This window comes from Bacillales bacterium, from assembly GCA_035700025.1.
Taxonomy (GTDB): domain Bacteria; phylum Bacillota; class Bacilli; order Bacillales; family DASSOY01; genus DASSOY01.
The window spans coordinates 1-56,691 of record DASSOY010000035.1 but is presented as its reverse complement, the minus strand read 5'-3'; the positions used below and the strand labels follow the sequence as shown (position 1 = coordinate 56,691).

Genomic DNA, 56,691 nt, shown 5'->3' with positions numbered 1-56,691 from the left:
ATTCTTGAATTCATAGTTGAAGGCGGACTGATCCCGTTGGCCCGGTTTTCGCGGGGTTTCTTTATGAGTGACGGTGTCCATGAAATGAAACGACATGCCGTAGCAGCCTTCAGGAAATTCCTCGGGGATGAGGAAATTACGTTGCTTTTCGGCATTGGAAAAGTCGCTGTAGGCGGTTTCGTCGTGAGGACTAGGCATAAGCGATCACCTCCGGAAAGTTTGGCCGCATCCGCCGTTTTTAGTTTTTCCCGGAGACCTCCGTTTATATGAGCTCCCACAAAAAGCTTTTCAGCTCTTCGGCTTCCGCTTCACTAATCGCGAAGGCGCGTTCGATGTACCCGGGTTCATTCAGGTCGTCTTCGCCAATAATGGCAAACCGGCCGTTTTGAATGTTGAATACGATTTGTTTACCGTAATAATGGTCGGTTTTCAAGATTCCGATGTCAAACCGTGTTGTTTCCCCCATGAAACCGACGTAACGGGTTTGCGTTTGTTCCGATTCATCGTAAAAGAAAAATCTTTCTTCGCTCATTACGGGATACCCCCTTCTCTCCAAGCGTTCTTGTATTTAGTATAAACGCGCCGCAGAAGAAAAGAAACGGTTCGGTTGAGCATCGGCGATACTGAAGACCGAATGTGCTAATATGGGTTGTGGAGGTGGACGTTATGTATTTCGTCGATCGAGAGAAGATTGAACAAATTTTATTATATATGGAAAAATGCCTTAAGACGTTTGAAAGCGAAAAAAACTGGAGCGGTCACACGGGACGACTGGCGTTGGAGAGATTGGGCCACGTGTTGATTGAGGCGGTCATTGATGTCGGAAACCAGATGATTGACGGTTTTATTATGCGTGATCCGGGAAGCTATGCCGATATCCTCGACATATTGGCCGACGAGCGAGTGGTGTCCGCTCAAGATGCGGAACAGTTGAAAGCTTTCGTCGCCGAAAGAAACGCTGTCGTACGGACGTATGCGTCGGTTCCGCATCGGCGGCTCGCGGAGACGATTCAACAAAGCCGCGAAGCTTTGGGACGATTCCCGGAACAAGTTCGTCGCTATTTGACGGAAGAACTCGGACCGGTTTCTGCGTTTTTGCCTCGTGAACAAGGAACCGGGGAGTGAAGGAAGGCTCATGAAACGATACGACGGGTATTTGCTCGATTTGGACGGCACCATTTATCGCGGCAACGAAAGGATCGAGGAAGCAGCAGCGTTCGTGGAAGGATTGCGAAACGGCGGCATTCCTTACATGTACGTGACGAACAATTCATCGCTGTTGCCGGAGCAAGCGGCCGAGAAACTGAACCGGCTCGGCTTGCCGACGGAACCGCGGCAAGTGATGACGTCGGCGATGGCGACCGCTCGCACGTTGGCGGAAGAAAAGCGTCACGAGTCGGTATACGTGATCGGTGAAGCAGGCGTAAAAGAAGCGTTGCGGGAACACAAGTTTCGTTTAGTGAACGAAAAAGCCGATGTGGTTGTTGTCGGCATTGACCGGGAGATCACGTACGACAAACTTGCCGGAGCCTGTCTTGAGTTGCAACGCGGAGCGGATTTTTACTCGACGAATCCGGATGTCGCCTTTCCGTCCGAGCGCGGACTTGTGCCGGGCAATGGATCGTTGACCGTCCTGCTCGAAACGGCAAGCGGGAGGAAAGCGACCTACGTCGGCAAACCGGAACCGGCTATCATTGAACACGCGCTGGAAGTGATGGGAACCGACAGGACACGGACATTGATGGTCGGCGACAACTATGATACGGACATTTTGGCAGGAATGCGCGCGGGTCTCGATACGCTGCTGGTGCATACGGGCGTGACGACGAAAAAAGCCCTTGCCCGTTACGAGAAAATGCCGACGTATACGGCGGATTCGCTTGAGCAATGGATGCCTTCTCCATGATCGGTTAGGTTATTGTTCTTCCTGGGCGTGAGCCAGCCGGCTCGAAGCCGCTGCCGCAATGGCTCCGACGATATCGTCGAGGAACGTGTGACATTTGCCGCTGGTGTGGTTGTTCAATTTCTTCAAAATGCCTGGTTTTTCTTTATCAACATAACCGTAATTCGTCATGCCGATGGAACCGTATACGTTGACGATGGATAGGGCAATGATTTCGTCGACGCCGTAAAGACCTTCGTCGTTTTCGAGGATCCCAAGCAGCGGTTCGGCAATTTGTTTTTGCTCTGTAAGTCGATCGAGTTCAATTCCGGTAATGATCGCGTTTTGCACTTCACGCTTCGCGAGCACTTTCTCGACGCTTTCCCGGCACATGTCAAGGGTCAAATTCGCTATGTATTCGTCTTGAAGAAAATAAACGAGTTCCGCAATATCGTCAATGGTGACCCCGCGAGCGAACAAGCCGTTACGCGCGGATTGCTGCAGCTTCTTTTTCGGGATCGGCATGGTTCTCCTCCTTCGGGCTTCTTGTGATTGGTTATGAGCGGCGTGAGAGCGCTTTGCACGTGTAAGTAGAATATGTCCGGAAAAACACTTTTATACGAACGGTTACCGGCTTTGAAAGGAGATGGAACGATGTCATCGAAACCGTATATTTTTGTAACACGAAAAGTTCCTGACGATGCACTTCGACTGTTGAACGGCATCGGAGAGGTTGAGATGTGGCCGGAGGAAGAGAGCGTCGTTCCGCGCGAGGTACTGTTAGCGAAGGCGGCGAAGGCGGACGCGTTGATCACGATGCTGACCGACCGGATCGACGGAGAAGTATTCCGTAAAGCCGATCGTTTAAAAATTGTCGCCAATGTCGCGGTAGGCTACGACAATATCGATGTCGAAGCTGCGGCGAGTCGCGGCGTCGTCGTTACGAATACGCCGGAGGTGCTGACGGATACGACGGCCGATTTAACGTTTGCGCTGTTAATGGCGACCGCGCGGCGGTTGATCGAAGCGAACGAATCGATCAGAAAAGATGCGTGGACGACGTGGAGCCCGTACCAAATGGCTGGACGAGACGTACATCACAAAACGCTCGGCATCGTCGGCATGGGCCGAATCGGCGAAGCGGTCGCCAAGCGTGCGGCAGGCTTTGACATGGACGTCTTGTATTACAACCGAAGCCGTCGCCCGGAGGCGGAGCGCAAGCTCGGCGTTCGTTATGCACCGTTTGACGAGCTTCTGCGCTCGGCCGACTTCGTCGTCTGCCTTACACCGCTGACCGAGGAGACGAAGCATTTGTTTGCGGCAGAAGCGTTTCGAAAAATGAAAAAGACTGCGTTTTTCATTAATCCTTCCCGCGGAGCGGTTGTTGATGAACAAGCGCTGGCGGACGCGTTGCGAACAGGAGAGATCGCTGGCGCCGGGCTTGACGTATTCGAGCAAGAACCGATCAGCAGCCGGCATCCGTTGCTTGCATTTCCGAATGTGACAGCGCTGCCGCATATCGGCAGCGCCACGGTGGAGACGCGGACGGCGATGATCGAGTTGGCATTCCGCAACGTCAGGCAGGTGGTGAGGGGCAAAGCCCCGCTCACGCCGGTGCAACCGTAAACGAAAGACCGATTGACACGGCGTCAATCGGTCTTTTCTTATTTTTTCAGTTTCTGTTTGAATAAACTTTGTGCACGCTTGTTGTTTTTGCGCTCAAGGTAAGCGAGCTCCCTTTGCAGCTTCACGTAATTGTCGAACCGGCTTTGTTGCATTTCACCTTGTTCGATCGCTTGTTTTACGGCACAGCCGGGTTCGCTTTGATGGCGGCAATCGCGAAACTTGCATTGCTCAGCCAATGCTTCGATATCATGGAAGCTGTGACTCAAGCTGTCTTCCGTTTCCCAAAGCTGCAATTCCCGCATGCCCGGCGTATCAATGATCATGCCGCCTGCAGGCATGACGATCAATTCACGGTGCGTCGTTGTATGCCTGCCCCGGTCGTCGCCGGCCCGGGTTTCTTTTACTTGCTGGACTTGCATGCCGTATAGTTCGTTCACCAACGTCGATTTTCCGACGCCAGATGAGCCGAGCAGCGCGGCGGTCTCGTGATTTTTAAAATACATTTGCAACGCTTCAAGACCCAGTTGTTGTTCAGCACTGACGACGTGAATGGGAACACCAAACGCAATCGACTCCACCTCAGCCAATTTATCCTCAACATCCGAGCACAAGTCTGATTTGCTCAGCACGATGACCGGGTTTGCTCCACTTTCCCAAGCGATTGTTAAGTAACGTTCTATTCTCCGCGCGTTGAAATCGCTATTTAGCGCGTTCACTAAAAAGACCGTATCGATATTTGCAGCAATGATCTGTTCGACGGTTTCATTGCCTGCCGCTTGCCGCGAAAATTTGCTTTTGCGGGGCAACACCGCGCGAATGAGCGCTTTTCGTTCTCCGGGCAACGGCTGGGCAGCCACCCAGTCCCCGACGGCCGGGAAATCCTCACGCCCTTCGGCGCGAAACCGCATGTTTCCGGTGATGACCGCTGAAAATTCTTCGCTGCCCGTATGGATCCGGTAGCTCTCCTTGTGCTCAAGGGTGACGCGAGCCGGAAGCAGCGTATCGTCCTTTAATTCGTTGAAAGCTTTTTGAAACGATTCATTCCAACCTAATTGACGTAAATCCAAATGGATGCCTCCCGTAATTTATTTCATCACTCACGGAAAAAAGGAGACCGTGCCAAACATGCACGGTCTCCTTGGATAAATCCATATGGATCGACCGTGAGCTTTTCTCGTGACAAGCCCACGGTGAGAAATCGGTGATTGTTTTTACCGAATCCGTTCCCGAAGGGCCTTAGCGACAATGGACGGTGTGGTTGTTCCGACAGTTTCAAATGCAGTCATCCTACATCGCTCCCTTCGTTCGAAATCTTCAATAATTTTATCCTATTGTTCAACCGATTGCAACATTCGCACCGGAATTAGGAAGAAAGCACGAAATTTCATGAAACTTCATGAGCAATTTGCAGGGATTGCTTTTTTTTTATCAACGACCGATTTTGGCGGATCGGTCTTTGCTGTCTTTTGCGCTCCCAATACGTTATAATGAACCCAGCTTGGAGGCGTTTGTACAATGCTTGAAATGCTTTTTAATTTATCGAACGACCCGTTCCTTTGCATGATGACGGTCTTCGTCCTTGCGAATTTGTCGGGCATTACGGTTTGGGTCTTTTTGAATAAACAATGTCATTTGCCGATATGGATTCGCTGTCAATCGGACGCTGGCCGCGAGAACGGGTCTTCCTTCAACTCTGACCCGGAATGGATTGCCGGATTGTTGACCATTCGGATGAGTACGCACATTCGGCGCAAAGAATGTCCTCAAGACGACAAAGATGACCATTTCCGCCTCGTTATTTGTTAACTACAATACGAGGAGGAGTTTTCATTGAAAAAAGGATTGCTTGCCTTAGCGCTCGCTGTCGTTGCGGTGTTGACCGGCTGCCAACAAGCATCATCTTCACAACAGTCAGGCGGCTTTTGGCACGATTATTTCGTGCAGCCATTTACGGAATTGATTCATTTCACAGCGTCGTTGTTCGGCAACAACTATGGGGTTGCGATCATTTTAATCACCCTTGCGATCCGCTTAATTTTAGCGCCGTTTTTCCTTCGCATGAACAAAAATCAGCGGGAAATGAAAGGGAAAATGGATGCTTTGAAGCCGGAAATGCAACGCATTCAAAAAAAGCTGAAAGAAACGAAAGAGCCGGCCGAGCAAAAGAAGTTGCAACAAGAAATGATGCATCTGTACCGGGAACACGGTGTCAACCCGCTTAATATGGGGTGCTTGCCGATGCTCATCCAACTTCCGTTTCTGATGGGATTTTATTACGCGATTCGCACATCCCCGCAGATCGCCTCTCATAACTTCTTATGGTTCAGTCTCGGGGATGCCGACATTGTGATGGCTGTCATCGCTTGCGGCGTTTACCTCGTTCAATCGTTCGTTTCGATGGCGAATCTGCCTGAAGAGCAAAAGAAGATGATGCGTTTTGTCGGTTTTCTTTCCCCGGCGTTTATCTTGATGATTTCGCTCAATTATCCGGCGGCGCTGCCGTTGTATTGGTCAGTGAGCGGATTGTTTTTAATCGGCCAAACGTTGTTGGCGAATAAATTGTATCCGAGAACGGAAGGGGCTGGTTCTGCGAAACGGGCGGACAGTCAGTCATGAACACGGAAAATGACATTCATCTTCCGCAGCGTGTGGAGTCAACCGAAAGGATCTCCGCACGCTTTTTTTTGTTTGCCGTTGGCTGTCGTTCGACCGATTCTCTTCGTTTTTTATGCAATTGTTACAATGTTGCGCCGTGGCTGTTGCATGGGGAGCCCACAGTTCATCTTTGCAAGAGCAGTGATCAATTTTTATTTTCATTAAATTTACGTTTACCCCTTGTGCTTTCCTCCGTTGCTCGTTATAATGTCTCCTATATATAAACAAAAGTACGCCTTAGATAAACAAACGGGCGAAAGCCGGAATTCGCTTTAGGTTGGCATTCTCGGTTCATCAACAGACAGAGACAAGGAGTGGAGAGAGTGAAAGAGACGATATCGATTGGTCTTCTCGGTTTCGGTACGGTCGGTAGCGGAGTGGCGAAAATGTTGGCGGACAATCAAAGGGAAATCGAGCATAAAGTCGGCTGCCCGTTGAAAGTAGAAAAAGTGCTCGTGCAAGAGGTGAGAAAGTCGCGTTTGTTCGCGATTGAAGAAGAAAAATTGACGACGGACGCCGATGAAGTGATCGGTCATCCCGACATCGACATTGTCGTGGAAGTGATCGGGGGCGTTGAGAAAGCCCGTCATTACATTTTGCGGGCGTTGGAGAACGGGAAGCACGTCGTAACGGCTAACAAAGATTTAATGGCCTTGCACGGTGTCGAATTGGCCGCTAAGGCACGGGAAAATCGTTGCGATTTGTTTTTCGAGGCGAGCGTCGCGGGCGGAATTCCGATCATTCGTTCCCTTGTGGAAGGGTTGTCGTCCGACAACATCACGAAGATGATTGGGATTGTCAACGGTACGACGAATTATGTGTTGACGAAAATGTACAAATGCCGGCTGCCGTATGACGAAGTGTTGAAGGAAGCGCAGGAAAAAGGGTTTGCTGAAGCCGATCCGTCTGCGGACGTGAACGGACTGGACGCGGCGCGGAAAATGGCGATTTTGTCGACGCTCGGCTTTTCGATGAACGTCGATCTCGAAGACGTCGAAGTCGAAGGCATTTCCGCCATTTCGAATGAGGATATGGAGTACAGCAAAAAACTCGGCTATGTTATCAAACTGCTCGGCATCGCGAAACGAGAAAACGGCCGCGTCGAAGTAAGCGTTCAACCGACGTTGCTCCCCGTGAAACATCCGTTGTCGTCTGTAAACGATGAATATAACGCGGTATACGTGTATGGCGAAGCGGTTGGGGAAACGATGTTTTACGGGCCGGGTGCGGGACAGCTTCCGACGGCGACGGCGGTGGTTGCCGATGTGATTGCCGTCTCGAAGAACATGAGGCTTGGCGTGTGCGGGAATTCGTTCACTCCGTCTTATCATGAGAAAAACATCAAAAACGACGATGAAATCGAGCTGAAAACGTATTTTCGGCTTTATGTAAAAGATGAACCTGGCGTGTTCTCGAAGATCACTTCGCTTTTCGCGGGTGCGGGAATCAGCATGGAGAAAATCTTTCAAAATCCGTTGAGGGGCCGGGAGGCGGCGGAAATAGCAATCGTCACCCATAAAACAACGAAGACGGCACAAGATGCGATTTGCCAAGCACTTCATGAATCGGACGTCGTGTATGAAGTGAAAAGCAAATTGCGGGTAGAGGGGGATTGACGATGGCTTGGAAAGGGATTATTGACCGTTACAGCGAGTATTTGCCGATCACCAGCGAAACACCGAAATTGACGTTGCATGAAGGCAATACGCCGTTGATCCATTTGGAAAAATTGTCGCAGCAGTGGGATGTCGATCTCCATGTAAAATATGAAGGCGCGAACCCGACCGGGTCGTTCAAAGACCGCGGGATGGTGCTTGCCGTCGCGAAAGCGGCGGAAGAAGGAAGCGAAGCGGTGATTTGCGCGTCGACGGGAAATACGTCGGCGGCTGCAGCCGCGTATGCGGCACGTCTCGGCATGCGCTGCGTCATCGTCATTCCCGACGGAAAGATCGCGTACGGAAAGCTGGCGCAAGCCTCGATGTACGGAGCCGAAATTTACGCAGTGCGAGGGAATTTCGATGAAGCGCTGGCGATGGTCCGTTCGATCAGCGAGGCGGGCGGATTCACGTTAGTGAATTCGCTCAATCCGTACCGGATCGAAGGACAGAAGACGGCGGCGTTCGAAGTGTGTGAAGCGCTTGGCGGGGCGCCGGATGTGCTGGCGATTCCCGTAGGGAATGCGGCGAACATCAGCGCGTATTGGAAAGGCTTCAGCGAATACGACGAGCGCAGCGGCAGCGGACGGCCGCGCATGCACGGCTTTGAGGCGGAAGGCGCGGCCGCGATCGTGAGAGGCGAGCCGATCGAGCGGCCGGAGACGGTGGCGACAGCCATCCGGATCGGGAAGCCGGCGAGCTGGGCGAAGGCGGAGGCGGCGGCGAATGATTCGGGCGGCACGATAGATTTCGTGACGGACGAGGAAATTTTGGCGGCGTACCGCGAGGTGGCGCGCGCCGAAGGCGTGTTTGCGGAGCCGGCGTCGTGCGCGTCGCTGGCAGGGGTGAAGAAGCAGCTGGCGACGGGGCAAGTGGAGAAGGGGAGCCGGGTCGTGGCCGTGTTAACGGGCAACGGGCTGAAGGATCCGGATGTTGCGGTGAAGAGTGCGGCGATTGAGCCGGTGACGATCGAAGCGGAGGCCGAGGTGTTGCGCGCTTATTTGGAGAGGGGCGTGTTGAGATGACGGCGGATCGCGTTCTCTCTATATGCGTGCCGGGGAGTACATCAAATCTCGGAGCGGGCTTTGATTCGATCGGGTTGGCGGTGAACCGTTATTTGCGACTCGAAGCGGTGGAAGATGCAAATTGGCAGTTCGATCTCGCATCGCCTCAACTTGAAGGACTGCCGACCGACGAGAATAATTTGATTGCGAAAACGGTACGGCACGTGGCTGCAGAAGCTGGTGCCGCGGCGCCGGCCTGCCGCGTGCGGATGACTTGCGAATTGCCGACGGCAAGGGGGCTTGGAAGCAGCGCAGCGGCGATTGTCGCAGGTATCGAGCTCGCCGATCGGCTGTTAAATTTAGAATTGTCCCCCGAAGACCGGTTAAAGACGGCTTGTTTGCTTGAGAACCACGCGGACAATTTGGCGGCATCGCTGTTCGGCGGCCTCGTCATTACCGCGAAAGACGGCAGCGATACGTATCATTTTCAAGCAGGAACGCCGGGGATCGAAATGGTCGTGCTCGTTCCGGTGTTTCAGTTAAAAACCGTTGCCGCTAGAGAAGTTTTGCCGCAAGACCTGCCGTTTCAATCTGCCGTTGCCGGAAGCTCATTCGCCAACTTGATGGTAGCCGCGATCATGAAAAACGACTGGGCGACGGCCGGACGAATGATGGAGAAAGATTTGTTCCATCAGCCGTATCGGGAATCTCTTGTCCCCGGCCTAAAGCAGGTGGCAAAAGCAGCTCGCGGTGCTGGCGCGTATGGGGCTGCATTGAGCGGGGCGGGACCGGCGATGATCGCGTTTGTCGAGCCGGGCAAAGGGGATCAAGTGGCCAAACGAATGCGTGCAGCTTCTCCTGCGGCGGAAGTAATCGTACTTCGTCCTGATGGTAGAGGAGCGAAATCCGAATGGCGAACGAAAGTCGAAGAAAACGTGTGGTCATAAAAAAATCCCTGCCGGAAACAGGTCCGTGCAGGGATTGTCATGTAAAAGTTGGGTTAAAATACTTGTTCCAGTTCTTTAACGCCGGGAACTTCAGCAATCAATGCCCGTTCGATACCGGCTTTCAACGTGATCGTCGAACTCGGGCAGCTGCCGCAAGCACCCATGAGACGGACCTTCACTACACCATCCTCGACATCTACGAGATCTACGTCTCCACCGTCTCGCAACAAAAATGGGCGAAGCTTATCCAATACTTCCGAAACTTGCTCATACATCGGAATCGACTCCTTTATGAAAAACTTCATAAGCGTTTATCATTTTGATTTACTTAAGAATATTGTAAGATAAAAGTGAACTTCAAGCAACTATTTTTGATTATGGAGGCGGGAAAGTGAAACGTTTGGACATCGTTGTATACGGTTCGGACGCCCCGTGCCCGAGCTGTCTGCACGCCCCATCGTCACGCGAGACGAAAGAATGGATCGAAGCGGCGATCCAAAGAAACTATTCCGCTGAACAGTTGGAGCATATGCAAGTGAGATACGTCGACATTGAAAAGCCGGGAAACGAGGAAGAACAATGGTTTTGCCATAAAATTTTGGCGGAAGACTTTTTTTATCCGCTCGTCGTCGTTAACGGCGAAGTCGCGGGCGAGGGCGACCCTCGGCTTAAATCGATTTACAGGGTGATTGATCGGCTGTCCGTTTCTGCTTCCACTTGCCGATGTTGAAAAGAGGGTGTCCCGAAAGCTTCAGCTTTTGGCGATGCCCGGTTTTGGTTGCGTCGATGAAATTAACGCTCACCAGAGGTCTTTAATTTTTAAATATATTTTCCGAACTTCTACGGATTTCATCCGTGCTTTCCCCAATTTCGGCAAATAGCGTTCTCAGTCAGCGATTTACAAAAAAAGAACGCTCATTTCAATAAAATAACGACTGTCATGAGCGTTTCTGACTTTATTGGCAACGAACGGAGACTGACTCATCAAGTCGTTTCCAACAATCTTTTGAGTCACCCTCTTTTCGATTACCCGTTTTGCATTTTGTACATCCAGAGAATGCCGGACTTCAACAAGCGCGGAACGCGGCCGGTCAAAGGCGCATTGCCCATCATGCCGAAGCCTTGTTTTTTGCCGAGAGAACCGAAGACGCCTTTCATTTTAATCGGAGCCAGCTCGGGTACCGGTTCATTGTTCCATTTTTTCATAAGAATAAAGGCAATTTGGTCGGCTTGCAGTTCAGCGGCTTGTGCGCTCGGCGCGAACGGTAAACTTGCGCAATCACCGACGACAAATACGTTCGGGTATTCGGGAATTTGGAAATGATCATCCAAAACGACGCGGCCGCGTGCATCTTTTTCGATTTCCAGCTCGTCGATCAGCTGATGCGGGCGAATGCCGGCCGTCCAGACGATTTCGTCGCTCTCCAACGGTTCATCGTGATTGTAAATGACGTGAGGCTCCACTTTCGTGATGTTGGCCTCGTTGACGATCTCGATGTTGTGGTCGATAAACCATTGTTGGACGTAACGACTGATACGTCTCGGCAGTGACGACAAAATCATTTGTCCGCGGTCAAACAGCCGAATATTCAAATCCGGTCGGCTCTCATACAGTTCCGCGGCCAGTTCCACTCCGCTCAGCCCTGCTCCTACGATGGAAACCGAACCGTTGCCTTTCACGTTTCCGAGTGCATGATAAGCTTCACGAGCTTGATCGATCGTCTGAATGCTTAACGTATTGTCTTTCGCCCCCGGAATGTTGTGATAATTGTCGATGCAACCGAGTCCGATGACAAGATCGTCATACTTCAAAGACTGTCCGTCTTCTAAATAAATCGTCTCGTTTTTGAGATCAATTTTCGCGATGGCTCCTGATTTGACATTCAATTGCGGATGTTCCGGAAAAGCGATGCGAATGTGTGCATCGGAAGTCGTTCCGGCCGCTAGCGCGTAATATTCGGTCTTCAAACAGTGGTAGGGCAGGCGATCGACGAGCGTAATCGCAACGTCGTCCGGCAACCGGTCATTCAACAAACCGTGCAAGAGACGCATCCCGCCGTAGCCGCCTCCCAAAACGAGTAACTGTCTCATAGTTCTCCCTTTCTGCTCCATTCATATCGAGTCAAAAACGCTAATCCCTAGCCAAGTATAGCGGATTGAACCGCGAATGACAATCGATCCATGCAAGCATTCAACAAATGTTCAAGGAAATGTCGACGCTCGACGATTGACTATCGGAGCTTCGGTGTGTAGGATAGGAAGGTAGAGCTGTCTATCGGCAGTTCGACTTAAAGCGACGGGAAATGAAGGTGATAACATGAATCCCATCGTTGAATTTTGCATGAGCAATCTTGCGAGCGGGTCGCAAAAAGCGTTGGAACGATTGGAAAAGGACCCAAACCTGGATGTTGTTGAATATGCTTGCCTCGGCCACTGTGAATTATGCTTGGAAGGCCCTTACGCGCTTGTTAACGGAGAGTTTGTTTCGGCGGAAACGGCAGAAGCGTTGGTTGACAAGATTTATCAATATTTGGAAGAAAACCCGATGTTTTAATAAAAACGAGCACTGCCATAGCGGTGCTTTTTTTCAAAGGATTTGTGCAGCCGGCAGTCGCTCAAAGTGAAGTACGGAAAGGATCGGTACACGAAATGAAGGCTTTCCCTTTTACGAAAATGCACGGTCTCGGCAATTGCTACGTATATGTCGATGGCTTCGGCCGCGAGCTGCCGGAGTCGGTTTTTCCAGACTTTGCGCGCGAAGTTTCGGATCCGAGTACAGGGATCGGTTCGGACGGGTTAATTTTGATTTTGCCTTCAGAAACCGCAGACATCCAAATGCGGATCTTTAACAAAGACGGTTCCGAAGCGAAAAACTGCGGAAACGGCCTCCGCTGCGTAGCCAAGTATGCGTATGAAAACGACCTTGTCAACGGTAAAAGTTTCATGATCGAAACTTTAGGGGGTCTCGTTCAAGCCACCGTACATGTTTTCGGCAGCGAGGTAGACGAAGTGACTGTAAATATGGGCGTACCGAGTTGGAAGAAACAGGATTTGCCGATGAAGACGGACGCATTTGCCGAGTTGATCAACGTCCCCGTTTCGGTCGACGGCGTGACCGCCTCAATGACCGGCGTGTCGATGGGAAATCCGCACGGCGTATTTTTCGTGGACGAGATCGAGTCGGCGCCAGTGACGCAATTTGGACCGGTATTAGCGGACCGTCATCCTCTGTTTCCAGAGGGGCTGAACGTCGAGTTCGTTGAAATGCTGTCAGCGACAGAAATGAATTTCCGTGTCTGGGAAAGAGGCTCCGGAATCACGCAAGCTTGCGGAACTGGGGCATGTGCGGCAGTTGTGGCTGCCGTTTTAAATGAAAAAAGCAAGAAAGACGAGAACGTAACCGTTCACTTGCTTGGAGGAGATTTAGCCATTCAATGGCGCTCTTCCGGCGAAGTGTTCATGCGCGGTCCAGCGGTGAAAATTTGCGAAGGCACGTATTTTCGCAGCGGATCGCGCCGCTTGTGATCGGGGCAAATTCCTTCTATACTATAAGTAAATCGCGAGCAAAGGAGGATTTCGCGTGATTACGCTTACGGAAGCAGCTGGAGAACAAATTAAAGACATGATGAAAGCCGAAGGGAGCACCGCAAAGTTTTTGCGTTTCGGCGTGAAAGGCGGCGGGTGCAGCGGTTTGTCCTACGGATTGAGTTTTGATGACGAGATCCGCGGCGACGATACGGAACTTGACATACAAGGGTTAAAAATTTTAATTGACGCGGACAGCCGGCCGCTCGTGCAGGGCACGAAAATCGATTACAAACAAAACATGATGGGCGGCGGTTTCGTCATCGACAATCCGAACGCGCTGCTCACATGCGGCTGCGGATCTTCGTTCAAAACAGCGACAAACGAAGGCACGCCGGAAAAATGTTAGCTTCACCTTTTCGCCTGCGGGCGGAAGGATGCTTTTTTTGTCCAAATTCCGCTTGAATGCAGCGACACCGGGAACACTTCCAATAAAAGAAAGTGAGTTGAATTTCTTTGACCTTGGTCGATGGGAGATAATCCAAATTCGACAAAACGGTTCCAGCATTTAAGCACTCCGTTATGGAGTGCTTTTTACTGTTGCGGTAACCGTGAAAGCATTCGTAAATGGGTTTGGAAGTCATGATAGAGGCAACGCGGGCGAACCATCATCATTTTCCATCCGTGCTTGTGTAAGTAACGCCTTTTTTCGGCCATCCGAACTTTCCCAAGCGCACCCGCCGTTTCTTCTTTACAATGGATCGCTATTTTTTTCTCAGGCAAACAAACATCGAGAACAAACGGCCCGAGCGCTTTCTTTGCATGCACTTGAAACCCGAGTTGCTTTAACGAATCATACAGCCATCTTTCCATCGGAGTCAACCATTCTTCACGTTCCCCATCCGCTTTCGGAAACGGGATCACGTTGGATATGCCTCGTTCCCCGAAGCGTATGCTGAGGATCGTCAAGACGCTGCACCTGATCCATTCCATTGCTGTAAAGACTGCGATTTTCATTGGCCTCACCGATCATAGTATGGCCAGAAGTTAGAACTTCATATTCGTGCTGTGCTGCGGTTGCACGCGCGCTTTCGGGTCGATGTATGATTTCGCATTGTTGACGGCGGTTGGTCCTTCTCCAAACCCGGTGGCGATCAACTTGATCTTTCCGTCGTACGTGACGATGTCGCCGGCGCCGTAAATGCCTTTAATATTCGTTTCCATTCTCGTGTTCACAGCAATCGAATTTTTCTCGATTTCCAATCCCCAGTCTTTGATCGGTCCGAGGGATGAGACGAAACCGTAATTGACGATCACCGAATCGACGTCGATTTGTTTTTCGTCTTCGCCTTTCGCTTCCTGAAGAACGACGGAACGTATGCGTTCGCCGTCGTCGACGAATTTCACCGGGACGTAAGGAGTAATGATTTCCACTTTCGATTTCATTAAGTTCTCCACGCTTTGTTCGTGTGCACGGAACGTGTCACGGCGATGGACGAGCGACACGTGTTTGGCGATCGGTTCCAACATTAACGACCAATCGACAGCCGAATCACCGCCGCCGCAAACAAGAACGTTTTCACCGGCGAATTGTTTCATGTCGGTGACAAAATAATGAAGGTTCTTGCCCTCGAAACGTTCTGCGTTTTCAATGCGGAGCCGTCTCGGTTCGAACGCGCCGACCCCAGCGGTGATAATCACCGTCTTAGAGTAATGCGTGTCTTTATCCGTCGTTAATTTGAAATAACGTTCATCGAGTTTCTCAATGGATTCCACTTTTTCGCCGAGAACTTCGGTCGGTTGAAAAAATCGGGCTTGTTGGACGAGATTGTCGATGAGCTGTTGACCGCTGATTTTCGGAAAACCGGCGACGTCCAAAATATCTTTCTCAGGATAAAGGGCAGACAATTGACCGCCGAGCTGGGGCAACGCTTCAATGATCTTCACTTTCATTTTGCGTAAACCGCCGTAAAAAGCGGTGAACAAGCCGGTCGGTCCGCCTCCGATGATCGTAATGTCGTATAAATTTTCGTTGGTCAAAATGAGCCCCCCTGTATTCAATGATCGGTTATGTTGCAAACATGCTTGTTTCAAGCCTTTATCATTATATCGTAACCTTGGTCCAATTATAAAGGTTTCCGGTTGAAATAAGAGGAAAAAAGGAATATCATGAATAAGGGCGGCGATTCATCTTGCTTTGATTTGGTGAATCGCGGAAACGTGCGCGTCATACTTAGTGAAATATGTCACAAAGTCTGGATGAGAATTGGCCTTTGTCAATTTTTCCTCATATATTTACATCATTATAAAAGTGCAGGTGATTCGTTTTGCAAAAGCCGAAAATCGTAATCTTAGGTGCCGGGTACGGCGGCATGATCACGGCATCGCAGTTGACGAAGAAATTGGGGGTAAACGACGCCCACATTACGCTCGTTAACAAACACAACTATCATTATCAGACCACTTGGCTGCATGAAGCTGCCGCAGGAACGCTCCATCAAGATCGTGTCCGCATGCTCATCAGCGACGTGCTCGACATGAACCGGGTCAATTTAGTCGTCGACACGGTTGTCGAAATTAAGCCGGACGAAAACCGCGTCGTATTGGAAAAAGACGAGCTTGAATACGACTATCTAGTTGTTTCGTTAGGTTTTGAAACGGCGACATTCGGGATCACTGGTCTCGAGGAAAATGCCTTTTCGATCACAAGCATTGATTCCTCGCGGAGAATTCGTGATCACATTGAGTATCAATTTGCGAGGTACCATGACGAAGACGAACGGAAAGACGAGCTTCTCACGATCGTCGTCGGAGGTGCAGGTTTCACCGGTATCGAGTTTGTCGGCGAATTGACGGCTCGCATTCCAGAGCTTTGCCAAGAGTACGACATTCCCCGCGAGAAAGTTCGTTTGATTAACATTGAGGCGGCTCCGACCGCCTTGCCTGGGTTTGACAAAGAACTCGTCGAATATGGGATGAACTTGCTGGAAAGCAGGGGCGTCGAATTCAAAATCGACACGATGATCAAAGAAGTTACCGAAAACAGCGTAATTGTCGGATCCGGCGAAGAAATCAAAGCCGGAACAGTCGTTTGGACCGGCGGCGTTAAAGCGAATGCGATCGTTGAAAATTCGGGATTCGAAACGAATCGCAGCAAAGTACCGGTACGCGACGACATGCGCGCACCGGGTTATGACAACGTCTTTGTGATTGGCGATTGTGCGCTGGTTATGAATCCGGAGAACGACCGGCCGTACCCGCCGACCGCACAAATTGCTATTCAAGAAGCTTATACTGTCGCGAACAACTTGAAAGCGTTGCTTAAAGGCGGTTCATTGAAGGCGTTCAAGTATGACAACAAAGGCACCGTCGCGTCACTCGGCGGACGTGAGGCGATCGGCATCGTATTCGGCGATCATAAGTTGTACGGATCGACGGCTTCCGCGATGAAGAAAATCATTGACAATCGGTACTTGTTGTTGCTCGGAGGTCCGGGACTCGTCTTGAAAAAAGGGAAATTGAATCTTTTGGGATAACCACTCATTCAACACCCGTTCTTTATAAGAACGGGTGTTATTTATGGCCGGAAATTTTCACTATCCGTATAAAAAAATAAGAAAATGTAAGAAAATTCGTGTTATATGGAGTTGTATTCGCTTTCATCGGCTTTCACGGTCCAAACAGCGGTTTTACAGGATTTCGAGCAGCTGTTATTATTATCTGAAAACTTAGAAAGGGAGTGCGGATATTGAGAAACCATACGAACCATGCGAATCAAAACAGATGTCCGTATTGCGGCGGCCGCGGTTACTTCCAGTTGCTGTTGGGCGGTTCCGAGACCTGCGAGCATTGTCATGGAAGCGGAAAGAATCGATAATGAAATAATATAAAGATGAAGGAATTGGAATCCTCCAATTCTCTTTTTTTTCACCGGAAATCGTTAAATTGACGATCTCTATGGGGTGAAGTAAACTAAAAAGGGAATTATGGGGGTGGAGAGATGCCGATTCAAATGAACCCGGCGCAAATCATTATTTCGATCGTTCTTTTCATGGTGTTGTTTTTTGGCATCGGTTTTATCGTCAACATGTTGCTGCGGTCTTCTTGGGTGCCGGCGGTCGTGTATCCTTTTATCGTCGTGCTCATCGTCGATCGCGTTCACATGTATGAATACATTACGAATTTCAATGAGAGCATTGTCAGTCTCGGTACGCGGCTGACCGGTCTGCAACCGGTCGATATCGCCGTATTGAGCGCGGGTTTTCTAGGTGCAGTCACGGCGGGCATCGTCATTCGCATCTTGCGTGTCAAAGGGTATCAAATGTTTTAGCGAGAAACTTTCTTTTCGTACAACGAAAAGAAAGTTTTTTTCATTGATGTTCGTATTCTTATATCCCTCCTCGTATATCTTTCTTTTCTTCGGGAAGACTGTTTTGAAGAGAAGAGAGGAGTGGAACAGTGGAGACCGTAAAGACCGGCTTGAGAAGATTGGCTATGACCGTCTTGTTCGTATGGGCGCTCGGCGCCACTTTTCAAACCGTTTCCGGAGTTGAAACGAAAGACCTTGAACAATGGCTCGGTCGTCATGCTCCGTTTGATTCGGCGGTATCGGGAACAGAAAGCGCGAAGTCTGAGCGTCGCCTGAAACAAAAGACTGTACCCGACAAGGAACAAGAAGCGTTGGGCGATTTGTCGATTCGTCCCGGCGATTTGAGCCAGCTGCCATCGAAGATGGTCGTTGCTACAGGTTATACAGCTGGAGTCGAATCGACCGGGAAAACGCCAAACCATCCTGGGTACGGCATCACATACAGCGGTGTTAAAGTCACGCGTGACTTTATGTCGACGATTGCTGCCGATCCTTCCGTGTTTCCGATCGGGACGATTTTATATGTCCCCGGATACGGGTACGGAATCGTTGCTGATATTGGTTCAGCTATCGAAGGCAATGAAATCGATTTATATTTTGAAACGGTTGAAGACGTTTATCGCCATTGGGGAAAGCGGAAAGTGAAAGTTTATGTCGTCGAAGAAGGAGACGGCACGCTTTCTCAAGCCACATTGGAAAGACTGAACGCCGAGAAATCGTTGCGCGTCGACGGCAGACGCGCGAAGAAAGAAACTTAAAAAGCACCCCCCGAGGGGTGCTTTTTGTTACTTTCGTCCCGTTTCAGACAACCTCTTTTCGTGGAAAAAGATAAACATCAAGTTTCACGAAAAGGAGGATATTATGGCACAAGGGAAGCTTAAGAAAAAACTGAGCCTCGCCGACTTGTTTTTTCTCGGCGTCGGTTCGATTATTGGCTCAGGTTGGCTTTACGCCGCGCAGAGAGGAGCTGTCGTTTCCGGTCCGGATGTCTGGATTTCATGGATTATCGGTGCGGTCATTGTCATCTTGATCGGCCTTGTTTATGCTGAACTATCGGCGGCGCTGCCGCGCGCGGGCGGATTTATACGTTATCCTCATTTTACCCACGGGTCGACGATCGGCTTTATGATCGGTTTTATTTCAATGCTTGCCTATTCGAGCGTCGCCGCGATTGAGGTGGAGGCGGTTCGCGGGTATGCACAAGTATGGTGGCCGGCCTTAGGGGCAGCCGACGGCAGTCCGACGGTGATCGGTTTTCTTTTCCAAATCGCCTGGCTCGTTTTATTTTTTCTCATTAATTATTGGAGCGTTAACGTTTTTGGTAAATCAAACACGGTCGTGACGATCTTTAAGTTTCTCGTCCCGTCCTTAATTATCATTTTTTTGTTCATGCATTTGGACTTTGACAACTTCTCCGTAGGCGGGGCCAAACCAGGAGGGTTGGACGGCATATTCGCCGCGGTTACCGGAGCGGGGATCGTTTTCGCATTTAACGGATTCCGAATGCCGGTCGAATTTGCAGGTGAAGCAAGGCGGCCGCAGTCCGACGTTCCAAAAGCAATCATCTTGTCGGTCCTTGCCGGATTGGTGATTTATTTGTTGTTGCAGTTTGCGTTTATCGGCGCGGTTCCGGACGGTAAATTGGCAGGAGGTTGGCGTTCCGTCAATTTTGATTCTCCTTGGGCAGGACTGGCTAGTGTACTTGGATTGAGCTGGTTGGCCAATCTCGTCTTGATCGATGCCGTCATATCTCCCTCGGCGACCGGAAATATTTATTTTTCCGCTACGGCTCGCACGATTTTTGCTTGGGCGAAAAACGAAACGTTTTATAAATGGTTTCAAAAGATCGACAAACGTACGGGTCTCCCGAGGGGAGCGCTCTGGCTTACGTTCGTTCTAGCCATCCTTTGGATGTCGCCGGCGCAATTTCAAGTGTGGGAAGGGCTTGTCGTCGCGAGCACTTCGGCGAAAGCGCTCACATTCGTCGTTGGGCCGACCTCGTTAATGGCGTTGAGAAAAAGTGCGCCGGAGATGAAACGCCCGTTTTATTTGAAAGGCGCATCGGTGCTCGCTCCATTGGCGTTTTTGGCTGCGACGCTCGTCGTTTATTGGGGCGGCTGGAAGGTCATTTCCTTCCTCATTCCGATCATCGTTCCTTCTCTCTTGTTTTATTTCGCCTTTGTCGACCGCAACGAAGATTACAACGGAAAGGTCATCGGGAAACACTTCAAAGCTTCGCTTTGGTTGATATTTTATTACCTTTTCATGTTCGTGATGTCTTATCTCGGAAGCTTTATTCCGAAGTCGATGGAGCCTGCGATCATCCCTGCCCCGTGGGATACGATCATTTGCGCGGCGGGAGCGCTCGTATTTTATTATTGGGGGGTCCAAAGCAGTTTGTCTAAACCGATCATCGACGATCCCGAAGACGAATAAAAAAACAACGGCCGTTCCGATATTTCCGGGCGGCCGTGTTCATTGGTTAAGGAATGCGGATAAATGGCGGAATACTTCCTCCGGTTTTTCTTCGGGAAGCAAGTGCCCGCTGTCGTTGATGACATGGAGCTTGGCATTCGGGAGGTCATTTTGCAGTTGTTCTCCGATAGACAACGGAACGATCCGGTCTTGTTTGCCCCAAAGAAGTTGAACGGGAACTTGGATGTCCCGCAATTGTTGAGAAGTCAAGTCTCCGCCGTGCTGTCTCAGCAAACCGACCATCGCTTTGTAGAACGAACGAGATTGTAACGGTTTCACGTAGCGATCAATCATCAACCGATCAATGATTGAAGGGTCGTTTACGACTTCATGCAGGACCTCTTCCGCGTTTTTCTTCGCAAACATTCGCTTGACGAATACCGAAAAGAAAGGGAGGTAGGACAGCAAGATCATTTTTTTGTCGAACGGTTTAAGATAACCGGAACTGGCTAGCAAAATAAGCTTATGAACGCGTGACGGCGCTTGTCTTGCGGCGTGTAAGGCGATCTGGCCGCCCATCGAGTGACCGACCAACACCGCTTTCTCGATGTTTAAACGATTCAAAACTTTGTGGATGAAGTTTCCGTAATTGGCTAAGGAATAGGTAAACGCTTTTGTTTTGTCGCTGTCCCCGAAACCCGGCAAATCGATGGCGACGACGGAACAGGTTTCGCGCAACAGCGGAATGATCCGCCTGAAACTAAAAACGGAAGATAGGTAACCGTGAATAAGGACCACCGTGTCCGAAGAAGGTTTGCGGCACGCGTGGGTTTCATAATAAATGTTGATTTTGTCGATGTTCATGTAAGGCACGTCTTCATCCATCCTTTATCGCTGCTGTTCCTATGATAACCTTTTTTCTTTGTTTCCACACATGAATTGGGCGCGGGACGACTTGGCAAACGAGGGTAAACGACATAGACTATCGTAACCGTTTCATCATAAAAATACCCGGGCCGGACTCGATGATTCTTAACTGTGACTCATCACTTAAGCTGGTTTGACCTGCGCTATCGTCGAAAAAAGGAACTGAATACAGCAAGGAGGAGGTTGCAAATGGTTTATCCGAGTCGTTTTGGAATGACCCCGCCTGCGGTCGTGCCATCGCCTCGATGGACGGCTGCGCCTTATAGCTTTTACGGGCCGAATCCGAACGACGCTTTCGGTTCGCCAATTGATCCACCCCCGGTTTATCGTCCGGCCGGACAGATTCCTCCGCCGCCACAGCCGCCGGGTCCGCCGCCTCCCGCTTACGGAGGCTACCAAGCATGGGTTTTCTTTTTCCTGTTGCTCTTGCTTATTGCCGGCGGGTACTATTTGTATTCCCGACGGTTGATCTTTCGATGATTCGTTCGCAAAAGGCATTCACGTCCAGTGGGTGTCTTTTTTTTACCAAATGTCGATCAAAACAGTTGAACGCAGCAATCAAGCCGGAGACAACGAACTAACAAACCAATTCCTTTTCCTTTCATTTCCATGGTATAATTGAACTATGTTGTTTGATGGAGGAAACCGTTTTCCAATGTCGGATTTGTTCGAATTCCAGGTAACCCGTACGGCGTTCGTATGGACTCGTTCAAAGCGGCGCGAATAATGGGAGTTACCCGTTTCCTACATAAAAAAGTCGAACTTTAATCAACGGCATCGGTTGATATTGATACTGATTGCCGCCTGAATTGCAAATGATCCGTCACTGAATGGAACAAGGAATATACATCGAGGGAACAGATTCGGATCAAGAAAGAGCGATACAACTGCCTGCATTTTATGGAAAGGCAAAGTATGAGGTGGTTAGCGATGAATGAGAAAATCGTTCTTTGCACCGATGATGCATATTTGTCTGCGACGGTTTCGAAGCTGTTCGGATTGTTCGGAAAGGTACGTGTACTGCAGCTCGACCATCTGTCACGCCACAAACGGTTTCTGCGCAATTGCGACCGGTTGATCATCGGTGTCTTTGCTCCGAAGGAGAAACATTGGGCGCTCTGCCGTACGCTCATGAGTGAACGTATGCCCCCCGTATTTTTGATGCTGCGAAAATCTCCTACAAGTGAAGAACAACAGCTGGCGAAAGAAATCGGGATTGCGGCGATCTTGCTCGAACCGTTCTCGATCGTCCGAAATATGGTCAAGGACCAGGATGAATTATTTTCATTGTTGACAGCCCCTTCATCATCCGTTTCGAACGAAGAAATGATTTCTCTTGGAAATGGGACATATTTTCATAAAAAGGAATTTTGGGTCGGTTCGAACGAAGATAAAAGCTATCTCTCCGATCACGAATCGGACTTGTTGCTGTTGTTCATTGAAAATGAAGGGGAGATCGTGAGAACTGAAGAAATTGCTGAAGAAATTTGGAACGGATCGATTGAAATGAACAGCGTCCGGAAATCAATCAAACGATTGCGGGAAAAACTCGGACCGGCGCACACCGTCATTAAGGGAAGAAGGCAAGGCGGCTACATTTTCAAGCGTGAACAACGTTAAAAAAAATTTTTTTCGTTGTGTCACCGATTTGTCCCTATACGAATCGGAGAAAAACAGGTACAATATGATTATCATATAACCAGAACCTCCCCAAAAGGTATGGTTATTCAAGGGAGTCTCGACAACTCCCGCTTTCGGGAAACCGTTTGGTTTCCTGTTTTTTTATGCGCCCGCGTCATGGGGGCATTTTTTTCGCGTGAAGGCATTTGTCCACAAAATATGGTAAACTCGTAGATGGAAATCGAAGAGAAGGAGACGCCAAATGGAACCTTTGTTGAACGTTGACCATTTGACTGGCGGGTATTCGCAACGCAAGCCGGTTCTTCACGATTTGTCTTTCGACGTAAACGAAAAGGAAGTCGTCGCCTTGATTGGGTTGAACGGCGCAGGAAAGTCTACGACCATTAAACACATTCTCGGCTTGCTCGAGCCGATGGGCGGTGAAATTCGTTTGCGCGGCAAACGATTTCTAGAAGAAAAAGACGTTTACCGGCAAAATTGCGTGTACATTCCGGAAACACCGGTATTGTATGATCATTTGACGTTGCAAGAACATCTCGAATTGACGGCAATGGCTTACGGGCTGGATAAAGAAACGTTTGAACAACGGTTCGATCAGTTACTGAAAGAATTTCGCATGGAAAACAAGCGGAAATGGTTTCCAGGTCATTTCTCAAAGGGGATGCGGCAAAAAGTGATGATCATGTGCGCTTTTTTGGTGCAGCCGCCGCTTTACATTGTCGATGAACCATTTGTCGGCCTCGACCCGATCGGCATTCAATCGTTTCTCGATCTTATGACGGCCATGAAAAAGGCAGGCGCCGGTGTTCTCATGTCGACGCATATATTATCCACTGCGGAACAATATTGCGACCGTTTTCTCATTTTGCATGACGGACGAATTATGCTTCGAGGCACACTGGACGAACTTCGGGAAAAAACGAAAATGCCCGGCGCATCGCTGCACGACATTTATGTGCAAGTGACGGGAAGGGACGGGCGATGATGACTCCGGAAACCATGTGGAAAGAGAGGCGGTCCGCTTTTTGGAACGAAGCGATTCTTTATTTACGTCTGATGGGAAACAGCGGATTCATGTTTTCCGTCTATGTCGCTTTTCTCCTCGGCGCGTATTATTACAGCGTTTTGCTCCGGGAACTTTCTCCGGAGTTTCCTTCCGCGCTAGTGACCGCTGCCGTTTTGACGTTTTATTTGACAAGGAGTCCGATCCGCACTTTTGTCAAGCCGGCCGATCTAGTGTTCTTGCTGCCGATGGAACAGCGGTTGGATCCTTTTTTTCAAAAAGCGATCCACTATTCATTCATGGTTCAAGGCGCCGTTCTTTTGTTCGTGCTGTTTTTGCTCTCCCCTTTTTATTTTGACCGCATCGATCCGCGAACGGGTATGTTTGCCTTAACGGTCATCGTGGCATTCGCGGTCAAGTATTGGAACGTGACGGGAAAATGGAACGAGCTGCATTTGCAGCACCGCCAACCGCGGTATTTGTCATTGTCGCTTCGCACGGCCGCCAACTTTCTTTTCTTTTGGCTGCTGTTTCGTCACGCCTCATTTTACTTATTACTGGCATTGGCGATCATCTTGTTGTTGATTTATGTTCTCATTTGGAAACCGGTTCAGCGCGAACATCCTTTGAAGTGGGAACGTCTGCTTGAGGCGGAGGCGGCACAGTCAGCCGCTTTTTACCGAATGGCGAACATGTTCACCGATGTGCCGCAATTGAAAAACCGAATCAAACCGCGAAGACTGTTGAGCGGAATCGTCCGTATCCCTTTTCGGCGGACGTCCGTGTTTTCCGTATATTATTACAAGACGTTTGTTCGTTCCGGCGATTTTTTCGGCGTTTTCATGCGGCTATTAATCGTCGGTGCGGCATTACTCTGGGTTTTGCCCGCCGGCTGGATGCGGATCGTCGTCTTTTTGTTGCTTTTGTATATGTCGGGCCTACAATTATTCACCATGTGGAAAATTCGTACCGGCGGAAATTGGGAAGCATTGTATCCTGTTTCTTTCAAAGATAGGAAACGATCTTTTTTGCGCATTGTGGTTGCTTTATTGTTGCTGCAGGCGCTCGTCTATGAAGGGTCGCTCATCTTGGGTGGTGAAGGGATGCGAAGCTTGATCAGCTTTGCGCTTGGAATTGCATTCGTCTTTTGGTTCGCCGGTGTCCATTTGAACAAAAAAATCGAGAAAGAAACGTAAAAAGTACGGGGAGCTCCCGTACTTTTTCTCTAGCCTTTTTCGTGGCACGGATCCGGAGCCGGGCAACCGCAATTGACGTTATGCTGCGTTGTGTCACACGTTTGCGACTCCGTATGCGGATAGAAATGTCGATGTTCAACGACTTGATGATGTCTATATTGCGTATGAGAAGCATGGACATGCGGGACGACAACCGGATGATAAACATCGACGACACTCATTCTCGCCGGATCGTAAACCGCCGGCATCGCTACCGGAGGCATCCACCTGCAACAGCGATTCATTTATGAATTCCCCCTATGTGATGGATTAAAAGTGAACCGAGACGAAGCTGCATTCGGTCCATTTATCCATAGACTATGTCCCGATTGGGGACATCGACTGATGCAACGACCTATCTTTTCAAGAATACGGCGGATGTCCCGGGACATGCACGAAAAAAAGGGTGCCGCTGCAGCACCCTCTCACGTATAAACATCAGCTTAATCTTTTGTCTTGCAATAAACGCATCATCTCTTCCATGTGCCGCGTCTCGTCGGCGATCATGTCTTCCAATTTAACAACGAGTTCCGTCAGTCCGAGTTCTTCAGCCAATCGTTTCCTTTGTTCGTATCGTTCGATCGTATCTTTTTCCGCTTTTCGTGCCTCTTCGAGCATCTCGCTCACTTCCGTGACCGGTTTCACTTCCGAAGCTTTCGTCGTTGGTTCGCCGCCGAGCGTTTTAATTTTTTCCGATAAGTATAAAGCATGTCCCTGTTCATCCGGGATTTCTTTTTCGAAAAACGGTTTCAAAATTTGAAAAGCCATTCCGGTAACCGTAGACGCGTAGTACGTATATTGAATGGTCGCGGAATATTCGGCGGCCAAGTCGACGTTCAGTCCTTCAATGAGTTCGTTCAGTTTTTCTTGATCCATAACTTTCTCTCCTTTCCTAAACGCTTGATAGTAATTAGTTTCCCGCGGCAGACGCGCTTTAAACGCGAAATTGTTGAGTTTACGCCCCGGTTCAGCTCGGGTACGGAAATTATGAGGCCACAGAGGAGGAGTGAATGGATGCCGAAATCGCTTGCGTGTTAACGGATAATTTTAAGGACGTCGAATATACCGATCCGATGAAAGCTTTCCATGACGCGGGGCACGAAGTCAAAGTGATCAGCGATGAAAGCGGAGCGGAGTTGAAAGGAAAGCAAGGAGAAGCCACGGTCACCTCGGATCGCGGCATTGATGACGTAAAACAGGATGATTACGGCACGTGGTTGATATGGTCCTATTTTTTAATTCGGCAAATCGCCGATGAGGACATCTAAATGTTCGGGTAATACAAAGACTTCGGCAGGTGTATATTGGCCTCTTTCGCCGTCGCAGTCGACCAACTGCTCGGGATCGGCACTGATCCGGAGCTTTTTCGTGCGGAAATGAATCAGGTTGTCTTCTTGTACGGGAAATGTTTCATAAACTTTCGAGTGCAGCCATGACCAAATGAAACGCAAGGAGGTTCGCTTCACGATCAACACGTCCAATTTTCCGTCGCCGACGTCCAAGCGGGGAAAAAAGGCGCGCACGCCGCCAGTAAACGGACCGTTTCCGACGATCACCATGACCGCTTCACCTTCAAAGTGTCTGTCTTCACTTTCCAGCCGGAGATGAAACGATTTCGGGTTGCTTAAGTTTTGCAGCGCGCTTATGTAATACGCGAGTCTGCCGAGCGACGCTTTCTTGCGCGGATCGATTTCGGACGAGACTTCGGTAATGAGTCCAATCCCCCAAAAATTAAGAAAATAACGATTTTCAAAACAGCCGACTTCAATGCTTTTTTTCTTGCCGCGTACGATTTGCTCAACGGCTCTCAACGGATGTTGCGCCATGCCGATCGCCCGCGAAAAATCATTACACGTACCGCCGGGGATGACTGCCAAGGACGGGCGATTGTCGAGTGCGCATAAAGTTCCGGCGATTTCGTTGACCGTCCCGTCCCCGCCGGCGGTGACGACGACGTCTGTTTTGTTTTCCAGCCTGCGGACGTAGTCCGCGCCGTCTCCGGGTTTTTTGGTTTCATACAGAGATACTGAGTCGTATGCGTCCAGCATCCGGGCGACGATTTGATCCATGGCTGAAGACAGCTTCTTGTTCCCTGCTTTTGGGTTATAAATGATGGATGCTTTCGTCATTAGAAACATCCTTTCTATTTCCGAGCTTTTCTTATTGTTTCAAAGGCAGGCAATAAAGACAAGTCTAACCTCTATCAAAGGTTGTATTCGTAAAGAAATGAAAAAAACCGTCTCTTGTCGAGACGGTTGGATGAATCTTATTGGATTTTCGATTACCGCGAACGGATTTCCTGACGCATGAACAACAAATAAGAAATTCCGAAGCAAACGGCAGTTGCGGCGATTAAGCTCGTCACCTGCGGCCAGACGAGCAGCAAGCTTTGTCCGAGCGGCAGCGGGCTTGGGATCGCTCCGACGACTTGCTGCATCGTCAGCGGGCCGAGCGAACGAACAGAAGGCGTCAATAATGTCGTCGTTCCGTCGCTGAACAATTGGCTCGGTGACAACCGTGTCAAAAAGAAAATGAACGACTGGTGGTGCATGAGCGCCGCGACAGATTGAACGGCTTGTTTTGCCGGTGCGGTCGCATTGGCGATTAAACCGATCAACATGTTGTAAAAAACGCTGAAAAACAACCAGACCGCGATACCCGAAAGCGCGGAAGTCGCCGCCTGGCGAAAACGTACGGAGAACAATATCGCCAAGTTGAGCCAGAAGGCGACGTAGACGATGCTCAAGACAATGAAGAAAATGATGCGCCAAAATTCTTCCGCGGTCGGCGGGATACCGAAAATGTAAATGCCCATTCCCATGACGAGAAAGCCGAGCGCGAAAAACAAAATGCTGATAACTGTCAGAGCCGCAACAAATTTGGCATTAATAATGTAATCGCGCGGGACTGGTTGAGACATCATGCGGCTCAACGTGCCTTTCGAACGTTCGGAATTGATCGCGTCAAAACCGAGGGCAATGCCGAGCAGCGGTCCGAGAAAGGAAACGAACGTGACAAAAGACGGCAATGCTGTTTCAGAGCCCGTAATCGTGAACAATTTCAAGAAAAGGAACGTGCCGGTGAAATCTTTGTCACTGTTTTCTGAAACGACGTCGCGAATTGTTTGTGACGCAGAATACAAAGAGGCGAGACACGTGAGCGCGATGATGGCCAATAAAATGATGTAACGCCAGCTCGTGATGTGGTCGCCGATTTCCTTTTGTACGATAACCCAAAACGGATCAATGCCTCGTTTCGGTTCGGAAGCGGTTTTACGAAAATTAAGGTTGCGCACGAGCTTCACCTCCTTCGAAATACTGATGGTAAATCTCGTCCAGCCCGTAATCCCGTTTCGAAATGGCGTCTAACGATCCTGTGGCATCGATGATAGTGCGGGCAATGTTAGCCGTCACATCTTTTTCGCATTCAATCGACAGCCCTGACTTGTCCCGAAAGACGTTCGTCACACCGTCCAAACCGTTCAGCTTTTCAAGGCATGATTCCGGAATTTCCGGGGCTTTCACTTGCACAACGAGCGGACGACCAGAGAACAATTCGTCGGCCAACGTGCGAATGTCGCCTTCGGCGAGCAGTTTTCCGCGAACGAACAAGCCGACGCGATCGCAAATTTGCTGCACTTGATGCAAATGATGGGAGGAAAGCAGCACGGTGATGCCTTCGTCCCGGCTGAGCCGGCGAATCATTTGCAAAAATTCGCGCACCCCTTCCGGATCAATGCCGAGCGTCGGTTCGTCCAATATGATCACTTCGGGATTTTTGATTAAAAGGTCAGCCAACCCGAGCCGTTGCCTCATGCCGCGCGAATACTTCCCAGCTTTTTTGTCGGCGGATTCGGCGAGGCCGACACGTTTGAGCAACGTTTTTGCGCGTTCGCGCGCTTCTTGCATCGGCACGCGGTTCAAGCGAGCGGTATACAACAAATTGTCGAGACCGGAGAGGTCGTCGTAAAATCCGACGTCGTCCGGCAAATAACCAACTTTCCGTTTGACTTCGATTGGATTGCGAATGGAATCGACGCCGCAAACGGAAACAGCACCGGAAGTCGGCTCAGTTAGCCCAAGCATCATTAAGATTGTTGTTGACTTGCCGGCGCCGTTTGGGCCGAGCAAACCAAAGATTTCACCTTTTTCTATGTGCAACGTTAAATGATCGACTGCCGTCGTTTCATCGTACTGTTTCGTCAATTGCTCGAGCGAGATGATGACTTCGGCCATCGTCTATCTCCTCCCGTATGTACGGAACAAATAGTAAATGCCCGCTACGACGGCAATGACAACGAGTACGCCTACCCATCCCCATAACAGCGATGTTTTGACCGAAATGCGAAATTCCGCGTCGTCACTCGCCTCGTCGGCAGAAGCGCTCATTTGAACGACGTAATCGCCGGCAATGGCTTTGTCGGAAGCCGTAATCGTGGCTTCGACGATTTTCGATTTGCCCGCATCGATTTTATCGATCTCGTTCGGTTCAAACTCGACTTTCCAGCCGGGAGGCGTATCAGCGCTTAGCGATATATTCCGAAGAGGCGAGGAGCCGTTGTTGACGATTTTTAATTGAATCGTCTTTTCGTCGCCTGCGGTAATGTCCGTACTTAATCTTCCGCTTGGCGTCGTCAGTTCAAGTTCGTACGTTCCGGTGATGACGGCTTCGAGCACGTTTTGCGCCTTAGTTGAGCCGTTGGAGGCTTTGATCATCACTTTGTACGTTTTCGCTTTCACTTTTTCCGGCGGGTTGAGCGTAACATCAATGTCTTTGGACGATCCCGGCTCTACAACAACGGACGTCACATTCTTCCCGTCCGCTTTGAATACGACGTCCCATCCTTTCGGAGCGTCTGCAGACAGCGCATATCTTTGCTTGTCCGCCGTATGATTTTCCAATGTCGCCGTGTAAGTGAAATCGGAATCGGCATGTCCCTGCATGTTCGGCTGTTCAACATTCAATTCGGTTTTGAACGTTCCTTGTTTCGTAACCGTCACCGACAACGGCAAATCGGCGTGCGCTCCATCCCCGTCGGCCGACAGCGTAAAATTGTACGTGCCTTTGTCCACTTTTTGCGGGACATTTACGGTAAACGTGAACGCTTGACTTTCTCCCGGCTTGACCGCCAATTCGTTCAAATCCCAACCGCCGGAAGTCAACTTGTAACTCCAATCTTTCGGCAATCCTTTAACTTCGAAAGAAACTTGCTTAATGCTTGAGCCGGTATTGATCAAGTCCACGTTGTAATCAATCGATTCTCCCGGCGTTACGGAAATGCCCGCATACGAAGTATACAGTTCGATCCCACCAGCTGCGTGAGCGGTCGGCACGGCAGCGGAAAACGAACCGAAGCCTAACAAGATAAACAAAAAGACCGATAAAACTTTTTTGAACATGATCAATCGTTCCCCCTTTGAAATGATGAATTTGATGGTTTCACTTAGGGTACGAGGCAGCAGTGTCGTTTGATTTATCCTGCGGTGAATTTTTTCTCGGGAACGATTGTCAGAAAATGACTTGATTTTTTCCGCTGTCTCGTTTTAATTTAATAATAGATGAAGGGGCTCGATCATCATTCGTCGTGCAATCAGGCGGTGCCGGCCGCCGGGGTCCCTGTTAACGAACAAGGAAACCCGTTCATTCAATCTGGAAGACGAGGCGAACGCTGGTAGACAAGGTGGAGATCGAATTGAAACCGACCGACGATTTGCAAATGTTGATGGCTGAGATCAAAGGCGGCTCGATGGAAGCATTCGAAGCTTTTTACGAGCAAATGGCGCCGTTCGTGTTTTCGGTTGCTATGAAAGTGATGAAAGATCGAAGGGAAGCCGAAGACGTTTGTCACGACGTGTTTTTCGAAGTTTATCGGAAAGCTTCCGGATACGATCCGTCGAGGGGGAGCGTGAACGCGTGGCTGGCGGTGAAAACGAAAAGCCGCTGCCTTGACCGGCTGAGAAAGCAGCAGCGCGTCGTCGTTGAGGAACCGAGAGAAGGCTGGCAAACGTTGTTTGCGGATCCTGGCTTTTCAACGGAAGAGAAAGTGATGAAAAAAGTTGACGGCGAAGCGGTATATTCAGCATTGACGCAAATACCTGAATCCCAACAACAAGCGATTTTTGAAAAATTTTATGGAAGCCGCACGCAAAAAGAGATTGCCGCGCACATGAAGCGTCCGGTCGGAACGGTGAAGTCGTTGATTCGATATGGGATTCACAACATGCGAAAACAATTGCAGCAGTTCGGTTGGCCCGAATCCGCGGTTGAAAGGAGGCGGGAGCCGTGAATTGTCGAAACGGATGGAGAGAGGAAGAAGTCGTCGATTTTGTTTTGAACCGGCTGGCTAAGGACAAAAGCGAAGCTTTTCAGCGGCATTTGCCCGATTGCCAGGTGTGTCAAGAGCAACAAAGCGAGTGGGCGGCGATGTTCGACGATGAATCAGCAGAACGGCTTGACGCCCCGTCCGTTGGCGTCAAAAGAAAGTTGATGCGTCGTCTTCAGCCGGCTCGCGTGCGTCGGCCGTGGAAAAGGATGCTTCGTCCGCATTTTTATTTCACGGCAGCTGCGGCATTGGCGATGGTGTTCGCGCTTGTCGATATGTTCCCGCCGGGTATGCCGCAACATTCGGAGCGGCCGGGGAACGGTGTTGTGGACGGAAGAGCGGCAAACTTTGTCAACATTCCCGGAGCGAACAATGTGCAAAATGTCTCGGTAAGCGACGAAAACATTGAAGGTTATTTATGGCTGAACCGGTCAACGGATGAATTGTTGTTGTTTCTCGACGGACTCCCGCGCGTCAGCGGAAAAGATTATCAGGCGTGGCTCGTCAAGAACAATGACAGGCGGGACGCCGGCTTGCTGAAGGTAACGCAAGGGGTCGCGAGTTTATACGTTCGGCGTTCAGGCGTCGGCCAATTTCACCATATCGTCGTTACGATCGAACCGAAAGGCGGAAGCGTAGCGCAAACCGGACCGCGAAGGCTTGTCGTTCAATGGGATGATGAATGACGAAAATGGCTGCTCAACCCGAATCGAGAAGTGATTTCTCGGTTCGGGTTTTTTTGCGATCGTTTGCCCTCACACATTTCTCCGAAACCTACTCCGAAGCCGATTGTTAGCCATCAAAAAACAGCTTGAGGGTGAGAATAGTAAAATATACCCATTTAGAAATAGGGCTTTTCTCTCAATTCAAGTTATTTTACAAAAATAGCAGGATTTTGTTAAATTATTGCGAATTTCAGTATATAAATTGCTAAAATTTTTCCATAATGGCAATTTCGGACTATATTTAACATTAGAGGTGTGTAAATGAATGTAGAGGATCAAAAGAATCGTTTACTGTCTTGGTATGCTGTCATGAAAGACCAAGACTTTGAAAAAGCCGACAAAATGAAACTTGAAATCACAAATGAGGAACAAAAGTTTTCGGATTTCGATCTGAAAGCCCTTTACAAGTTAATGGTTGCGCGGTATCATTTGATGTATAAGGAACTGGAAAAGTTTTCATCCGCCATCGCGGAAGTGGACCCCGACGAGGACAATGAGCAGTACTGGCTCAATTATTTTTATTCTCTCTTTAGGGGGATTTACCATTTTGAGCGGCGCGAGTATAGGTTAGCGCTTGATTTTTATAATAAGGCACGAATGTTGAATCATAATATTGGATTAATAGAATCCGCGGAATTGTATTACCGAATTGGAGTTTGCTGTCACCGGATTTATCGAGTTACGCTGTCCATTCATTATTTTACAAAAGCGAAAGAAATTTATAAAAAGGAATCCGATTTTAAAAAATTGGCTTTTTGTGAAAATGGACTTGGTATTAACAGCAAGGATATTTTTCAATACGCGGATGCGGAAAAACATTATCATCAAGCATTAATTTTTGTTGAAAAATCCAACGATGCTTATTTGAAACCTATCGTTTTAAATAATATTGGCGTATTTTATACTCATCAATCAAAACCGAAGTTGGCTATTGATTATTTAAAACAAGCTCAAATTCATTTGAAAAATTATCATGATCGTGTGTTTCAATGTAAGATTCAATATTTGTTAGCAAGAAATTATTTTGCGATAGACGAAGTTGAAACCGCGAAAAACTTGCTTGAATCTGGCATCCAATTCACTAAGGATAATAGTAATGATCTGTATTATTATTATCGATTTTCTTTGCTAAAAGCAAAGTTCGTCAGTCCGGCCAATTTTAAAGAAAGTTACCAAGAAGCTATTTCGTATTTTAAAAGGATAGGTGAATGGGAATTAGTAATTGAATATGGTGAAGAATTGGCCCATTATTTCGGTGGTATAGAACAATACAAAGAGGCTTACGAATATTTAAGACTTGCAACAGAATCAAGATATACAATGAATAAGGAGCGTGCATTACATGGTGAAGAAAGTATTGCTTAGTCTGGCTCTTTTAATTGGTTTGGCTGTTAGTGCTTTCTCGTTAAATCCTGTTATAGAGAGTGAGTTATCAAAATCGAATATGTTTGAAAAATCGGTGGATCATGAATTTGGGCTTATTCTTATTAACATCATGCAAAAATCGGTGGATGATGAATTTGGTTTGATTCTTTTTCAAGATGTTGCGAAATCAGTCATGACTAAATCAGTGGATCATGAATTCGGGTTGATTCTTATCGGAAAATAGCTTGTGAGCGGCAGGTTACGTTACGGAACAATGATGAAGATATTTTTTATACTGATGTCTCGACTTCCAAAATGATTGGAAGTCTTTTTTTTTGTGAGGAACAGTCGGTTCGCTTCTCCGTCTCGGGACGGAGAGAAAACCGTTCTGCGGAACGTTTCGCGGGTGTTGCCGGGAACGGTAAGATGAAGGCAAGGATGGCGTGAGGAAGGGAGTTGGCGTGAAAATGCCGCCGATTTACGAAGTGAAGAATCTTGAAAAGACGTACAAAAAAGGAAAAGTGAAAGCGAACAAAAACATTTCGTTCACGGTGAACAAAGGAGAAATTCTCGGCGTGTTCGGTCCGAACGGGGCGGGGAAATCGACGTTGATCAAGCAGATGGTCGGCCACATTCGGCCGACGAAGGGAGATATTTGGTTTCGAGGAAACCGATTGTTTGAGCAAACGGCGCGGGTCGCGGAACAAGTCGCTTATTATGCGCAAGAACCTTACGCGATGGAAAAATTGAAAGTTTCTGAGGCTATTAAGTTCACCGGGCGTTTGCGAGGAATGACGAAGGCTGATGCCGATGAGGCCGGCGAATGGCTGATTGAGCGGCTGAAGTTGACGAATGTGAGGCATAAATTGTTGCGGCGGGTATCCGGCGGGCAAAAGCGGCTCGTCGGGATCGCGGCGGCACTGATCGGGCACATGGAAGTGCTTATTCTCGATGAACCGACGAACGAGTTGGATCCGGAAAACCGCCGGCTCGTTTGGAATTTAATTCTCGAATCGAATAAAGAGCGCGGCGTGACGGTGTTGCTTGTGACGCATAACGTTCTTGAAGCTGAACAGGTTGTCGATCGTGTGATGATGGTCGACAAGGGGGAATTGTTGGCGATCGATACAGTAGGCAACTTAAAAAACATGGTTGATCAACGATTGCGAATCGAAGTGACTTCGGCTTTCGGGAAGCGAAAAGTCGCTGAGGATTGGCTAAGGAGACGCGGGGAAATCGAAGTCGTGAGCGAAAACCGTTTCCGGTTGTTCATTGACAAGCAACAAGCGGGGGAAACGGTGCAGGAAATGGTAGAAAACAGCGAACAAATGGCGTGCGAGGAATACAAGTTGCTTCCGCCTAGTTTGGAAGACGTATATTTTCATCTTGGCGGACGGGAGGGGTTTGAACATGGAAAATAAAACGAATGTCATCGCCGAGACGCATGTCGGAAGGAAGTCATCGGTGCGTCCGCTTGGGCGAATTTTAACACAGATTTGGTTGTTGTTTCGCATTCAATTCGCCGAAATTCGCGATTCGTGGCTGTGGGTCATTGGTTTGGCTTCGATGTTTCCTTTCAGCACGTTGTTATTCTTGAAATTTTACACGGTGGATCCGACTCCGGAAACGATGATGCGCATTATTACCGGGAATATGGTGTTCGCCATCGTCGTCATGGCAATCAATGCGCTGTCCCAAGATATTTCCTGGCAAAAGCATCAAGGGCATTTTGTTTTTTACGCGTCGCTGCCGATTTATAAATTAAACTTTATTTTTGCCGTTTTCATGCGTGGACTCATGATGTCGTTCCCATCCGTTATTATTTTGGCAATTATCGGACAGCTTGTTTATCATATTGAATTCCATTATAGTTTGGGTATGATTCCCGTTTTGCTGTTGTCTGTTCTATCTTGTGCAGGCATCGGCACGGCGATTGGTTTTCTTTCGCCGAATCACCAGTTTACGAACATGCTTTCGCAAACGTTGTTGATGTTTATCAGCTTTTTGTCGCCTGTCATGGTGACGATGAGCATGCTGCCGAAATTTTTGCAATGGACGGCCTATTTATTCCCGACCACTTACGTGGCCGAAGCGTTTCGTCAGTTGGCGTTACAGGGCTGGACGAGCGAAGTTACGAAAAATGTCTTGTTCTTAATCGGTTACATGGTTTTGTCGTTTCTCGTTATTTTGAAAAGTGTGCAATGGCGTGTTGAACAGTGAGGGATGTGCGATGAAAAGGCGATCGGCAGGACATGTAATGGCTGCCTTATGTTTAATTGGGCTCGGAATCTTGCTTTTGCTTGTCAATACTCAATTCATTTCCTTGGAAATATCGGAAGCGATCATTCTTCTGTATCCGTTTCTATTGTTCGTTTGGGGAGGATGGTTGTTTATTCTCCGGCTATTTTCACGGGGAAGGCGAGGCAGCTTGTTTTGGGGGTTGTTTCTGCTTCTTTTCGGCGGATTGTTAAGCTTGAATCGGTTCGGATGGATCGATTTTACGTTTTCGATGATTTGGCAATTGTGGCCGTATTTGCTCGTTTATTTTGGCGTGAAGATGATGGCCGGCAGCCGCTTGCACGTTACTGTAAAGACTAGCGGCAAGAAACATGCGAAACAGACTTCGGCTTGGCATATTGTCAGTGACGTTACCTTTAATGAAGACAATTGGCTGGTGGAACCGATCTATCGGTCAACCGGTGTCGCAGATTACGATTTTGACTTTACAAGAGCGTTTATTCAAGAGAAAGAGACACCGATTGAGCTGCGCGGCTGGGTCGGCGACGTTAAAGTGATCATTCCCGAAGATGTCGAGTTTTCCGTAGACGCGAAGGCGGCGGTCGGCGAAATCAAAGTCGGCGACAGGACTGAGGAAGGGCTCTTGAAACAGTTTCACTTCCAAACGAGCGGATATGAAGAGGCGGAACGAAAATTGACGTTCGCTTTTGATTTCAAAGTGCTCGACCTGAGAATCGACCGTGTGTGAGGGGGCGACTAATGACGGCATTTTATAATGAAAATTCCGGTTGGATGCTTCGATGGCTTGTCACCTCTTTGTATGCGGGAGCCATATTGTTTCTCGTGTTTCAATTGTGGGTGCTGTTGCATCCGGAAGATCAAAATGCGGGATTATGCTTCACGATGAGTTTGACAGGATTTGCCGTTACGTTTGCATTCGGATTTATTAGGTCTTTTCAGGAGCGGCGTGCGCTCAGAAAAAGATTGCGCGACCTCTCGGCGCACATTGTCGTTTTGTCCAGAGGCAATCTTTCCCGTCGCATCAAGGACGACGGCGGGGATGAAATTGCCTTGATCGCCCGTGAATTGAATGAGTGGGCGGATAAAATGCAGAAGCAAGTCGATTCCTTGCAAAAGCTGGCGAACGAGAAGGCGGTGCTGGCGGAAAAGGCGAGCGCGGCAGCGGCAATAGAGGAAAGACAGCGGCTGGCGCGAGATTTGCACGATGCCGTCAGTCAGCAGTTGTTTGCCGTGAACATGCTTGCGTCGGCTGCCGTGAAACGGATCGACAGCGATAAGGAGGCCGCGAAGCAGCAAATGAAAGAAGCGGCGGAAACGGCAGCGAAGGCGCAAGGAGAAATGCGGGCGCTGTTGCTTCATTTGCGGCCGGTACATTTGTCCGGCGATTCGCTCGTCGAGGCGGTGAAGAAACTGGCCGGAGAACTCGAAGGCCGCTCGGGAATGGTGTTCGAGTTGGATGCGCAAAATCTCGGAGAGCTTCCGAAAGGGATTGAGGATCATTTGTTTCGTGTCATCCAGGAAGGATTGGCCAATATTTTGCGTCATTCGCGGGCGGATACGGTGAAACTGCGCCTGCATCGCGGCGAGCGGCATGTTCATTTGCATTTAAGAGACGACGGGAAAGGGTTTGATGTTGCGAACGAGAAAAAAACTTCCTACGGACTGCGCACGATGCAAGAGCGTTGTGATGAAATCGGCGCTGCCTTGACGATCACTTCACGGAAAGATGCGGGCACCATCGTCGATGTGAAAGTTCCGCTGCGCATGGAGGGGATAAATGAAGATGGCGAAAATTAACGTTATGATTGTCGACGACCATGAAATGGTGAGACGCGGGCTGCGGGCGTATCTCGAAACGGAAGAAGATTTTGCGCTTGTCGGCGAGGCTTCCGGGGGCGATGAAGCTGTGCGAAAGGCAAAAGAATTGCGGCCGGACGTCATTTTAATGGACCTTGTCATGGAGAACGGGAATGGGATTGTTTCAACAGAACGGATCGTATCGGTTTTGCCGCTGTGCAAAATTATCATTCTCACCAGTTATTATGACGATGAGAAAGTGTTTCCGGCGATTGAGGCGGGAGCGTTCAGCTATTTGTTGAAAACGGCGCCAGCGGAAGAGATTGCTGCAGCGATCCGCAAAGCGGCTGATGGTGAGGCGGTTATCGAATCGAAAGTGGCCGGAAAAATGATGACGAAAATGCGCGGCGCCGGCCGGCAGCTTCCGCACGATGACTTGACGAACCGGGAACGGGAAGTGTTGGTGCTGCTCGGCGAGGGAAAAACGAACAAAGAAATCGCCGATGAGTTGTACATAGGTTTAAAAACAGTGAAGACTCACGTCAGCCACATTTTGCATAAGCTGCAAGTGAGCGATCGAACGCAAGCAGCCATCTACGCCAATCGGCATAACTTAAAAAATTGAACGAACGAGCTGGATGCGAAAAGCCGTTGCGAGTGTTTTCGACACGTTGCGAGCGGCTTTTTTTCGTTTGTCGAATCAATGTGACTTTCGTCTGAGGAGAAACGATAGACGTTTTCGGAATGAGAATGGAAAATCGGTCCAATTTTCTTATTTTTCACAAAGAAAGGACGTGCTACGCTTATATTGACGATACATTCGCTCGTCGAATGCGAAAGGAGGTCAGAAGTTCGAAGAAAATCACGAAGGGGGATCGGGGATTTTGCCGAATCGTTGGGCGCGGGCCGTTAAACAGTGAAATGGGAAACAGGAGAAACCGTCTTTGAAAAAATTTGTTACGGGAGGGCTTTATGAAACGTTTAAAAAAGCTGGCCGTTGGTGGATTGGCACTCGGTTTTCTCATGGGAGGATCGTTTTCACCGGCTTTTGCGCAAGGAGGCAATGCTCATAAGCCTGCGATCACGGCACATCCTCCGATTCACGTGAAAAACGGGGCAACCTCTACTTATCAATACGGTTATACGCCAGATCAGATCCGCAACGCTTACGGTGTCGATGAACTGTCTTATACCGGAACGGGGCAAACGATTGCGATCGTGGATGCGTACGGGAGTCCGACGATCAAACAAGATTTGCAAACGTTCAATCAACAATTCGGATTGCCGCCTGCGGATTTGACCGTCGTGTATCCAGACGGGAAACCAAGAAGAACCGACGGCGGATGGGCGCTCGAAACTTCGATGGATGTCGAATGGGCGCACGCGATCGCTCCGGATGCGAAAATTTTGTTGGTCGTCGCCAAGTCTAATTCACTGGCGGATTTGTTGTCTGCCGAGGATTATGCCTCTTCCCACGGCGCGGAGGTGGTTTCCAACAGTTGGGGCGCTTCCGAATTTTCTTCCGAAGCGAGCTACGATTCACATTTTCAGCATCCCGGCATCACTTATACGGCCTCTTCGGGTGACAGCGGGGCTGGAGTCATTTGGCCGGCAGCTTCTCCTAACGTGGTTGCCGTTGGAGGCACCACGCTCAACCTCGATGAGAGCGGAAACCGCTTAAGTGTTTCGGCCTGGGACGGTTCCGGCGGCGGGTTAAGCAATTACTTCGCGCGCCCGAATTACCAAGACGCTTGGCAATCGGTTGTCGGATCGTCGAGAGGCGTGCCGGACATTTCCTTTGATGCTGATCCGAACACCGGCGTTGCTGTCTATGACAGCACGAGACTGCAAGGAGAAAAAGGCTGGTTCCAAGTCGGCGGGACAAGCCTCGGAGCCCCGTGTTGGGCCGCGTTGATCGCGCTTGCCGATCAAGGGCGCACATCACCGTTGTCAAGCACGGAAACGTTGACTAAGCTGTATCAAATTGCCGGGGATACCGGCAGCAGCGGTTACGTTGCTAATTTCTACGACATCACTTCAGGCAACAACGGGGGATTCGCTGCAAAAGCGGGCTACGACCTCGTCACTGGAATCGGGTCTCCGAAAGCGAATTCATTGATCCCGGCGCTTACCCAATAAAGTAAGATGCCATCCGTCACCGGTCACTCCGGTGGCGGATGTTTTCTTTCGGAAAGTTTTGACACGAAGATTTTTCGTGCGTATAATGTAAAAGAATTGAAAATTGAACGGAAAGGAACGGTGCTTGGCCAATGATCGATTATCCTATTCTCTAACGAATCGTTTCATTTTGATGAATTTCGATTTCGGGGATAGGATTCGTCTGCCTTCATGGCCATTCACTCGTTTGCGACGGGCGTTTATTTTCGCATGCTATCGATCTGCATGTGTCTTGCGGCCGTTTTGCGTGACGTGCACGAATGCCTCCCCGAAACTTCAGGGAGGGATTTTTTTATGTTAATGCTGAAAGCGAACCATCTGCAGCAAAGTTTCGGCGACCGTCTCATTTTTCGCGTGGAATCGATTCAAGTTCACGAACACGAGCGCGTTGGCATCGTCGGTTTAAACGGCGCGGGTAAAACGACCCTGCTCATGATTTTGGCGAAAGAAAGCGAACCGGAACATGGCGAAGTTGTTCATTTCGGCGATGCCGCCGTCATCCCGCAACTCGAAGGCCCAGCGGCGCCGACAGGGGAGAAGTCGGCATCTCGATGGCATGTGGCGGGGGTCGATTCAGGCTGGATGAGCGGAGGAGAACGAACGCGAAAGAAAATCGCAGTCGCCTTTGAACAAGAAGCGCACTTGCTGTTTGCCGACGAACCGACGAGCCATTTGGATCTCGGCGGAATCGAGCAATTGGAGGATGAACTCAACCGGTATCGAGGAACGGTTTTCCTCATCTCGCACGACCGCGAGCTCATGGACGCCGTCTGCACTAAGATCATCGAAATTGAAGACGGAGAGATTCGCGAATACAACGGCAATTACAGCGCTTATCGCGAGCAAAAAGCGCACAGGCGAGAAAGAGAGCAATTCGAATACGAGCAATACGTGAAAGAGAAACGGCGGTTGGAAGCGGCAGCCGCGGATAAAACGGAAAGAGCGGCGAAAATGAAAAAGACGCCGAAACGAATGGGCAATTCGGAGGCGCGGCTGCACAAAATGGATGCGAAAGGGAAGAAAGCGAAGCTCGATCGTGCGGTGAAGGCGATCGAATCGCGGCTCGAGCAGCTCGAATCGAAGGAAAAGCCGAAGGCGCTGGAGGCGGTGCAGTTTGATATGCAGGCGTTTTCGCCGGTGAAAGGGAAATTCGCGGTGAGATTCGACCGCGTATCGAAAACCGTAGGCGAGCGAACGTTGTTCCGTGATTTCTCGTGCACGGTGAAACCGGGCATGAAGGTCGCGCTCGTCGGGAATAACGGTGCGGGGAAAACGACATTGTTAAAAATGGTTGCCGGCGCCGCCGAAGGGATCACGGTTGCTGGAAGCGGGAAGGTCGGATTTTTTCGGCAAGATTTATCGACGCTCGATGAAGGAAAGTCGATTTATGAAAATGTGGCGGAGGGCAGTCCGTATTCGGAAACGATGATTCGTACGCTGTTAGCGCGCTTGTTGTTCAAGCGGGAAGATGTATGGAAACCGGTTTCGGTACTCAGCGGCGGGGAGCGGATGAAAGTGGCCTTGGCGCAGCGGTTTTTGGCGGGAGAAAACATTTTGCTGCTTGACGAACCGACGAATTATCTCGACGTGTTTACGCAAGAAAGATTGGAGGAAGTGCTCGCGGCTTATCCAGGGACAATTTTGCTGGCGACGCATGACCGTCGTTTGCTGAATCGCACGGTCGATCACGTGATTGTTTTCGAAGATGAGACACCTGTCTCATTTGATGGGAATTACGCCGCTTATTTACGTGCGAAACGGATGCGGAACAATTCCAGCGGCGGAAACGAGCTGGAACGGTTGAAATTGGACAACGCACTGGCCGAGGTGATCGGCAAGTTGTCGCTCGTCGTCGATTCGGCGGAGAAAGAGACTCTCGAGGAACGCTATCAAATTTTATTGGAACAACGTCGGAATCTTTAGTTGGAGGAACCTTGACGGGTTCCTCTTTTCTGCATGTTTTTTCATGCCGGCTCAAATACTAATGACATATTCGTTTCGTTTTTGCGGCAGATGCGTTAAGATGGTTTTCAATCATAGATTGGAGTTTTCATCATGTGGAAAAAATTGCTGGTTGCCGCGGGGCTTGCAGGCGGATCGTTAGTGCTCGGTTTTATCGGCTATCTTTGCATCTTGTTTGCCGGCCATTATGTCATCGACAAACAAGATCTTGTCTTGGATTCGACGACGCGAATCGTTGATCAGCGCGGCCGTACGATCTCGGAGTTGTACGTCGAAAACCGAAGTCCACTCAATATCCGCCAAATTCCCGAAAGTGTGCAAAACGCATTCATTGCCGTCGAGGACAGCCGTTTTTACGAGCATCACGGCGTCGATTTGCAGGCAATCTTCCGGGCGCTGTACATGGATATTTTATCCGGAAACAAAAGTCAAGGCGGCAGCACGATTACACAGCAATTGGCGAAACGAGTCTTCCTGTCGAGCGACAAGACGTGGCTCAGGAAAACGAAAGAGGCGATTATCGCCATTAATCTTGAACGACGTTACAGCAAGAAACAAATTTTGCAAATGTATTTAAACCAAATTTATTTCGGCCACGGGGCGTACGGCATCGCGACGGCCGCCGACCTTTATTTTAATAAAAAAGTATCTGAGTTGACCGTTCCCGAGGCTGCTTTGCTCGCGGCGATTCCAAATGCGCCGTCGACGTATTCGCCAATTGATCATCCGGAACGGGCGAAAGAACGGAGAGATCTCGTCATCGACTTAATGGCCGAGCAAGGGTACATTACGGTGGAACAAGCGGTTGCGTACAAGCACGAGACGCTCGGGCTCGACTTGCACAAAATGAAAAAACACAAAGCCTATTGGACGTACATCGACATGGTTTTGGATGAAGCGGAGAGCCTTTACCATTTATCCAATGAGGCGATCTTGAAAGGCGGCTATAAAATTGTCGTCCCCATGAGCATCCAGGCGCAGCAAGTATCGTATGATCTTTTTCAAGACTCGTCGTACTTTCCCGGGAGCGACAAGGAACATCCTCCTGAAGGAGCGCTCGTCTTGATCGACGTGAAAACGGGCGGGGTGCTTGCTGTGCAAGGCGGAAGAAATTACGTGCGAAAAGGGCTGAACCGGGTGACCGTCAAGCAGCAGCCGGGTTCGGCGTTCAAACCGCTCGTCGTTTACGGTCCGGCGCTGGAAACGGGAAATTACCAACCGTATTCGTTGCTGAAAGATAAGAAAGTGGCTTATGAAGCATACGGAGGGTATGTACCGGAAAATCACGGCGGCGTTTATCGCGGAGAAATGACAATGTACGACGCCTTGAGAGTTTCAGCCAATGCTCCGGCCGTTTGGTTGTTGGATCAAATCGGCATCAAAACCGGAAAGCACTATTTGAATCAAATGGGCATTCACATTCCCGACGACGGATTGGCGATGGCGCTCGGCGGCCTGAAATACGGGGTGACGCCGCTGAAGATGGCGGCCGCATACCGTGCTTTTGCGGCGGACGGAATGACCATCGACCCGTACTTCATTTCGGCCATATACAATCGAAACGGCGATTTGGTTGCGCAGGCGCATCCGCGCGAGAAGCGTGTGTTTTCATCGCAAACAGCATGGTACATGACAAAAATGCTTGAAGCTGTCGTAACGAACGGCACCGGAAAGCGCGGCGACGTTGACACGGACCTTGCAGGGAAAACCGGAACGACATCGTATCCGCCTGTTCCCGGAGCGGCCGCTGACGCTTGGTTTGTCGGCTATACGCCGAAAGCCGTCGGCGCCGTCTGGATGGGCTACGATTCAACATCGAAATCCCGGCATTTGACTTCGGGCAGCAGCTTTCCGACACGGCTTTTCAAAGCATTGATCGATCGATTGCCTAAGCAGCAGCACCTTGCTTTCACAAAACCGAAAAACGTCCGAGACTTGCAAGCGCCGATTCGTCTCGAAGACGTGAACGACTTGAAAGCGCATTTGACGCTTGGCACGTTCGGGCTGCCTGCCGTTAAGCTGGAGTGGACACCGTCAACAGACAAGAGAATGGTATATCATATTTATGCGGAGACCGACGGGAACTTGAAACGAATCGGAAGAGTCACGGGGAAAGGCACTTTCGTCGACGAGACGGTCAATCCGTTTTCGCTGCCGCACTATTATGTGAAACCGTATAATCCGCAAACGGACAAGGAGGGACGGCGATCGAACCGCGCATCGGCGGATTGGGTACCGAAACTGTTCGGAGGGGGGAAAGGATAGGCGAGCGCCTATCCTTTTCCCGTTCCGCTGTATTCCTCTATAATAGAAGATGGTTTTACCGGGGTTCCATCCCTTTGTTAATGATGAAAAATCTGTTGTTGAAAGGTGTATGTCATGAACAATCGATCATTCAATGATGCGTTTTTGAGAGCGTGCAGGAAACAATCGGTTTCCCGGGTGCCAGTTTGGTATATGCGGCAGGCCGGCAGATATCAGCCGGAATACCGAAAAATCCGTGAAAACTATTCTTTGTTTGAAATTACCCATCATCCCGAAGTTTGTGCGGAAGTCACGCTGTTGCCGGTCCGGCAGCTTGCGGTGGATGCCGCAATTTTGTTTGCCGATATCATGACGCCGCTTGTACCGATGGGCGTCAATGTTGAGATCAAGTCCGGTGTTGGACCGGTCATCGACAAACCGGTCCGTACGATGTCCGACATCGAACGGTTGGACCGAATAGATCCCGAAGATGACGTTCCTTACGTGCTTGAGACGGTTCGTTTGCTGAAAGCGCAATTGGCCGTGCCGCTCATCGGCTTCGCCGGGGCTCCGTTCACACTGGCGAGCTACATGATTGAAGGCGGGCCATCGAAAAACTACCATTTAACGAAAGGGTTTATGTATTCGAAACCGGAAGAATGGCAGGCGCTCATGGACAAGTTGGCGTCGATGACGGCGGCTTATTTGAATGCGCAAATCAATGCCGGTGCGGCTGCGGTACAAATTTTTGACTCTTGGGTCGGCGCCCTGAACGCAGAGGATTACCGAACCTACATCGCTCCGGTAATGGAACGGATATTGCGTAATGTTAAGGCGGAACACGATGTTCCGGTCATTTACTTCGGTGTCGGTGCCGGGCATTTGCTCGAAGAATGGAATGCTCTCGGTTTTGACGTACTCGGCTTGGATTGGCGAATGAGCATAAGAACGGCGAGAGAGCGGGGCGTGGCGAAAGCGGTGCAAGGAAATTTGGATCCTTCCTTGTTGCTGGCGCCTTGGGAGACGATCGAGGAAAAGGCGAAAGAGATTCTTGATCAAGGCATGGAACAGGACGGATTTGTTTTCAACCTTGGCCACGGGGTATTTCCGCAAGTGAAAGCCGATACGTTAAAAAGGTTGACGGCTTTTGTGCACGAATATAGTGAGAGGTGTTTGTAATGGAACGGAAAACAGTCGGGTTGCTCGTGATGGCGTACGGAACGCCGTATAAACCGGAAGACATCGAACCGTACTATACGCACATTCGCCGCGGCAGAAAGCCTTCGGCTGAACTGCTTGAGGATTTGAAGCAACGATACGAAGCGATTGGCGGCACGTCTCCCCTGGCCGCCATTACCCGCGAACAGGCGGAGAAACTGGAACGAGCGTTGAACGAACGTTACCGAAATGTTCAGTTCAAGACGTATCTCGGGTTGAAACATATTCACCCGTTCATCGAAGACGCGGTGGAGGAAATGAGCGCCGACGGCATTGAAGAGGCGGTCAGTCTCGTGTTGGCGCCTCATTATTCGACGTTCAGCGTTAAATCGTATAACGAACGGGCACAGAAGAAAGCCGATGAACTCGGGGGTCCGGCAATTTATTCCGTTGACGATTGGTACGATGAGCCGAAGTTCATCCATTACTGGGCCGAACAAGTAAAAGAGACGGTGGCAAAAGTGCCGAATGAAAAAAAGGATCGGACGATCGTGATTTTCTCCGCCCACAGTTTGCCGGAGAAGATTTTGCAAAGCGGTGATCCATACCCGCAGCAACTGCAAAAAACGGCGGACTTGATCGCGAAGGAAGCGGGCATTGATCATTACGAAATCGGCTGGCAAAGCGCAGGCAATACGCCGGATCCGTGGATTGGCCCCGACGTCCAAGATCTCACGCGCGATTTGTTTGAACAGAAAGGCTATTCGTCTTTCATTTATTGCCCCGTTGGGTTCGTTGCTGAGCATTTGGAAGTTTTGTATGACAATGATTACGAGTGCAAAGTTGTCTGCGAAGAACTCGGTGCCGATTATTACCGGCCGCCAATGCCGAACGCTTCGGACGCTTTCATCGATTGCTTGGCGACAGTCGTCGCGAACAAGTGGAACGAGGCCCGAGTCCGATGAAGAAACATGTCGTGATTATCGGGGGCGGCATCACCGGTTTAACGGCGGCCTTTTATTTGCAACGCGAGATTCGAAAACACCGATTACCAGTCACGTTTACGTTGATCGAAATGGACGACAGGCTCGGCGGGAAAATCGACACGCTCAAGAAAGACGGTTTCGTCATCGAGCGAGGTCCGGATTCGTTTCTCGCCCGCAAAACAAGCGCTGTGGAGCTCGTGCAAGACGCCGGCTTAGAAGACGCGCTCGTTCGCAACCGGACAGGGCAGGCATATGTCTTAAATGACGATGTTCTCCATCCGATTCCGAAAGGAACGGCGATGGGGATTCCGATTGATTTGTCGGCTTTCACCGATTCTGAACTGCTTTCTCCGGCAGCGAAGGCGAGAAGCGCTTTGGATCTCGTTCTTCCGCGCCGCAAGGACGGTGATGATCCTTCGGTAGGAAATTTCTTCAGAAGGCGGCTCGGCGGCGAAACGGTGGACAAGTTGATCGAACCGTTGTTGTCCGGCATCTATGCGGGCGATCTCGATCGCTTGAGCTTGAAGGCGACATTCCCTCAGTTTTACGAGTTGGAGCAAAAAGAACGAAGTTTGATGGTCGGAATGAGAAAGAGCCGGGCGAATGCGACAGACAACGGTGCGGCGAAGGGACAATTTTTGACGTTGCGGGACGGCTTGTCTTCGCTTGTAGAAAAATTGGAAGCTGCTTTGCCTGCAAAAGCCATTTTGAAAGGAAGCAGCATCAGCGATATTCGCAAACAAGACGACAGATTTCGAATTACGACGGAGGCTGGAAAATCGCTTCATGCCGATGCCGTGATTTCGACGGTTCCTCATGAAGCGGCGGAAACGTTCCTTCCGGGAGCGACGTTCCTGCGCGGAATGGGGGGCGCACCGGCGACGACAGTAGCAACGATCGCCATGGCTTTTCGTGCCGACCAAGTACGGTCGGATCAAGACGGAACCGGTTTTGTCGTATCTCGAAAAGCAGGGTATCAAATGACCGCTTGTACATGGACGCACAAGAAATGGCCGCACACGGTTCCAAAGGGCCGGGCATTGTTGCGCTGTTACGTGGGCAAACCAGGCGACGAAGCCATTGTAAACAAACCGGATGATGAAATGGCGAGAATTGTCTTGTCTGATTTGAAACGGGTGATGACCATTGACGGCGAGCCGGCATTCACTGTTGTGACGAGGTGGAGGCGGGCAATGCCGCAATACGTCGTCGGGCATTTAAGCTGGCTGCACCATTTGCGAACACAAACACTGCGTGAGTTACCGGGACTGTATTTCGCTGGTGCTTCGTACGAAGGCGTTGGGTTGCCGGACTGCATCAAACAAGGAAAAAAAGCAGCGCAAGATGCGCTGCATTACGCAAACCGTTAAATATCCATGAATACGTCCGATTCGCCGTTTAACTGGCTATGAACGGCGTTGGCGAGATCGGCCGGAAGATGTTCCTTCAATTCGTCTTCGGTTTCGAACACGTCGAAGCGGTACTTATTCGGTTTCGACCAAACGCCAAATTCGTCGTCAAAGTCAAACGAAAACTTGAAATTCAACTTTTGCCGGAGCTTTTCGGAAAGAATTTTTTCCGACAAGTCTTCGGTTTTTTTATTCACGTTTTGCACGAATTCATTCAACGACCAATTGTGAATTTCTTTCGTGTAAAGCGCAAATCTTTTTTTCGCGGTTTGATAGACGATAAGCACCGTCACCCGTTTCAATTCGCGGTCGACGATATGGGTTCTCGCTAGTTCTTTTCCAATGAATCGTTTGTACGTGTACGTGCCTTTTTCGCCGACTTTGATGCGAATTTCTTCGAATCCTTGCTGCTTTGCTTCCTCGGCTTTAATGTATCGCCGCAAGGCTTGGGCGATGGTCGCCGATAAATTGTCGCCTGCCAACTCTTGGGCTCGTTCGAATGTTTCAAGGTCGGCGTCTGTCACATAAATCGTTTTGTTGGGCATGCATGTTACCTCCTTTATTGGGATTGTGTTTTATATCATTATAAACTACGTATATGTATATTGTAAATATATTTGTAGATGCAAACAACATTTTTTACTGTTGCTTTGAAGAAAATTTGCTAAAATAGTGAAAACAAAGACATCGAATTCGGGGTTGAGGCATGTTGTGAACAAGTTGTTGAACGTATCGTTGCAAACGAAAATATTAACACTCGTGATTTCATTGATCTTATTCGTCATTCTTTTGCAAACTGGTATTTCGGTCTATCTTGAATCGAAAGAAATCCATGAGAAAACGGCGAAATTGGCACTTCAGACGGCAAAAATGGTTTCTTTCATGCCTGCCGTCAAACAGGCTTTCCGATCGGAGGATCCGTCGGCCGAAATTCAGCCGGTGGCTGAGCAAGTTCGTTATGAGGTCGGCGCAGCAGAAGTGATCGTTTCCAATCGTCAAGGGACGATGTATTCTTATCCGGACGCGAGCCTGATCGGAGAAAAGGTGATACCCGGCGACAACTATATGGCACTCGTCTTCGGAGGAAGCTACAATTCAACGGCGACCGGACGGCTTGGCCCGATGATCCGCGGGAAAGCGCCGATTTTTATCGATTACGGAAAATATGAACGAAGCGTCGGTGTCGTGACCGTCGGTTTTTTATTGGAAGACATTGAAAAACAAGTATTGAAAAAAGTAGCGAAAAGCTCCTTGTGGGCATTAGCTGTGCTGATGGTCGGCGCTGCCGGCAGCATACTGCTCGCCAGGAACATCAAGAAAGATACGCTCGGACTGGAACCGTACCAAATTGCTTCGCTGTATCGCGAGCGAAATGCCGTCTTGTTATCGATCAAAGAAGGGGTGATCGCGACAGATGAAAACGGCATGATTACGATGTTAAACCATTCGGCAAGAGAAATGCTCGGGTTAAACGAGGAAGCGATTGGTCAGTCTTACAAGAAGTTATTTCCAAGCTCGCATTTATTGAGAGTATTAAAAACGGGAAAACCGGAAACAAATCGAGAAATCGAGTTGAACGATAAGGTATTGATCGTCAACCGAACGCCGGTTGAGGAAAACGGAAAGATCGTCGGGGTCGTGTCCAGTTTTCGCGACAAGACGGAAATTCAAAACATGATCGTCACTTTGTCTGAAGTGCAAAAGTACTCGGAAGATCTACGAGCGCAAACCCATGAATTTACGAACAAATTGTATGTTTTGTCCGGGTTGCTGCAGCTCGGGGAATACGAAGAAGCGATCAATATGATCCAAAATGAAGCCGGCAGCCATATGCTGCAAAATCGAATCTTGTTCGATCAAATCCGCGACGCGAAAGTTCAGGCAATTTTGCTCGGAAAAATCGGCAAAGCTTCAGAGAAAAAAGTCGAATTTACCATTGATCCGAACAGTTCGCTGCAAATGCTTCCGGGACGTATTCATATCTCGCAATTGATCACCGTCCTTGGCAATTTAATCGATAACGCGATCGAAGCGGTACAAGACCAAGAAAACAAGAAGGTTGAATTTTTTGTAATGGATGTTGGAAACGATATCGTCTTCGAAGTCGCTGACAACGGCCATGGGATGTCGGAAGAAGCGCTGAATCAATTGTTCACGATCAGGTTTTCTTTGAAAAAAGGAACCGACAGGGGATACGGCCTGTCGAACGTCCATAAAGTCGTCAAAGAATGGAACGGGACGATCGAGGTGGATCAACCGGAAGGCGGTGGAACGGTATTCACCGTATACGTGCCAAAGAAGGGGGAGAAGTGACGTGCTTAATGTAGCGATAGCGGAAGATGATTTCAGGGTCGCTTTGGTTCATGAGCGGTTTTTGGAAAAAGTTCAAGGGGTCACGCTTGTCGGAAAAGCGTTAACCGGAGCCGAAACGATGGAATTGTTGCAGCAACAAAAAGTAGATTTGCTGTTGCTCGATATTTACATGCCCGACGAATTAGGCACTGATTTGCTTCCGAAAGTCCGCGAACATTTTCCCGATGTCGATATCATTATGATCACTGCTGCGACGGAGAAAAAACTTTTGGAAACGTCCATCCGCAACGGCGTGGTCAGCTATTTGATCAAGCCGGTCTCATTGGAACGTTTTGTGCAGACAATCGAAGATTATAAACAATATCGTGAAAAATTAACGCAGGCGGAGCAAACGGATATTAATCAGTCAGTGGTTGACAAGCTTTTCCATAAAGAAACAGGAAAAGCCGAGAATCACGAACCGCTTCCGAAAGGGATCGATACGCTCACGCTTACGAAAGTGAAAACGATGATTGAAAAGACGAGCAGCGGTATGACTGCCGAAGAATTGGGCAAGCAAATGGGGGCCTCGCGAACAACGGCGAGAAGGTATTTGGAGTATTTACTTTCCGTCGGCCAAGTTCATGCAGATCTCGAATACGGCATCGTCGGCAGGCCGGAACGAAAATATTATCCGTCGGAAAAACCATCTTGATGGCCGATCAAGATGGTTTTTCGTGAACAAAATGAACAAAACGTCCTTTAAATCCTTAATACGTTTTATTTAAACAACGGTTACAAAAGAAAACGTTTCCATTATGATCGTTGTGTAAAGAGTGAAAATCATTACGGAGGGATGACTTTGAAGAAATTATCTTTTGTGCTTGTTGCTCTATTATTGCTCATTGTATCCGCGTGCTCATCGCAAGGATCTGGAGGAAGCAGTGCGTTTCCGACGAAAAACATTGAATTTATCGCACCTGCATCGCCAGGCGGCGGATGGGACTTGACCGCACGTTCGATGCAAAAAGTTCTTGAAGAGAAAAACCTCGTCGACAAACCGATCAACGTCGTCAACAAACCGGGCGGCAGCGGCGAAGTCGGCTGGAAGTATCTCAAAACGAAAGACGCGCATACGTTGTCGATCAACTCCAGCCTTATCATTACCAACAATTTGTTGGGCCACAGCAAATTAACGTACGAAGATTTTACCCCGATCGCCATTTTAACGACCGAATGGTCCTCGATCGCCGTACCGAAGGATTCGAAGATCAAAAGCGCTAAGGAAGTTATGGAAAAATTGAAGGAAGATCCGAAGTCGTTGAAAATCGGGGTTGCCCCGGGTCTTGGCAACGACGATCACCTGTCGATCGTTCAAGCGGCGAAAACTTACGGGGTGGACGTCACGAAACTTGATTTTCTCGTTTATGAAAGCGGCGGCGATGTTGTAACCGCTCTAGCAGGTGGCCATGTCGACGTAGCGACGATGTCGGTCTCCGAAGCGAAGCAACAGTACTTGGCAGGAAAGATCAACATTTTGGCGGTAACTTCCGCGGAACGAATTGAAGGTCTTGAGAAAGTTCCGACGTGGAAAGAAGAAGGTGTGGACATGGTATTCCCGCACTGGAGAGGCGTCATGGGTCCGCCGAACATGTCGGAAGAAGAAATCGCTTATTGGGATGAAAAAATCGGGGCTATGGTCGAGACCGACGAATGGAAACAAATCTTGAAAAACAACGAATGGGAATCGTTTTACAAAGACAGTGCCGAAACGAAAAAATTCTTGAAATCGGAAACGGAAAAATATGCCGATCTCCTGCAAAGCTCAGGGTTGACGAAATAATTCGTCCATTTGATCGATGGAAATGGATCCTAAAGGATCCATTTCGATCTTTCAAGGACGGTCGGAAGGAGACGACGAAATGAATGCGACGAAATACATGATGCCGGTATTTTTTCTCATGATCGGCGTAATTTCTTTTATTTTATCGATTCGGTTGCCGAAAGCTACACTCGGAGATCCGTATGGACCTTTATATTTTCCCATCTTGGTCAGCGTGTTCCTATTTTTGGCAAGCCTTGTGTATTTGTTCAACGTTTTCAAAGCCGATCATGGAAACAAGCGCGAAATGGCTTTGTTGAAAGAAGGGCGGGCGCCGTTGCTCATCATCTCGACACTCGTTTTGTGCGTCATTTACACGGTAATGTTCGAAAGCCTCGGTTATTTGGTTTCGACTTTTTTGTTTCTAGGCGTGCTGTTGTTCATCGTTAACGGCAAAAACAAATGGATCACGAACGTCAGTGTCACGATATTGTTCACTTTAGGCTCGTGGTACGCCTTTACTGGATTATTGGATATCAGTTTGCCTTAGTTGGGGGGTTACGTTTTTGGATTTTCAGCAAATCTTGCACGGTTTCATGACGGCGCTGCAGCCGGATAACATTATTTATCTTATGATCGGGGGACTTATCGGTACGATCGTCGGCATGCTCCCGGGTCTCGGTCCCGCTACGGCAATCGCCGTATTAATTCCGATTACGTTCGGCATGGATCCGACGAGCGCCCTAATCTTAATGGCCGCCATTTACGGGGGAGCTATGTACGGCGGCTCCATCAGTTCGATTTTGTTGAACACGCCGGGTGACGGGTCGGCAATCGCCGCCACATTCGACGGCTACCAAATGTCGAAAAACGGTCAGGCTGGAGCGGCCATTGCCATTTGTGCCATCGGTTCGTTCATCGGATCGATCGCCGCCGTCGTCGGATTTATGTTTTTGGCTGTTCCCATGGCCAACTTAGCCTTGAAGTTCGGCCCCGCTGAGTATTTCTTGCTCTTTTTATTTACTCTTTCTACGGTCGTCTCTTTATCTGTAGGGAACATGACGAAAGGGTTTGTGTCGATGGCCGTCGGCTTGTTATTGTCCACGGTCGGGGTCGATACGCAAACGGGTGTTTATCGGTTTACTTTCGGGCTGCCGCAATTAAGCGGAGGCATCGATTTTCTCGTCATTATCATCGGTGTATACGCGGTCGGAGAAGTGTTGTACAACTATTTAACGATCGACGACCCGGTTGAAAAGAAGAAGAAATACGGCAGAGTCTGGATTACGAAAGAACAATGGAAACGTTCCAAAGGCCCGATCATGAGAGGCACACCGATCGGCTTTATCATCGGCATTTTGCCGGGGGCTGGCGGTTCGCTTGCGTCCATGCTCGGCTATTCCACGGAAAAATCGCTTTCGAAACGGTCCCATGAATTCGGCAAAGGTGCAATCGAAGGAGTCGCGGCACCGGAAACGGCCAATAATTCGGCTTCTGTCGGGGCGTTGATTCCGCTGCTGACGATGGGGATCCCCGGATCGGGAACAACGGCCGTTATGCTTGGTGTGTTGATCATGCTTGGGGTTCAACCGGGACCGTTGCTGTTTGAACACGACCCTGATCTCGTCTGGGGGTTGATCGACAGTTTGTTTCTCGGCAACATCTTTTTGTTTCTCATTAACATTTTCATGGTGAGCGTATTCGTGAAAATTTTGGACGTGCCGCCGAAAATTCTTTATCCGCTCATCTTAGTGCTCGCTTTTATCGGCACGTACACATTGAACTACAGTATTATTGATTTTTACATCCTAGTGATCTTCGGCATTATCGGCTTGTTCATGAAAATCTTCGACTTTCCAATCGCGCCGCTTATTTTGGCCTTGATCGTCGGTTCTGACATGGAACAAAACTTCCGAAAAAGTTTGGTTGCCTCCGATGGGAGCCTGGATATCTTTTTTGCATCGCCCATAGCGGTCATTTTGGTCTGCCTGACGATTTTGTCCGTCGTCTATCCTTTAATCATGAAGAAATTCCAGAACGAGAAGGAAAATCAAGACCCGAACATGCCGTCGTGATAAGATTGCACTTTTAGATGTGGAGTTGCCGTATGTTCAGACAATCATTGCATTTCATTTTTGCATTTCTCTTGTATGTTTTGTTTGTTTCTCCCGTCATTTTTCATTGGAACGGCATGATTCAAGCTTTTGCGCTCCTCGTGCTTGCGCAAATTTTATGGACGGGGGGCGTGCTTCCAGCTCCCGTCACTTCATTGCTCTTAATGCTGCTCGTTTCGTTTCACTTTTTCACGTTTGAAAAGACGTTAAGTTTCCTTGGCTCGGACGTCGTTTGGCTGCTGTTTTCCACGTATATCATTGCCGGAGCTTTCTTGAATTCGGGACTCGCTCACCGACTGTCGCTTTACGTGCTTCGGTTCTCAAAAGGCAGCATCCGGTTTTTGTTGTTCATGTTCATGATGCTTGGTTTGTTTTTGGCCTTGTGCGTTCCATCGAATGTCGGAAGAGGAAACATGTTGGTATCGGTGCTTGAGAAAGTTTCGTTGCACGTAAACAAATGGCAGAAGGCGCAAAACATCTCAAAAACGCTTTTCATCGCAAGCAGTTATATTGTCAGTATTGGCGGAGCGGCAGTGGTGACGGGTGCTAATTCCACGCTGTATGCGTTCAGCATGTTTCAGTCGATCTCTTCGCTCGATCTCAACTATTTGAATTGGATGCTTTTGTTCATGCCGCCGATCGTTGTTTTCATTGTTTTGCTTTGGATGGTGTTCATGCTCGTATTTCCGCCGGAAAAGATCGACACCGCGCCGATTATTTCATTCGTCGACGCTGAACTCGCACGCATCGGAAGCGTATCCGGTGTTGAGCTGAGAACGATCGCCATTATCGGCGTCACCATTTTCCTATGGATCTTACAACCGTTGCACGGCTATTCCATATCCATGATCGGGCTCTTTGGTGCGGTGTTGACGATGTTACCTGCCGTTGGGGTGTGGAAATGGGAAGACGCGAAAAAACAAGTCAATTGGGGGATGCTGTTGTTCTTTGCCTCGACGCTTCTGCTTTCCCGCTTGCTTATCCGTTCCGGCGCATTGGAGTGGGTGGCGGAAAATTTTTTCGCGTATTTCTCGTTCCATCACTTGTTCGCCGTGTTGCTTGTCCTCTTAATCGCTACGGTAATTTTGCGTACGTTTTTCGTGAGCCTCTTGGGTTTCATGACGATCATGATTCCGCTTTCGCTTGAAATCGGAAGCTATTTAGGGGAGACGTCGTCACTGCTTCTCACCATGGCCGTTTATTTGGCGGGGGTTCCTGGATTTTTTCTCGTCACCCAGTCCCCCGTGCACATGATCTATTATTCGTACGGCAATTTCTCTGAAAAAGATTTGTTTCGTGTCGGCACAGCGGTCGCCGGAATTTGGTTGGCGATCATTGCGATTACGGTACACTATTACTGGGCGGTTCTTCTCTAAGAGTGGACATCAAAGTGCAAGAAAGGGGAACGACACGATTGAAAAGAGATGCGTTGCTTGATGCTGTTGCTGAATACGCCGTTTGCCATAAAATTGACTCGCAGAAAGCACTGGAGACGGCAAACCACGTTTTGATGGATGCTCTCGGCTGCGCTGTGCTTTCGCTGCGCTATCCCGAATGCACGAAATTGCTTGGGCCGATCGTCCCCGGCACAATCGTGCCGAACGGGACACGGGTTCCCGGAACGCCGTTTGAACTCGATCCCGTTAATGGCGCTTTCAACATAGGATGTTTGATCCGCTGGCTCGATTACAATGACACGTGGCTGGCGGCTGAATGGGGGCATCCTTCTGATAATGTCGCCGCGATCTTGGCAGTTTCCGACTACGTCAGCCGAGAAAGAATCGCGCGCGGGAAACGTCCGCTCACGATGCAAGAAGTCTTAGAAGCGATCGTTAAGGCGCATGAAATCCAAGGGATCTTAGCTTTGGAAAACAGTTTGAACCGGGAAGGGCTTGACCACGTTTTGTTTGTAAAAGTTGCCTCTGCCGCTGTTTCGTGTGCACTGCTGGGCGGAACGGTTGAAGAAACGGCGAATGCGGTTTCCAATGCGTGGATCGACAACGCGAGTTTGCGGACGTACCGACACGCGCCAAATGTTGGATCGCGAAAGTCATGGGCGGCCGCTGATGCCGCTGGGCGGGGCGTATGGTTTGCCATGACGGCGCTTAAAGGGGAGATGGGATATGCCACAGCGATTACCGCTGACACCTGGGGAGTCGAGGATGCGATGTTCGGCGGGAAACAGGTGACGCTCGCGCGCCCGCTCGGTTCTTATGTTGTCGAAAACGTCTTGTTCAAAATTGCATACCCGGCGGAGTTTCATGCGCAAACGGCATTGGAAGCGGCCATCCGTCTTCATGAGGATGTACGTGGAAGGCTTGGTGAAATCGAAAGCGTTGTGATCACGACGCATGAAGCGGCGAAACGGATCATCGATAAGACCGGTCCGCTGCATAACCCGGCCGACCGGGATCATTGCATTCAGTACATTACCGCAGTTGGATTGATTTTCGGGGAAATGACGGCCGACCATTATGAAAATGACGAGGCGGAAGACGCGCGGATCGACGCGCTTCGCGAGAAAATGGTCGTCCGTGAACGGGAACGATTCAGCCTCGACTACTTAGATCCGGAAAAACGGTCGATTGCCAATGCGGTGCAAATTTATTTTAAAGACGGCACGTGCACGGAAAATGTGACGATCGAGTACCCGATCGGGCATCCGCGAAGAAGGGAAGAAGGGCTGCCGCTCTTGTTCGCAAAATTCAAGAAGAATTTGGCGGCGCATTTTCCAGAGCGAAGAGCAGCTAAGCTTTACAAGCTGTGCACCGACCATGCCCAGCTTCGAAAGATGAGTGTGGCGGATTTCATGTACGAATGGACGGTATAAATAGGGAGGAGAAGCTTATGTCTTGGCTGATCAATCAACCGAAATCACAAATGGAGCTTGCCGGCACCTTTCGCAAATTGATGAACCATAATGATATCTTAAAAATTCCCGGCGCTCACGACGGCATGTCAGCGCTTGTGGCGAAACAAGCGGGATTTGAAGCGCTCTATTTGTCCGGGGCGGCATACACCGCAAGCCGGGGACTGCCGGATCTCGGCGTTATCAGTTCCACAGAAATGGCGGAACGGGCGCGGGAAATCGTTCGTGCCGCCGGATTGCCATTGTTGGTCGACATCGATACCGGTTACGGCGGTGTGTTGAACGTCGCGCGAACGGCACGCGAA

Annotated in this window: 60 protein-coding genes and 1 pseudogene; 45 read left to right on the top strand and 16 right to left on the bottom strand. The window is 49.4% G+C overall.

Going from position 1 to position 56,691, the window contains the following annotated elements:
• Together VFK44_06320 and VFK44_06315 are read right to left on the bottom strand one after the other, a co-directional pair.
• Positions 1 to 198: cytosolic protein (locus tag VFK44_06320; protein ID HET7627989.1), on the bottom strand; the 198-nt coding region annotated here is incomplete at its 3' end.
• 64 nt (positions 199 to 262) lie between these two features.
• Positions 263 to 532: a DUF3055 domain-containing protein gene (locus tag VFK44_06315; GenBank protein HET7627988.1), complete on the bottom strand. Its 270-nt coding sequence runs from the start codon at positions 530 to 532 to the stop codon at positions 263 to 265.
• A gap of 134 nt (positions 533 to 666) precedes the next feature.
• Here VFK44_06315 and VFK44_06310 point away from each other — a divergent pair, with 134 nt between their 5' ends.
• Both VFK44_06310 and VFK44_06305 read left to right on the top strand, forming a co-directional pair.
• Positions 667 to 1,125, top strand: coding sequence for a DUF86 domain-containing protein (locus VFK44_06310; protein HET7627987.1), 459 nt, complete (start codon positions 667 to 669; stop codon positions 1,123 to 1,125).
• Between the two features lie 10 nt (positions 1,126 to 1,135).
• Positions 1,136 to 1,906: a TIGR01457 family HAD-type hydrolase gene (locus tag VFK44_06305; GenBank protein ID HET7627986.1), complete on the top strand. Its 771-nt coding sequence runs from the start codon at positions 1,136 to 1,138 to the stop codon at positions 1,904 to 1,906.
• A gap of 9 nt (positions 1,907 to 1,915) precedes the next feature.
• Here VFK44_06305 and VFK44_06300 read toward each other — a convergent pair whose 3' ends face one another.
• Positions 1,916 to 2,407 carry a phosphatidylglycerophosphatase A gene (locus VFK44_06300; protein HET7627985.1) on the bottom strand — a complete coding sequence of 164 codons (492 nt, stop codon included), beginning with the start codon at positions 2,405 to 2,407 and terminating at the stop codon, positions 1,916 to 1,918.
• 129 nt (positions 2,408 to 2,536) lie between these two features.
• Between VFK44_06300 and VFK44_06295 the strand changes: the two genes are divergently transcribed.
• Positions 2,537 to 3,508, top strand: coding sequence for a D-glycerate dehydrogenase (locus tag VFK44_06295; GenBank protein ID HET7627984.1), 972 nt, complete (start codon positions 2,537 to 2,539; stop codon positions 3,506 to 3,508).
• Between the two features lie 38 nt (positions 3,509 to 3,546).
• Here VFK44_06295 and rsgA read toward each other — a convergent pair whose 3' ends face one another.
• Entirely contained in the window at positions 3,547 to 4,575 is a 1,029-nt protein-coding gene (gene rsgA, locus VFK44_06290) for a ribosome small subunit-dependent GTPase A (GenBank protein HET7627983.1), read from the bottom strand.
• Between the two features lie 448 nt (positions 4,576 to 5,023).
• On the opposite strand from rsgA, the gene VFK44_06285 reads away from it, so the two are divergent.
• From VFK44_06285 to thrB, 5 genes are all read left to right on the top strand, one after another.
• Positions 5,024 to 5,314, top strand: a complete 291-nt coding sequence (locus VFK44_06285; GenBank protein HET7627982.1) for a hypothetical protein — start codon at positions 5,024 to 5,026, stop codon at positions 5,312 to 5,314.
• Between the two features lie 24 nt (positions 5,315 to 5,338).
• Complete coding sequence (yidC, locus tag VFK44_06280) at positions 5,339 to 6,124, top strand: membrane protein insertase YidC (protein HET7627981.1); 786 nt, start codon at positions 5,339 to 5,341, stop codon at positions 6,122 to 6,124.
• A gap of 362 nt (positions 6,125 to 6,486) precedes the next feature.
• Complete coding sequence (locus tag VFK44_06275; GenBank protein HET7627980.1) at positions 6,487 to 7,779, top strand: homoserine dehydrogenase; 1,293 nt, start codon at positions 6,487 to 6,489, stop codon at positions 7,777 to 7,779.
• A gap of 2 nt (positions 7,780 to 7,781) precedes the next feature.
• Positions 7,782 to 8,843, top strand: a complete 1,062-nt coding sequence (thrC, locus tag VFK44_06270; GenBank protein ID HET7627979.1) for a threonine synthase — start codon at positions 7,782 to 7,784, stop codon at positions 8,841 to 8,843.
• On the top strand, positions 8,840 to 9,769 hold the full coding sequence (gene thrB / locus VFK44_06265) for a homoserine kinase (protein ID HET7627978.1): 930 nt from the start codon (positions 8,840 to 8,842) through the stop codon (positions 9,767 to 9,769). Before thrC ends, thrB begins: the two co-directional genes overlap by 4 nt.
• A 53-nt stretch (positions 9,770 to 9,822) precedes the next feature.
• On the opposite strand, the gene VFK44_06260 is transcribed toward thrB, so the two are convergent.
• Positions 9,823 to 10,044 carry a NifU family protein gene (locus VFK44_06260; GenBank protein HET7627977.1) on the bottom strand — a complete coding sequence of 74 codons (222 nt, stop codon included), beginning with the start codon at positions 10,042 to 10,044 and terminating at the stop codon, positions 9,823 to 9,825.
• Between the two features lie 116 nt (positions 10,045 to 10,160).
• Here VFK44_06260 and VFK44_06255 point away from each other — a divergent pair, with 116 nt between their 5' ends.
• On the top strand, positions 10,161 to 10,499 hold the full coding sequence (locus tag VFK44_06255) for a DUF1462 family protein (protein HET7627976.1): 339 nt from the start codon (positions 10,161 to 10,163) through the stop codon (positions 10,497 to 10,499).
• A gap of 296 nt (positions 10,500 to 10,795) precedes the next feature.
• On the opposite strand, the gene VFK44_06250 is transcribed toward VFK44_06255, so the two are convergent.
• Complete coding sequence (locus VFK44_06250; GenBank protein ID HET7627975.1) at positions 10,796 to 11,860, bottom strand: NAD(P)/FAD-dependent oxidoreductase; 1,065 nt, start codon at positions 11,858 to 11,860, stop codon at positions 10,796 to 10,798.
• A gap of 226 nt (positions 11,861 to 12,086) precedes the next feature.
• On the opposite strand from VFK44_06250, the gene VFK44_06245 reads away from it, so the two are divergent.
• From VFK44_06245 to VFK44_06235, 3 genes are all read left to right on the top strand, one after another.
• Entirely contained in the window at positions 12,087 to 12,323 is a 237-nt protein-coding gene (locus VFK44_06245; GenBank protein ID HET7627974.1) for a YuzB family protein, read from the top strand.
• 95 nt (positions 12,324 to 12,418) lie between these two features.
• Positions 12,419 to 13,294, top strand: coding sequence for a diaminopimelate epimerase (gene dapF, locus VFK44_06240; protein HET7627973.1), 876 nt, complete (start codon positions 12,419 to 12,421; stop codon positions 13,292 to 13,294).
• Between the two features lie 55 nt (positions 13,295 to 13,349).
• Positions 13,350 to 13,703 (top strand): iron-sulfur cluster assembly accessory protein, encoded by a 354-nt coding sequence (locus VFK44_06235; protein ID HET7627972.1) that lies wholly within the window; start codon positions 13,350 to 13,352, stop codon positions 13,701 to 13,703.
• Between the two features lie 185 nt (positions 13,704 to 13,888).
• Here VFK44_06235 and VFK44_06230 read toward each other — a convergent pair whose 3' ends face one another.
• On the bottom strand, positions 13,889 to 14,311 hold the full coding sequence (locus tag VFK44_06230; protein ID HET7627971.1) for a hypothetical protein: 423 nt from the start codon (positions 14,309 to 14,311) through the stop codon (positions 13,889 to 13,891).
• Positions 14,312 to 14,341: 30 nt separating this feature from the next.
• Entirely contained in the window at positions 14,342 to 15,337 is a 996-nt protein-coding gene (locus VFK44_06225) for an NAD(P)/FAD-dependent oxidoreductase (protein ID HET7627970.1), read from the bottom strand.
• Positions 15,338 to 15,621: 284 nt separating this feature from the next.
• On the opposite strand from VFK44_06225, the gene VFK44_06220 reads away from it, so the two are divergent.
• The 5 genes from VFK44_06220 (at position 15,622) to VFK44_06200 (ending at position 20,099) form a co-directional block, all read left to right on the top strand.
• Positions 15,622 to 16,830, top strand: a complete 1,209-nt coding sequence (locus tag VFK44_06220) for an NAD(P)/FAD-dependent oxidoreductase (GenBank protein HET7627969.1) — start codon at positions 15,622 to 15,624, stop codon at positions 16,828 to 16,830.
• Positions 16,831 to 17,042: 212 nt separating this feature from the next.
• Complete coding sequence (locus VFK44_06215; GenBank protein ID HET7627968.1) at positions 17,043 to 17,171, top strand: YuiA family protein; 129 nt, start codon at positions 17,043 to 17,045, stop codon at positions 17,169 to 17,171.
• 123 nt (positions 17,172 to 17,294) lie between these two features.
• Positions 17,295 to 17,624 carry a YuiB family protein gene (locus VFK44_06210; protein HET7627967.1) on the top strand — a complete coding sequence of 110 codons (330 nt, stop codon included), beginning with the start codon at positions 17,295 to 17,297 and terminating at the stop codon, positions 17,622 to 17,624.
• A 164-nt stretch (positions 17,625 to 17,788) separates the two neighbouring features.
• On the top strand, positions 17,789 to 18,421 hold the full coding sequence (locus VFK44_06205) for a 3D domain-containing protein (protein HET7627966.1): 633 nt from the start codon (positions 17,789 to 17,791) through the stop codon (positions 18,419 to 18,421).
• Positions 18,422 to 18,524: 103 nt separating this feature from the next.
• On the top strand, positions 18,525 to 20,099 hold the full coding sequence (locus tag VFK44_06200) for an APC family permease (protein ID HET7627965.1): 1,575 nt from the start codon (positions 18,525 to 18,527) through the stop codon (positions 20,097 to 20,099).
• 39 nt (positions 20,100 to 20,138) lie between these two features.
• Here the strand turns inward: VFK44_06200 and VFK44_06195 are convergent, their stop codons facing one another.
• The gene (locus tag VFK44_06195) at positions 20,139 to 20,942 is read right to left on the bottom strand and encodes an alpha/beta hydrolase (GenBank protein HET7627964.1); all 804 of its coding nucleotides are present in this window, start codon (positions 20,940 to 20,942) and stop codon (positions 20,139 to 20,141) included.
• 252 nt (positions 20,943 to 21,194) lie between these two features.
• On the opposite strand from VFK44_06195, the gene VFK44_06190 reads away from it, so the two are divergent.
• The 4 genes from VFK44_06190 to VFK44_06175 all read left to right on the top strand — a co-directional run bounded on the left by VFK44_06190 (position 21,195) and on the right by VFK44_06175 (position 24,845).
• The gene (locus VFK44_06190; GenBank protein ID HET7627963.1) at positions 21,195 to 21,485 is read left to right on the top strand and encodes a hypothetical protein; all 291 of its coding nucleotides are present in this window, start codon (positions 21,195 to 21,197) and stop codon (positions 21,483 to 21,485) included.
• A 450-nt stretch (positions 21,486 to 21,935) separates the two neighbouring features.
• On the top strand, positions 21,936 to 22,625 hold the full coding sequence (locus tag VFK44_06185; protein HET7627962.1) for a winged helix-turn-helix domain-containing protein: 690 nt from the start codon (positions 21,936 to 21,938) through the stop codon (positions 22,623 to 22,625).
• Between the two features lie 262 nt (positions 22,626 to 22,887).
• Positions 22,888 to 23,631 carry an ABC transporter ATP-binding protein gene (locus VFK44_06180; protein ID HET7627961.1) on the top strand — a complete coding sequence of 248 codons (744 nt, stop codon included), beginning with the start codon at positions 22,888 to 22,890 and terminating at the stop codon, positions 23,629 to 23,631.
• Positions 23,631 to 24,845: an ABC transporter permease gene (locus VFK44_06175; GenBank protein ID HET7627960.1), complete on the top strand. Its 1,215-nt coding sequence runs from the start codon at positions 23,631 to 23,633 to the stop codon at positions 24,843 to 24,845. The genes VFK44_06180 and VFK44_06175 overlap by 1 nt, the downstream gene beginning before the upstream one ends.
• Before the next feature lie 29 nt (positions 24,846 to 24,874).
• Here the strand turns inward: VFK44_06175 and VFK44_06170 are convergent, their stop codons facing one another.
• Positions 24,875 to 25,129 carry a CotD family spore coat protein gene (locus tag VFK44_06170; protein HET7627959.1) on the bottom strand — a complete coding sequence of 85 codons (255 nt, stop codon included), beginning with the start codon at positions 25,127 to 25,129 and terminating at the stop codon, positions 24,875 to 24,877.
• Between the two features lie 193 nt (positions 25,130 to 25,322).
• A complete protein-coding gene (locus VFK44_06165) occupies positions 25,323 to 25,760 on the bottom strand; it encodes a ferritin-like domain-containing protein (protein HET7627958.1) in 438 nt (145 codons plus the stop codon).
• Positions 25,761 to 25,894: 134 nt separating this feature from the next.
• On the opposite strand from VFK44_06165, the pseudogene VFK44_06160 reads away from it, so the two are divergent.
• Positions 25,895 to 26,092 (top strand): annotated as a pseudogene (locus VFK44_06160) (DJ-1/PfpI family protein).
• Between the two features lie 27 nt (positions 26,093 to 26,119).
• Here the strand turns inward: VFK44_06160 and VFK44_06155 are convergent.
• From VFK44_06155 to VFK44_06140, 4 genes are all read right to left on the bottom strand, one after another.
• Positions 26,120 to 27,013: a YegS/Rv2252/BmrU family lipid kinase gene (locus VFK44_06155; protein HET7627957.1), complete on the bottom strand. Its 894-nt coding sequence runs from the start codon at positions 27,011 to 27,013 to the stop codon at positions 26,120 to 26,122.
• Positions 27,014 to 27,165: 152 nt separating this feature from the next.
• Positions 27,166 to 28,179: an ABC transporter permease gene (locus tag VFK44_06150; GenBank protein ID HET7627956.1), complete on the bottom strand. Its 1,014-nt coding sequence runs from the start codon at positions 28,177 to 28,179 to the stop codon at positions 27,166 to 27,168.
• Complete coding sequence (locus VFK44_06145; GenBank protein ID HET7627955.1) at positions 28,166 to 29,119, bottom strand: ABC transporter ATP-binding protein; 954 nt, start codon at positions 29,117 to 29,119, stop codon at positions 28,166 to 28,168. The genes VFK44_06150 and VFK44_06145 overlap by 14 nt, the downstream gene beginning before the upstream one ends.
• A 3-nt stretch (positions 29,120 to 29,122) precedes the next feature.
• The gene (locus VFK44_06140; protein HET7627954.1) at positions 29,123 to 30,283 is read right to left on the bottom strand and encodes an NEW3 domain-containing protein; all 1,161 of its coding nucleotides are present in this window, start codon (positions 30,281 to 30,283) and stop codon (positions 29,123 to 29,125) included.
• A gap of 293 nt (positions 30,284 to 30,576) precedes the next feature.
• Between VFK44_06140 and VFK44_06135 the strand changes: the two genes are divergently transcribed.
• The 15 genes from VFK44_06135 (at position 30,577) to hemY (ending at position 47,250) form a co-directional block, all read left to right on the top strand.
• The gene (locus tag VFK44_06135) at positions 30,577 to 31,170 is read left to right on the top strand and encodes a sigma-70 family RNA polymerase sigma factor (GenBank protein HET7627953.1); all 594 of its coding nucleotides are present in this window, start codon (positions 30,577 to 30,579) and stop codon (positions 31,168 to 31,170) included.
• Positions 31,167 to 31,892 (top strand): anti-sigma factor, encoded by a 726-nt coding sequence (locus VFK44_06130; protein HET7627952.1) that lies wholly within the window; start codon positions 31,167 to 31,169, stop codon positions 31,890 to 31,892. Before VFK44_06135 ends, VFK44_06130 begins: the two co-directional genes overlap by 4 nt.
• Before the next feature lie 300 nt (positions 31,893 to 32,192).
• Positions 32,193 to 33,296 carry a hypothetical protein gene (locus tag VFK44_06125; GenBank protein HET7627951.1) on the top strand — a complete coding sequence of 368 codons (1,104 nt, stop codon included), beginning with the start codon at positions 32,193 to 32,195 and terminating at the stop codon, positions 33,294 to 33,296.
• Positions 33,274 to 33,540: a hypothetical protein gene (locus VFK44_06120; GenBank protein ID HET7627950.1), complete on the top strand. Its 267-nt coding sequence runs from the start codon at positions 33,274 to 33,276 to the stop codon at positions 33,538 to 33,540. Before VFK44_06125 ends, VFK44_06120 begins: the two co-directional genes overlap by 23 nt.
• Before the next feature lie 199 nt (positions 33,541 to 33,739).
• Positions 33,740 to 34,717, top strand: coding sequence for an ABC transporter ATP-binding protein (locus tag VFK44_06115; protein HET7627949.1), 978 nt, complete (start codon positions 33,740 to 33,742; stop codon positions 34,715 to 34,717).
• Positions 34,707 to 35,516 (top strand): ABC transporter permease, encoded by an 810-nt coding sequence (locus VFK44_06110; protein HET7627948.1) that lies wholly within the window; start codon positions 34,707 to 34,709, stop codon positions 35,514 to 35,516. The genes VFK44_06115 and VFK44_06110 overlap by 11 nt, the downstream gene beginning before the upstream one ends.
• Before the next feature lie 10 nt (positions 35,517 to 35,526).
• On the top strand, positions 35,527 to 36,282 hold the full coding sequence (gene liaF, locus VFK44_06105) for a cell wall-active antibiotics response protein LiaF (GenBank protein ID HET7627947.1): 756 nt from the start codon (positions 35,527 to 35,529) through the stop codon (positions 36,280 to 36,282).
• Between the two features lie 11 nt (positions 36,283 to 36,293).
• The gene (locus VFK44_06100) at positions 36,294 to 37,352 is read left to right on the top strand and encodes a sensor histidine kinase (GenBank protein ID HET7627946.1); all 1,059 of its coding nucleotides are present in this window, start codon (positions 36,294 to 36,296) and stop codon (positions 37,350 to 37,352) included.
• Positions 37,339 to 37,977: a response regulator transcription factor gene (locus VFK44_06095; GenBank protein ID HET7627945.1), complete on the top strand. Its 639-nt coding sequence runs from the start codon at positions 37,339 to 37,341 to the stop codon at positions 37,975 to 37,977. Before VFK44_06100 ends, VFK44_06095 begins: the two co-directional genes overlap by 14 nt.
• 347 nt (positions 37,978 to 38,324) lie before the next feature.
• Positions 38,325 to 39,491 (top strand): S53 family peptidase, encoded by a 1,167-nt coding sequence (locus tag VFK44_06090; protein HET7627944.1) that lies wholly within the window; start codon positions 38,325 to 38,327, stop codon positions 39,489 to 39,491.
• A gap of 333 nt (positions 39,492 to 39,824) precedes the next feature.
• On the top strand, positions 39,825 to 41,453 hold the full coding sequence (gene abc-f / locus VFK44_06085) for an ABC-F type ribosomal protection protein (protein HET7627943.1): 1,629 nt from the start codon (positions 39,825 to 39,827) through the stop codon (positions 41,451 to 41,453).
• Between the two features lie 132 nt (positions 41,454 to 41,585).
• A complete protein-coding gene (locus tag VFK44_06080; protein ID HET7627942.1) occupies positions 41,586 to 43,757 on the top strand; it encodes a PBP1A family penicillin-binding protein in 2,172 nt (723 codons plus the stop codon).
• 114 nt (positions 43,758 to 43,871) lie between these two features.
• Complete coding sequence (gene hemE / locus VFK44_06075; protein ID HET7627941.1) at positions 43,872 to 44,915, top strand: uroporphyrinogen decarboxylase; 1,044 nt, start codon at positions 43,872 to 43,874, stop codon at positions 44,913 to 44,915.
• Positions 44,915 to 45,859 carry a ferrochelatase gene (hemH, locus tag VFK44_06070; GenBank protein HET7627940.1) on the top strand — a complete coding sequence of 315 codons (945 nt, stop codon included), beginning with the start codon at positions 44,915 to 44,917 and terminating at the stop codon, positions 45,857 to 45,859. The genes hemE and hemH overlap by 1 nt, the downstream gene beginning before the upstream one ends.
• Positions 45,856 to 47,250, top strand: a complete 1,395-nt coding sequence (hemY, locus tag VFK44_06065; GenBank protein HET7627939.1) for a protoporphyrinogen oxidase — start codon at positions 45,856 to 45,858, stop codon at positions 47,248 to 47,250. Before hemH ends, hemY begins: the two co-directional genes overlap by 4 nt.
• On the opposite strand, the gene VFK44_06060 is transcribed toward hemY, so the two are convergent.
• On the bottom strand, positions 47,247 to 47,834 hold the full coding sequence (locus VFK44_06060) for an EXLDI protein (protein ID HET7627938.1): 588 nt from the start codon (positions 47,832 to 47,834) through the stop codon (positions 47,247 to 47,249). The two genes, hemY and VFK44_06060, sit on opposite strands and share 4 nt — an antisense overlap.
• 166 nt (positions 47,835 to 48,000) lie before the next feature.
• Between VFK44_06060 and VFK44_06055 the strand changes: the two genes are divergently transcribed.
• The 8 genes from VFK44_06055 to VFK44_06020 form a co-directional block, all read left to right on the top strand.
• Entirely contained in the window at positions 48,001 to 49,602 is a 1,602-nt protein-coding gene (locus VFK44_06055; protein HET7627937.1) for a sensor histidine kinase, read from the top strand.
• A gap of 1 nt (position 49,603) precedes the next feature.
• Positions 49,604 to 50,296 (top strand): response regulator, encoded by a 693-nt coding sequence (locus VFK44_06050; GenBank protein HET7627936.1) that lies wholly within the window; start codon positions 49,604 to 49,606, stop codon positions 50,294 to 50,296.
• Between the two features lie 147 nt (positions 50,297 to 50,443).
• Positions 50,444 to 51,424: a tripartite tricarboxylate transporter substrate binding protein gene (locus VFK44_06045; GenBank protein ID HET7627935.1), complete on the top strand. Its 981-nt coding sequence runs from the start codon at positions 50,444 to 50,446 to the stop codon at positions 51,422 to 51,424.
• A gap of 79 nt (positions 51,425 to 51,503) precedes the next feature.
• The gene (locus VFK44_06040; GenBank protein ID HET7627934.1) at positions 51,504 to 51,953 is read left to right on the top strand and encodes a tripartite tricarboxylate transporter TctB family protein; all 450 of its coding nucleotides are present in this window, start codon (positions 51,504 to 51,506) and stop codon (positions 51,951 to 51,953) included.
• Positions 51,954 to 51,999: 46 nt separating this feature from the next.
• The gene (locus tag VFK44_06035) at positions 52,000 to 53,478 is read left to right on the top strand and encodes a tripartite tricarboxylate transporter permease (protein HET7627933.1); all 1,479 of its coding nucleotides are present in this window, start codon (positions 52,000 to 52,002) and stop codon (positions 53,476 to 53,478) included.
• Positions 53,479 to 53,510: 32 nt separating this feature from the next.
• Positions 53,511 to 54,893, top strand: coding sequence for an SLC13 family permease (locus VFK44_06030; protein HET7627932.1), 1,383 nt, complete (start codon positions 53,511 to 53,513; stop codon positions 54,891 to 54,893).
• A gap of 38 nt (positions 54,894 to 54,931) precedes the next feature.
• Complete coding sequence (locus VFK44_06025; protein HET7627931.1) at positions 54,932 to 56,347, top strand: bifunctional 2-methylcitrate dehydratase/aconitate hydratase; 1,416 nt, start codon at positions 54,932 to 54,934, stop codon at positions 56,345 to 56,347.
• Between the two features lie 17 nt (positions 56,348 to 56,364).
• Positions 56,365 to 56,691 (top strand): isocitrate lyase/phosphoenolpyruvate mutase family protein (locus tag VFK44_06020; GenBank protein ID HET7627930.1); only part of this gene is annotated, 327 nt, incomplete at its 3' end.

Coding starts and splice junctions, on each gene's coding strand:
- VFK44_06190 (HET7627963.1), top strand. CDS start 21,195: ATGGTTTATCCGAGTCGTTTTGGAATGACCCCGCCTGCGGTCGTGCCA.
- VFK44_06180 (HET7627961.1), top strand. CDS start 22,888: ATGGAACCTTTGTTGAACGTTGACCATTTGACTGGCGGGTATTCGCAA.
- VFK44_06060 (HET7627938.1), bottom strand. CDS start 47,834: ATGCCCAACAAAACGATTTATGTGACAGACGCCGACCTTGAAACATTC.
- liaF (HET7627947.1), top strand. CDS start 35,527: ATGAAAAGGCGATCGGCAGGACATGTAATGGCTGCCTTATGTTTAATT.
- VFK44_06155 (HET7627957.1), bottom strand. CDS start 27,013: ATGACGAAAGCATCCATCATTTATAACCCAAAAGCAGGGAACAAGAAG.
- dapF (HET7627973.1), top strand. CDS start 12,419: ATGAAGGCTTTCCCTTTTACGAAAATGCACGGTCTCGGCAATTGCTAC.
- VFK44_06205 (HET7627966.1), top strand. CDS start 17,789: ATGACCGTCTTGTTCGTATGGGCGCTCGGCGCCACTTTTCAAACCGTT.
- VFK44_06035 (HET7627933.1), top strand. CDS start 52,000: ATGACGGCGCTGCAGCCGGATAACATTATTTATCTTATGATCGGGGGA.
- abc-f (HET7627943.1), top strand. CDS start 39,825: ATGTTAATGCTGAAAGCGAACCATCTGCAGCAAAGTTTCGGCGACCGT.
- VFK44_06095 (HET7627945.1), top strand. CDS start 37,339: ATGGCGAAAATTAACGTTATGATTGTCGACGACCATGAAATGGTGAGA.
- VFK44_06210 (HET7627967.1), top strand. CDS start 17,295: ATGCCGATTCAAATGAACCCGGCGCAAATCATTATTTCGATCGTTCTT.
- VFK44_06120 (HET7627950.1), top strand. CDS start 33,274: ATGGTGAAGAAAGTATTGCTTAGTCTGGCTCTTTTAATTGGTTTGGCT.
- VFK44_06305 (HET7627986.1), top strand. CDS start 1,136: ATGAAACGATACGACGGGTATTTGCTCGATTTGGACGGCACCATTTAT.
- hemY (HET7627939.1), top strand. CDS start 45,856: ATGAAGAAACATGTCGTGATTATCGGGGGCGGCATCACCGGTTTAACG.
- VFK44_06300 (HET7627985.1), bottom strand. CDS start 2,407: ATGCCGATCCCGAAAAAGAAGCTGCAGCAATCCGCGCGTAACGGCTTG.
- hemH (HET7627940.1), top strand. CDS start 44,915: ATGGAACGGAAAACAGTCGGGTTGCTCGTGATGGCGTACGGAACGCCG.
- thrC (HET7627979.1), top strand. CDS start 7,782: ATGGCTTGGAAAGGGATTATTGACCGTTACAGCGAGTATTTGCCGATC.
- VFK44_06090 (HET7627944.1), top strand. CDS start 38,325: ATGAAACGTTTAAAAAAGCTGGCCGTTGGTGGATTGGCACTCGGTTTT.
- VFK44_06185 (HET7627962.1), top strand. CDS start 21,936: ATGAATGAGAAAATCGTTCTTTGCACCGATGATGCATATTTGTCTGCG.
- VFK44_06315 (HET7627988.1), bottom strand. CDS start 532: ATGAGCGAAGAAAGATTTTTCTTTTACGATGAATCGGAACAAACGCAA.
- hemE (HET7627941.1), top strand. CDS start 43,872: ATGAACAATCGATCATTCAATGATGCGTTTTTGAGAGCGTGCAGGAAA.
- VFK44_06040 (HET7627934.1), top strand. CDS start 51,504: ATGAATGCGACGAAATACATGATGCCGGTATTTTTTCTCATGATCGGC.
- VFK44_06250 (HET7627975.1), bottom strand. CDS start 11,860: ATGAGACAGTTACTCGTTTTGGGAGGCGGCTACGGCGGGATGCGTCTC.
- thrB (HET7627978.1), top strand. CDS start 8,840: ATGACGGCGGATCGCGTTCTCTCTATATGCGTGCCGGGGAGTACATCA.
- VFK44_06260 (HET7627977.1), bottom strand. CDS start 10,044: ATGTATGAGCAAGTTTCGGAAGTATTGGATAAGCTTCGCCCATTTTTG.
- VFK44_06110 (HET7627948.1), top strand. CDS start 34,707: ATGGAAAATAAAACGAATGTCATCGCCGAGACGCATGTCGGAAGGAAG.
- VFK44_06175 (HET7627960.1), top strand. CDS start 23,631: ATGACTCCGGAAACCATGTGGAAAGAGAGGCGGTCCGCTTTTTGGAAC.
- VFK44_06100 (HET7627946.1), top strand. CDS start 36,294: ATGACGGCATTTTATAATGAAAATTCCGGTTGGATGCTTCGATGGCTT.
- VFK44_06165 (HET7627958.1), bottom strand. CDS start 25,760: ATGGATCAAGAAAAACTGAACGAACTCATTGAAGGACTGAACGTCGAC.
- VFK44_06140 (HET7627954.1), bottom strand. CDS start 30,283: ATGTTCAAAAAAGTTTTATCGGTCTTTTTGTTTATCTTGTTAGGCTTC.
- VFK44_06195 (HET7627964.1), bottom strand. CDS start 20,942: ATGAACATCGACAAAATCAACATTTATTATGAAACCCACGCGTGCCGC.
- VFK44_06080 (HET7627942.1), top strand. CDS start 41,586: ATGTGGAAAAAATTGCTGGTTGCCGCGGGGCTTGCAGGCGGATCGTTA.
- VFK44_06310 (HET7627987.1), top strand. CDS start 667: ATGTATTTCGTCGATCGAGAGAAGATTGAACAAATTTTATTATATATG.
- VFK44_06285 (HET7627982.1), top strand. CDS start 5,024: ATGCTTGAAATGCTTTTTAATTTATCGAACGACCCGTTCCTTTGCATG.
- VFK44_06170 (HET7627959.1), bottom strand. CDS start 25,129: ATGAATCGCTGTTGCAGGTGGATGCCTCCGGTAGCGATGCCGGCGGTT.
- VFK44_06030 (HET7627932.1), top strand. CDS start 53,511: ATGTTCAGACAATCATTGCATTTCATTTTTGCATTTCTCTTGTATGTT.
- VFK44_06230 (HET7627971.1), bottom strand. CDS start 14,311: ATGAAAATCGCAGTCTTTACAGCAATGGAATGGATCAGGTGCAGCGTC.
- VFK44_06245 (HET7627974.1), top strand. CDS start 12,087: ATGAATCCCATCGTTGAATTTTGCATGAGCAATCTTGCGAGCGGGTCG.
- VFK44_06125 (HET7627951.1), top strand. CDS start 32,193: ATGAATGTAGAGGATCAAAAGAATCGTTTACTGTCTTGGTATGCTGTC.
- VFK44_06295 (HET7627984.1), top strand. CDS start 2,537: ATGTCATCGAAACCGTATATTTTTGTAACACGAAAAGTTCCTGACGAT.
- VFK44_06200 (HET7627965.1), top strand. CDS start 18,525: ATGGCACAAGGGAAGCTTAAGAAAAAACTGAGCCTCGCCGACTTGTTT.
- VFK44_06145 (HET7627955.1), bottom strand. CDS start 29,119: ATGGCCGAAGTCATCATCTCGCTCGAGCAATTGACGAAACAGTACGAT.